Consider the following 57671-nt stretch of genomic DNA (forward strand, 5'->3'; position numbering starts at 1 on the left):
TTCGTGGGATTTGGGAACGTTAGCGGCCCGCCATCAGAGCGGCCACGCCGGGAAGGGTTTTGCCTTCCATCCACTCAAGAAACGCGCCGCCCGCCGTCGACACATAGCTGAAGCGTTCCGCCACCCCGGCATGCACGAGCGCGGCCACAGTATCGCCGCCACCGGCCACGCTGAGCAGAGCGCCCTGATCGGTCAGCTCGGCCGCCGTCCGCGCGAGGGACACGGTCCCGGCATCGAACGGCGTGATCTCGAAAGCGCCAAGCGGGCCATTCCAGACCAGCGTCTCACTCTCCCTGAGAACATCCGCGAACCGGGCAACACTTTCCGGGCCGGCATCAAGGATCATCTTGTCCGCCGGCACATCGGAAGCAGGAACAACTTCTGAAGGCGCGCCCGCCGCGAACTCACCCGCGACCACGCAGTCGGTCTGCAGGCAGATGGTGCAACCTTCCTGTTCCGCCTTTGCAATGATATCGCGCGCTGTGTCCGCCAGATCGCGTTCGGCGAGAGATTTGCCGACCTCATGGCCCTGGGCGAAGAGGAAGGTGTTCGCCATACCGCCGCCGATGATCAGGTAGTCGACCTTCGGCAGCAGATTGCCAAGCAGTTCGAGCTTGGTGGAAACCTTGGCGCCGCCGACAACCGCAACGACTGGGCGTTTCGGCGCTTCCAGCGCCTGACCGAGCGCTTCCAGCTCGGCCTGCATCAACAGGCCCGCATAAGCCGGCAGGTGACGGGCGAGGCCTTCGGTCGAGGCATGGGCGCGATGTGCCGTGGCAAAGGCGTCGTTCACATAAACGTCGCCCAGCTTTGCCAATGCTGCGGTGAAATCTTCCGCGTTCTTTTCCTCACCGGCATGGAAGCGGAGGTTTTCCAGCAGCAGCACGTCGCCATTGTTCATGGCCCCGACAGCCGTCGCCGCCGTCTCTCCAATACAGTCTTCCGCAAAGGTGACCGGATCGCCGCCAAGAGCCGAAGACAGCGGCGCGACGATCGGCGCCAGCGACATTTCCGGAACCCGGGCTCCCTTGGGGCGGCCGAAATGAGACAGAACCACGACTTTCGCGCCCTTGCTCCGAAGCGCCCGGATCGTCGGCACGGCCCGCTCGATCCTTGTCGCATCCGTCACCGCGCCATCTTTCATCGGCACGTTCAGGTCAACCCGGAGCAAAACAGTCCGGCCGCGAGCGTCAATATCTTCAAGAGTGCGATAAGCTGGCATCATCAGGTCTCCGCGCCGATTTCCGCCGCTTTCAATCACAGTCGGATCGCAGTTTCAAGTGTGGTCACGCGCGGGACGGCTACTTATAGGGATCGGCCGCGTCGCGCAGGCCGTCACCGAAGAAGTTGAAAGCCAGAACAACGAGGATCACCGGCACCACCGGCGTCATGATCCAGGGGTAGAGTTCCACCGCGTTTATGTTCTGCGCTTCCGTCAGCAGCACCCCCCAGGAGGTGATCGGCGGGCGCAGTCCGAGCCCAAGGAAACTCAACGCCGTCTCGCCCAGGATCATCGACGGGATCGACAGCGTCGCCGAGGCGATCAGGTGGCTCATGAAGCTTGGCAGCAAGTGCCGCCCGATGATCCGTTTCGGCTTCGCGCCCATAAGCTGGGCGGCGACCGCGAAATCCTCCTCGCGCAGGGCCAGCAGCTTGGAGCGGACTGCGCGAGCGAGGCCGGTCCAGTCCAGCAGGCCGAGAATGATGGTGATCCCGAAATAGATCAGGATCGGGCTCCAGGTCACCGGCAGGGCGGCGGAGAGCGCCATCCAGAGTGGCAGTTCCGGGAAAGACCGGATCACCTCGATCACCCGTTGGGTCAGGCTGTCGATCCAGCCGCCGTAATAGCCGGCCATACCGCCTATCACGATGCCCAGCACGAAGCTGACCGCAATGCCGATCAGGCCGACGGTGAGCGAGATCCGGGTGCCGTAGATGATACGCGAGAACATGTCGCGGCCGAGCCGGTCGGTGCCGAGCAGGAAGAAAGTCCCGCCCTCGGCCGGACAGACCAGGTGGAAATCCATCTCCACCATACCCCAGAACCGGTATGGATCGCCGCTGCAGAGGAAACGCAGCTCCTGCACCTTCTCCGGGTTGTCTGTGTATTCGCGCTTCAGGTTGCGCATGTTCAGCGTGTAGTCGAGCCCGTAAACGAACGGCCCGACGAACGATCCTTCATGGAACAGATGCACCGGCTGTGGCGGGGCATAGATATGGTCCGTGTGACGGGTGGCCAGGCCATAAGGCGCCATCATCTCGCTGATGATGGTCGAGAGATACAGCAGGATCAGGAACAGCCCCGAGATGACCGCGACCCGGTGGCGCTTCAGCTTCCACCACATCATCTGCCACTGGGACGCCATGTAGTAGCGTTCCTGCTCCGGCGTCAGCACCGTGTCCGAATTCGGATCGAACGGTTCCCGGTTGACGTAATGGTCGGTACGCGGCCCGTCGGCGGAGGAAATGCTCATCGGTTCGTCCCTCCGCCGAGCCTGATGCGCGGGTCAAGCACCGCCAGGAGCAGATCGGAGATAAACATGCCGATCACGGTCAGCAACGCCAGGAACATCAGGAAAGAGCCGGCAAGATACATGTCCTGACTTTGCAGTGCCCCGATCAGCATCGGGCCGGTGGTCGGCAGGGACAGCACCATGGCAACCACGGCAGAGCCCGAAATCACCTGCGGCAGCATATTGCCGATATCGGCGATGAAGGGGTTCAGCGACATCCGCAGCGGGTATTTCATCAGCGCCTTGAAGGGATGCAGGCCCTTGGCCCGCGCCGTGACGACATATTGCTTCTGCAACTCATCCAGCAGGTTGGCGCGCAGCCGACGGATCATCGCGGCGGTTCCGGACGTGCCGATGACGACGACGGGCACCCAGAGATGCTCCAGCACCGACATTACCTTCTCGCCGCTCCAGGGCTGGTCGAGGTATTTCGGATCCATCATCCCGCCGATGGATGTTCCGAACCAGATATTGGCGAGGTAGAGCAGGATCAAGGCCAGCAGGAAGTTCGGCGTGGCAAGGCCGATGAAACCGAGGAAGGTCAGACCGTAATCGCCAAGGCTGTACTGATTGGTCGCCGAATAGATACCGATCGGAAAAGCCACCACCCAGATGAAGATAATGGTCGCGAAGTTCAGCACGAAGGTCAGGAACACCCGGTCGCCGACCACGTCCGCGACGGGCAGCTGATATTCGAAGGAATAACCGTAATCGCCCTGCAGCAAGCCCGTCGCCCAGTGGAAATATTGCACGTACATCGGCCGGTCGAGGCCGTATTGCGCGCGCAGAGCGTCGATCTTGGACTGGTCGACATTCTCGCCCTGGCTCTGCATCTCGTTGATCATCGTGGTGAGATAATCGCCGGGCGGCAGCTGGATGATGATGAAGGTAATGATGCTGATGGCGATCAACGTCGGCACCATGATCAGAATGCGGCGGGCTAGGTAAGTCAGCACTGGCTCTCTCCCCTAATCCGCGCTTGCGTTCGTGGCCGACGTCTCGTCGAACCAGAAGGTATCCGGCAGATAGACCCCGAAATGGGCCCCCGGATCCCAGTTATAGACGGCTTCCTTCGGCACGTTCTGGAGCGCGTTCGAAACCACGACCGGCTGCAGCACGCCGGAAACCAGCCCGATGGTGAAAACCTGATCGGCATTGATCTGCAGGATCTCTTCCCAGGCGCCCTTCTTCACGGACCGCGTCGAGGCATCGCGCCAAATGACGTAAAGCTCTTCCAGCCGCTTTGCCGGGCCCATGTCCGTCGCTTCGCCAGACATGCCGCCGGTTTCGATGAACTGGCCCCATTTTGGCCATTGCAGCTGCTGTTGCGAATACGGAACGAAGTCCTGCGGGCTGTTCAAAGCCGTCGCCAGGCCGTTCTCAGCACCGGCCCAGACGGACATCAATGTCTCTCCGGAGAAAATCCGGTTACGGAAGACGTTTCTCTGGGAAGGCCGGGTAAAAATCTTGATGCCAGCCTCCAGCCAGGAATCGTGGATCAGGGACAGAACGTCGGTCTGCTCCGTGCTCTCGCCCGCCGTCTCGACAATCAGCTCCATCGGCCGGCCATCCGGCAGCAGGCGCAAACCGTCCTCGCCACGCTTGAGACCGATCTCGTCGAGCAGAGCATTCGCCTGCTTCAGGTCAAACGTCGCCCAGCGGGTCTGGTAATCCTTCTGGTAAAGCGGCGATGCTGGCAGAACCGTATTATTCCCCTCGTATGCCAGGCCGTAATAGATCACCTGGTTGATCTCGTACCGGTTGACGGCAAGCGACAGGGCGCGGCGAAACCGAACATCCCGAAACAGCTCTCGCCAGACCGGGTCGATGGCATTGAGATTGGGAAACAGTGCCATATGCGCACCCTTGGCCGTGCGCCAGAGCCGCGTGCGGAACGGGAACCGGTCTTCCGCTTCTTTCAGGAAAGTATAATCGTCGAAGGAAAGATAACGGGCCTGCAGGTCCGTATCGCCCGCGCCCGCCTTCGCCGGAATCAGTCCCGGGCTGGCAATGTCGAAGATCACTTCGTCGATATAGGGCAGCTGGCGGCCTTTCGGGTCGACCCGGTGGAAGTAGGGATTGCGCTCGAACCGGAACCGCGTCGAGTTCGCGTTTCCAGTCACTTTCCAGGGCTGCAGCACCGGCAGGTCCGGATTATCCATCCTGTAGAGGTTGTCCATCTTGTTGTGCATGGCCGCCCAGTTCCGCTGCTTGGCGTCCTCCACCCGCTTGGCCATTTCGTCCGGTTTTGCATAGGCAGCATGCATCGGCTTCAGATAATGGGCCGGACGGTAGATATAGAGCGGGCTCGCCTTGGCCAGCGCCGGCAGGAAGTCCGGGTTCGGCTTCGACCAGGAATAGCGCACCGTGCGCTCGTCGATCATCTGAAACAGCGGCGCCTCACCATCCACCATCATGACGCTTGGCGGGCCGGCCGGCGACAAGTCCGGGTTGTTCGCCACGTCTTCCCAGAAATACCGGAAATCCTCTGCCGTGAACGGGTGGCCATCGGACCAGCGGTGATTCCTGCGCAGGATGAAGGTGAAGACCCGTTCGTCCTCGACGATGAAGTCCTCGAGAATATCCGCGAAGAACTCGTAATCACCGGGCTGGTAGCTGACGAGACGGGCATAGCCGTAGACCGTCATCTGCCGCGTGTCCTTGCTCCGCGACATCAGCATGCGGAGCGTGCCGCCATACTGACCGAGCTCCGCGCCACGGGCCTCGAAATCCAATGTCAGCGGCGGTTGCGGCAGCCGGTCGGCCATCGGTGGCAGCTCGCCAGCGGCCACACGTTCTTCAAGAGACGGTACCTCGGCGGCGATACCCGGCACCGTTGTCATCAGCAAAGCGATTAAGAAGACCGGAAGTGCAAACCAGTGTTTCACGATGCCAGCCTCAGGGTCAGGGCAGATTCGTCGGCCCGCACGAAATGCCCGTCGCCGAGATCGATCAGACGCGGATGGGTCTCCTCGCTGACCGTAAACGGCGCCGGCCATTCGGACGGGATCGAGCAGCGGCTATCCATTACGGATTCGAAATCAAGCGGGTTGTCGAGGCTCGGATCCGGAACCGCCCGGAGCAGCGCCTTGGTATAGGGGTGCACCGGATTGCGGAACAGCTCCTCGCGCGGCGCCAACTCAACAAGGCGTCCGGCACACATCACCGCGATCCGGTCCGCGATATAGTCCACCACCGCCAGATTATGGGAGATGAACAGATAGGTGAGGTTCAGTTGCTCCTGCAGGTCTTTCAGCAAATTCAGGACCTGCGCCTGGATCGAGACATCCAGCGCGGAGACCGGCTCGTCGCAGATCAGCATGCGCGGTTTCAGGGCAAGTGACCGGGCGATGCCGATACGCTGACGCTGACCGCCGGAGAAGCTGTGCGGATACCGGTTCAGGTGCCGGGCATCGAGACCTACCAGCTTCATCAGCTCCGACACCATCTCGCGCCGGTAGGCATCGTCCCCGATACCGTGAATAACCAGCGGCTCGCTGACAATATCGAACACCGTCATCCGCGGGTTGAGGGAGCTGAACGGATCCTGGAAGACGAACTGCAGCTTCTGGCGGAAATCGGTCAAACGATCGCCATCAAGCCCCAGCACATCGATTTCGCCATCCTGATCCGCGTAGGTGACAGCACCCTGATCGGGCGTGAGAGCCCGCATGATGGTCTTGCTGAGGGTTGTCTTGCCGCACCCGGATTCCCCGACGAGGCCTAGACATTCTCCCGGCAACACCTCGAAGCTGACGTCATCCAGCGCGTAGACTTTCGATTCATCGCTGGAAAGCCACGCCCCCTGGCGGATGGTGAAACATTTCGAGAGGTTTTCGACCTTCAGAATGGGCTTCTTGCTGTCGACCGGAGCCTTGTCGGACTCGGTCGGCGCCAGCAAATGACCGGTTTCGCTCTTGATCTCCCGAATCGGCACAAGCCGCTCGCCCGGCTCCATGTTGAAGCGCGGCACCGCTGCCATCAGAGCCTTCAGATAGGGATGCTGCGGATCGCGGAACAATTGCTCGCGGGTACCGCTCTCCATCACCCGGCCGCGATACATCACCACAACGTCGTCGGCCATGTTTGCGACCACGCCAAGATCGTGCGTGATCATCAGCACGGCCATGCCGAGTTCGGCCTGCAGGTCCTTCATGAGTTTCAGGATTTGCGCCTGGATGGTGACGTCGAGCGCGGTTGTCGGCTCGTCCGCGATCAGCAGGGACGGACGGCAGATCAGCGCCATCGAGATCATCGCCCGCTGCCGCAAGCCCCCGGACAGCTCGAACGGATAGGTGCGCAGCGCCCGGGCCGGATCCGGAAAGCCGACCATCCGGAGCATATCCTCGGTCAGCTCCTGCGCCTCGCGCCCGGAGACGTTTCGGTGCAGCTCCAGTGCCTCGCGGATCTGGTTGCCCACCGTGTGTAGCGGCGAGAGCGAGGTCATCGGTTCCTGGAAAATCAGCGATATCTGACCGCCGCGGATCTGCCGCATCGCCTTGCCGTCGCGATGGAGCCGCGCAATGTCGGTGATGGTGCCTTTTTTCCGGTCATCGGCGAACAGGATCGAGCCATTGCGGATCTGGGCGGTCGGCGGCAACAGGCCCATGATTGCCTGGCTGACAACGCTCTTACCGGAGCCTGATTCCCCGACCAGGGCCACGGTCGTACCCGCCCGCACCTGAAAAGAGACCTTGTTTACGGCGAGCAGTTCTCCGCCCGGCAAGTCGAACCCGACCTGCAAATCCCTGACCCGCAGCAGCGGTGTCAGTTGGTCGTTCATGCCTTTAATCCCCCTGATCCGCCGGCATCCTAATGATCCCTTGCGGCCAGCCCCGTGTTTATCCCTGCAGCCACCAGATTATCGGTTGTCGCCTGGGTAAGGCCAAGATTGTTTTTTCTGGCAGCGGAAGCGGCATGCTCCAGCACGGCCTCAAAACCGTCAAGTGTCGATTCGATGGCGATTTTCGCACCGTTCCGATCTTTCAGGACAAGATGCATCCAGCCTTTGTCCTTCTCTTTCTGGGTCGAATAGTAACGCAGGTCCATCACGCCCAGTTCGGACCACCTGATGTCCTTGCCTAGAGGGCCGAGCGCCCGGATTCCGTCGTCATCGACTTCGAATTTGGTTTGTCCCCGGAGCCAGGTTTTGACGACGAAACCGGCAAAGAGCAGCGCGAACAGCACGAAAACGATCTGGAAAGCCCCGATCATCGGTGCAAAAGCGACCGGGAAGGCGGTTATCGCAAACCCGAGGCCACCACGTACATAATCCCCCGTAATCGCACCTTGCTGGTATCCGTGCAGGCTCATTCCAGATCCTCTATAGGCAAAAACAGTCACGTGGCGCGATCAGGTCAACGGCCGCATGGGACTTCAATTCCAGCGCCAGAGTCTCAAGCGCGCGCCAATCTTCATCCACCATTACCAGATGATGCGTCAAAAGTCCGCTTGGCTCCTTCGCATCCGCCCGGCCGATCCGGCGCGCTTCAAGATGATTGGCCAAAGCAGCCGCCACGGCACCTGTCCCAACAAATTTCCGCGTACCGCGCCAGTCGATGACATCGATATGGGTGTTAACGCGGCGCAGGCCGGGCGCGGCTTCCGACGCATGGCGCGGACCGAAAGTCGAAAGCCCCGTGAAGCCGCTATCGGTGAGGCAGTCCACCAGATCCGGCGCAATTCGGTTCCATGGCGGAACGAAACAAGGGAGCAACCGGTCTGGAAATGCTTGCCGAAGCCGGGTGAGGCCCTCCCCGGCATCCCGGCAGCTGCCCGAGAGCGGCCGTGACGCCGGGAATTCGCATTTCTTTTCACCCGCCGCCGCGTGATTGCGATGGGCGAAACCATGGACCAGAAGCTCCGCGCCCACTCCTGTCAGGCGGGCCGCCAGAGCGTCTGTATCAGCGCCCTCGGGGATAACAGCAAGACCTGGCGCCCATCCGGTTGCATCAGCCATTGCAAGCAACGGCTCCAGGGCCGGGGTCGGGCGCTGCAGATCGTCGTCCCGCCACCAGATCGTGGCGGTCAGTCGGTCAGAGGCCCAGCGATCCAGCTCGCGCAGAAGCGCCCCTGCTCCAGTCATGCCGGCTCCAGCAATTCACTCAGGATGCGCGCCGTGCCTGCTGCGCCGTCAAGATCAATACCCGAAATGCCCGTATCCCGGCCCGCCACCGCCTGCTGCATCGCGAGCGTAAGTGCATCGTGGCTCAATGCATTTTCCTGCACGACGGCAAGGCGGCCACGCTGGGCCAACAAATCCGCCCGCACCCGTTGCTCGGTCTCGACGCCTCCCTCATAGGGGATCACCACGGACGCCGTTCCTGCTGTCAGCACTTCGGCAAGCGTGTTGTAGCCCGCCTGAGAGATAGAAAGAAACGCCCTCGAAATGATTGCTGCCAGATCGGGCCGGCTGCGCTCGACGATCACACCGGGGCCTGCATGGCTTTCGATCTCGCGCGCTGCATCGTCCGGCATGTGCGGGCCGGTGACAAAGCGCCATGTCCGGTCGGCATAGGGCAGCTCGGGTCGGAGCCGCGCCACCGCGCGCATGATATCACCGCCGACGGCGCCGCCGCCGGCCGAAACCACCACCTCGCCCGTGCCATCCCCGGTACCATCGCCCGCCATGTCGATCGGGTTAAGCACATAGCCGGTATAGCGGACCGGCGGCGTAAGCTCGTCATACATGGGAAAGGTATCGGCGAGGCTGATGACCGCTTCGTCGCCGTGTATCAGGACCATGTCGTAGTAACGATCCACCGTCTCGACGATCTCCCGGTTGCGGTCCGGGCGTGGCTTGGTCACCAGAATATCGCGCATGGAGGAGACGATTTTCGGCTGCCACGGCGCCGCCTTTGCCCGATCCAGCAACGGCAACAGCTCGAAACGCATCTGCCGGCGTCCGAATGGAAAAAGCTCCGTGAAGAGAATATCGGGGCGGATCTCCTCGAACAGGTCGAGCAACGTGTCGCGCCGTACGGCGCGCCAGGCATCGTCAATTTCCTGCCCGCTTTCGTCCGCCAAAACCTTGAAAAGACTGTCCACGGCACGTACGGGCGGCAGCTGGTGCAAAATCGCACCGCCAATATCCAGATGCGGAACCGGCATGCCGCCGGAGACGAAATGCACCTCGAACCCATCGGCGACCGCCGCCTGCGCAACCGCCGCCGCACGGCGCAGATGGCCGATCCCCAGCAGGTTCTGGACGTAGAGAAAGAGCGTCTTGGGCCGGATATCCGTCATGAAAGCAGGCTCACATTCATTGCGTCGGGATGGATATTCCCGTCCGGGTCGAGACGGACCATATGCATGGCAGCCCAGTCAAGCCGGACTGGGGGTTTTCCCATCATGTCCCAGCCCCAGGCGAGCGCCAGCGCGGCCCGGATCACACCCTTGTGGGTGACGGCAACGCAACATTCCGGCGCTGGCTGCCGGGCGCGCAGCTTTTCAAACAAAATCCCGAGCCGGGCCTGAACATCGCGCGGAGACTCCCCGCCCGGCGGCCGAAAACCCAGACCGCGATCCTCGTTGGCCTTCATTTCGGCACCGAATTGAGCTCTGAGATCAACAAGCCGCTGACCTTCCCAGTCACCCCAGTCCATTTCGATCAACAGCGGCTCTACTTCGAGGGCCACGCATCTCGCCAATGATGCGGTCTCCCGGGCGCGGCCAAGCGGCGAGACCAGGGCTGGCGCCGACCGAAACGCATCCGGAAGCCGGTAGCGGGCCGCCTGTGCCCGGCCGGTTTCCGAAAGCGGAATATCAGTTCGGCCTTGCACCCGGCGCTCGGCATTCCAGTCGGTCGGCCCGTGCCGCAGGAAGCCGATCAACATGGCAGGGCCTGCAGCGCCACGGTCAATTGCCCTGCGATGCTTTCGAGGCTATGGCAGCGGTTTGCCTGCTCCCGACCCGCCGCGCCGAGCGTGCGCGCCAGATCCATATCGAGAAGCAGCTGGTCAAGGTTCTCGGCAAAGGCTACGGCATCTCCTTCCGGACAAAGCAGACCTGTTTCCCCATCGCTCACGATGTCCGGCACCCCGCCGACATCGCCAGCGACCACCGGGAGGCCGCTCGCCTGCGCCTCCAGTAATGCCATGCCATAAGCCTCGTTGATGGAGGGCCAGGTGAGGATATCCACCGCTTGATAGAGAAACCGCAACCGCGCGACATCCACCGTCCCAAGCAGATGGACACGCGCCCGATGCGGAGAAAAGCAGGCCTCAACCTCCGGCCGGCCGGCACCATCGCCAGCAATCACCAGCGCCCAACGCCTTTCAGCTGGAACGCGCGACAAAGCATCAGCCAGAATTCGGTAGGAATCGATTTTCACACCCGGCCGCATCATGCCGACAGCAAGCAGTAGCGGCTCCCCGGCGGCAATCCCCAGCTCTGCCCGCAAGGCCGGGCCGGCAGACGAATCAACCTGATAGGGCAACCCGTCGAGGAACGGTTTGATCTCGAGATACGTCCCACCGGGCCCCAGGCATGGCGCCACGCATGGCTTGTCCCGGCTGTTGAAGCCAATGACAAGAGCCGCCTGGCCGAGCGCATCCAGGATCCGATGATGGGAGTCCGCCCAGGGGCCTCCCGCCCTTTTCGGCGCATTCGAGGCTTCGGCCACTACATAGGGAATGCCAAGCCGCCGGGCGACCGCGGGGCCGATCAGATCCGGCGCCTTGTAATAGAGATGGTACGAGAACCAGAGGTCTGGTGTCGGAATTCTTCCGGATTCGCAACGTTCAACGAACCTGTCCGCAAAGCGCGCCCCCAGACGCACCAGATGAGCCTGGCGTTCCGGATCCCCCTCACCGTCCCGGCTGCGTAGCCGGGAAGCAAGGAACACGTCATGACCACCCGCCCTTAGAGCCGCCATCAGCAGGCGCGCCATGCGCCGATCGCCGGAAGGGGTTGGCGCGTCAGGCGATTTCAGGGGCGCGTAGAAGGCAATCCTCACGCCGCTTCATCCGCTCCGGCAGCAGCACCCGTCTCCGCCGAATTAAGCCCGAGTAACGCCGCAAGCGTCCCGATTGCCGCCTGATGACCGAACCGGGTACGCACTTTGGCTTCGCCGGCGACACCATATTGCATCCTGAGAGCCGGGTTCTGGATCAGACTTTCGATAGCCGCAGTCAGCGCGGTGATATCGTCAGGTGGGACGAGAGCACCGGTCACCCCATTTTCAATGAGCTCCGGGATGGCGGATACATCGGTCGCTAGGCAGCAGAGCGCCTGGCTCTGCGCTTCCATCAATACATTTGGCAGCCCGTCCCGGTCGCCATCCTCGGCGATCCGGCTCGGCAGAATGAAAAGATCGGAGTCCCGATAGGCTTCAAGAACTGCACTCTGCGCCGCCGCGCCCCGCCAGGTAGCACGGTCCTTGAGCCCAAGCTCTTCAGCCTGGCTCTTCAGCGCCTTCAGCTCCTTGCCGCCACCGATATGCGTCCAGTGCCAGGATAATTCCTTCGGAAGCCGGGAAAGGGCATCCAACAGCTGGTCGAACCCCTTCTTCGGAACAGCACGGCCAACCGACAGCAGGCGCACAGGCTCACTGCCGCCATCGCGCTCCATCATGCTCTCTCCTCCAGGCGAGAAACTGGAGAGATCGAGACCGTGATAGACCAGCCTGGTCTTGCCCGGCACCAGGGAGTCCAGATGCTCAAAGCCATAGCGCGTGCAGGTCACGGCCCAGGCCGCATCGGCCAGTTTTTCGCGCTTCTCCCAGTCCGGCGAGAGCCAGATATCCTTGGCGTGCGCCGAGGCAGACCAGCTCCGTCCGCTCATCAGCGCCGCATAGCGGGCAACCGAGGACGGTGTGTGCAGGAAATGCGCATAGATGTGGCGGAACCGCGGATCGAGCTCGGTGGCCAGCACCAGCGCCTGGCCGAAACGCCGAACCCGGTTCGGGGTGAAATCACGCTTCAGATCCGTCAGCCAGAGACGAAAGACCGCGCCGTAGCCAGGCATCCGGCGAGCCTTCCACCAGGCTTTCAGAACCCTCAACGGCTCCTGATAGAGATATTCCGGCAGATAGTTCACCGCGCTGGTGATCTTGGCATGCACCGGGTGACTGGCCTTGTCCGTCGGGCGACGCAGGGAGACGATGGTGTAATCGAGCCCGAGGCGCTGCAGTTCAAGAATCTCCTGCGCGATGAAGGTTTCCGAGAGACGCGGATAGCCCTTCAGAACGATTGCCGTCGGAACACTCGTCGCTGATCTTGTCATAGCTTACTGAACCAATGTAACGCCTGTCCGCGATCCGGACCCTGGCTCAGGCTTCGCGGCGGAGTACAGAGACCTTGGCGACGTTGCCGTGCTCGTAGAGCCAATGCTGTGCCAGCCGATTGACTTCCTCAAGCCCGTCCAACATTCCGGATTCCATGGTTTCCGATGGTTTCGGCTGGCTGGGCAGGCGCCGCAAGGCATCTGACATGACATGCGGATCGCGTTCGCCATCATCCACGAGCATGGCGGTGATCCCCAGCTCTTCGGCGCGCGCGGCCCGGATATACTGTTCCATCCGCGGCTCCGTCCGGGGCACGATGAGCGCTCGCTTGTCGAAGGACAGGATCTCGCAGAAGGTGTTGTAACCGCCCATGGCAACGATGCCCGCCGCCCGCGCCATCAAACTCTCGATCCGTGAATCGAAGGTGATGACATCAACCCGGTCAAGCTCGGCTGCCCGCTCCATGAAGTCGTTCTGCAGCTCAGCCGGCATAAACGGTCCAAGCACGAGAAGGGCGCGATAGGGGAGATCCGTATCTGCCTCGTATGCCTTGAGAGCCCAGTCCATAAGACCGTCACCATCGCCACCGCCACCGGCCGTGACAAGAATGAACGGATCTTCCAGATCCGTCGTCATGATCGGGTGCACATGGCTCGGCACCTTGCGTTTCAGGTACCCTGTATAGGACGTTTTGGCCTCTACGGATTTTGGCATCGGCATGCCGGAATAAGGATCGCAGACAGACTGCAGGCCATAGACCCAGATCTCATCATAGAAATCGCGGAGCGCTTCAACCGCGTTCTTTCGCTCCCACTCGGGCAGCAGCTTCTCAGGCTCGTCCATAACGTCGCGCAGACCGAGAACCAGCGGAGTTCCCCGCTCTTTCAGCATCTCCAGAGTAGGCCTGACCTCACCGCGCAGCCCCCAGGGCTCCTTGTCGACGATGAAAAGATCCGGATCGAACGCATCCGCCGTGTGCTTGATGATCGAAGACCGCAGATTCAGCGTGTCCTCAATATCGAGATGCAGGTTGAGCGACGTGTAGTCGCCGTTGCGCAGCTTGATCACGCCCGGAATGCGGACGAAATCGACGCGCGTGCGGAAATCGAAGCTGCCAATAATTGGCGAGCCGGACAAAATCAGCACGGACAGATCGGATTGCTGCTCCACCAAGGAGTGCGCGATTGCCCGGCAGCGCCGAAGGTGGCCCAGCCCCATCGTATCGTGGCTGTACATCAGCACACGTTTCGGGCCGCGCTTGTTGCTCGCGTATGTCAAACGCCCATCCACTCACACATCGGCCTTGAAAGCTGAAGGCCCCGCTGACTCGCAGGTTCGATCCCCACGCATATCCCCATTTTTTCACTATGCCACAGTGTGCCTTGTGGCAAAACCAGTTTGGCCCTTCACTGATTTACCTTATGACACTGTTCAGTTACTGTTTTGCGTGCAAACGATTTTTGCCGACAGCATCAACCGGCATAGGCTACCGATCGCATGGAACCTACGATATTCCGGTTCATTTTCCGGCATAGCAAGAAAGAGCAGATCTTCCTTCTTGTGCTGACCGGGCTCTCTTTCCCGTTTCTTTATTATTCCCTGGATCTGCCAAAAACCATCATCAACCAGGCCATCGGCGGAAAAGACTTCCCCCGCGACCTATTTGGTTATCAGTTTGATCAGATCCCCTATCTGCTGCTGCTGAGCGTGATCTTCCTCGCCCTCGTCTGCATCAATGGCGCATTCAAATACTATATCAACGTCTATCGCGGCCAGCTCGGCGAACGTATGTTACGCCGGCTGCGCTACGATCTTTATGCTCGGGTTCTGCGGTTCCCTCTGCCACATTTCAAACGGGTCAGCCAGGGCGAGGTGATCCCGATGATCACCGCCGAGGTCGAACCGCTGGGCGGCTTCATAGGTGATTCAGTGTCGCTGCCGGCTTTTCAGGGCGGCACCCTGCTGACCATTCTGATCTTCATGTTCGTGCAGGACCCTATCCTCGGAACGGCGGCCATCGCGCTCTATCCGATCCAGGGCTATATCATTCCGAAACTGCAACGTCGTGTGAATGAGCTCGGCAAGGAACGGGTGAAAGCGGTTCGCAATCTATCCGACCGGATCGGCGAGAGCATTTCCGGTGTTCAGGAGATCCACGCCAACAATACGGCGCGCTTCGCGCTCGCCAATTTCACAGCCCGGCTGGGCGAGATCTACACGATCCGCTACGAAATCTACCGGCGGAAGTTCTTCATCAAGTTCCTGAACAACTTCATAGCCCAGCTCACCCCGTTCTTTTTCTATTCGATCGGCGGCGTCCTTGTGATCAAGGGAGATCTCACCTTCGGGGCGCTGGTCGCCATCCTCGCTGCCTACAAGGATCTTTCCGCGCCCTGGAAGGAACTGCTGACCTACTACCAGCGTAAGGAAGATTCCCGGATCAAGTACGATCAGGTGATCGAGCAGTTCGATACTGCAGGCAGCCTGAGCGAAGCCCAGCAACTGGACGAGCCGGAAGAGCCTGTCTCCCTTGCGGGACCGGTCGTGGTGCGAAATCTCGGCCTCAAGGATGACGACGGCGAAATCCTGCTGGAAAACGTCAATTTCGAGATCAAGCAAGGCGAAAAAATCGCGATCGCGGGACCCGGCGGCGGCGGCAAAGATATGCTGGCCATGGTCGCCGCCCGCCTGCTGTCGCCGACATCCGGCAGCATCACCATGAACGGGATCGATATCGCGGGACTGCCAGAGGCCGTCACCGGGCGGCGGATCGGTTATGTCGGACCGGGCGCCTTCGTGTTCTCCAGGACAATACGCGAAAACCTGCTGATGGGCGCTCGCCACTTCCCGCACGGCGATCCGGACCCTGATTGCTTCCCCGACGCCCCGGCACAGCGCCTGGCCGCCGAGGCAGCCGGAAACTCGCTCGATCCGATTTCAGCCCACTGGGTCGACTACCAGGCGGTTGGCATCGACGAAGAGAACCTGAATGTACGCCTCGCCGACCTGTTACGCGTGGTCGGCCTTGAAGACGAAGTCTATGCCTTTGGCCTGCGCGGCTCTCTCAATGTGGCGGGCAAGGAAGAAGCAGGCCATAGGATCCTCGGAGCACGGTCAAAACTCCGCTCACGCCTTGAGGAACTTGGACTGGACCATCTGATCGAGCCATTCGATGCCGAGAAATTCAATACCAATGCGACCGTCGCCGAAAACCTTCTGTTCGGCACCCCTGTTGGCGAACAGTTCAGGCTCGATCATCTCGCGGGGGATCCCTATGTCCGCTCGATTCTCGACAAGGTCGGTCTGACAGAAGATTTTATCCGGATCGGCCGCGATGTGGCCACGACCATGGTCGAGCTGTTCAAGGACTTGCCGCCTGACCATGAATTCTTCGCGCAGTATGCCTTCATCTCGGCCGACGACCTGCCGGACTTCCAGACCCTGTTGCAGCGGGCCGACAGGGTCGGCCTGGAAGGTATGGAGCCGGCGGACCGGAACCGCTTCCTCGAGTTGCCGTTCAAGCTGATCCCGGCCCGGCATCGCCTCGGAATGATCGAGGACGATCAGCAGACCCGGATCCTTGAAGCCCGCAAAGCCTTTCGCGAAGGCCTGCCGGAAGAGCAGCGTTCGGCTCTTGAGTTCTTCTCGGTCGACCAGTTCAATCTCGCGGCGTCGGTGCAGGACAATATCCTGTTCGGCAAGATCGCCTACGGCCAGGCCGATGCCGGCAATCGTGTCGGTGCGGTCCTCGCGGAAGTCATCGAGTCCGAAGGCTTGCGTGATACGGTGATCTTGATCGGGTTGGGGGCTGAGGCCGGGATCGCCGGCTCTCGTCTCACCGCCCCGCAGCGGCAAAAAGTCGCGATTGCCCGCATGTTGCTCCGCCGGCCGGATATCCTCATCCTGAACGAGGCGGTTTCAACCCTCGATTCCGGGGTTCAGGGGCCGACCATTGCCCGCATCCTGAATGAGGCTGCCGACCGTACTGTTATTCTCATTGCGCATCGCGCCCGCTTGGCGCAGCCGTTCGACCGTGTTCTGGTAATGCGCGGCGGCCGGGTGATCGAGGACGGCTCGTTTGATACTCTCGACAAGGAAGGGACCGCGCTTCGGGCACTGCTGGACGAGGAATAACCCGGAACCGGTAACGTAAAAGGTCTGCCATGAGTCTGAATGAAGAAGTCGAGCTCCTGAAGAATATCCCGCTCTTCGCCAAGATCGAGCCGTCGAAGCTGAAGCTTCTCGCCTTCACCTCGGAGCGACTGAATTATGCGGACGGACAGGTGCTCTTCAGTCAGGGGGATACCGGCGACGCCGCCTATATCATTATCGACGGCACCGCCTCGGTGTTGATTGGAACAGGGAACGGCACGGTCGAAGTTGCTCAACTCAGCAAGGGAGACGTGGTCGGCGAGATCGCCATTCTCTGCGATGTGCCGCGGACCGCGACCGTGCAGGCCAAGGAATCCCTGACCACCCTGAAGATCAACAAGGAAGCCTTCTTCCGCCTCGTCACCGACTTCCCGCAGATCGCGGTCGAAATCATGCGCGAGCTGGCGGGACGTCTGGAACAGACAAACATCAAGCTCCGCGCCGCTCTTTCAGATAACGGAAACTAGCAACAGCGCATGAGCCGCCTCGACAGTGCCATCCGGCGTCTTCAGGCGCAGCAACTCAGCCTGGAATGGGCCGCCTCAGCCGTTGCAACTCATTCCGGAAACGCAATAGAACTCGGCCTAGGCAACGGCCGGACCTTCGACCATCTGCGCTCTCTGATGCCGGAACGGCCTCTCTATGTGTTCGACCGCCAGATCGCCGCGCACCCGGACTGCATCCCGGCCGACGACCGGATTTTCCTCGGTGACTTTCGCGAAACGCTGATCAAGGCGAAGCAGGTTCTCGGCCAGACCGTGCTGCTGGCCCATCTCGATATCGGCACAGGCGATAAAGAGGCCAGCATCGCGCTGGCCGCTGAAATTGCACCGCTCGTTGACAGTCTGCTCGCCGACGGCGCCGTCGTGGTCAGCGACCAGCCGGTGACGCTGCCGCGCTGGACAAGCGCGGTATTGCCGGAAGGTATCAAGCCCGGCCGTATCCACCTCTACAGGATCGGCTAGCCCTGCCGGGTTGAACAAGACCGGAAAAGACGCATCTCTGATCCAGGAAATCATCATTCAAGCGGGGCTTCCCTTTGGACTCAATGACCCAGATCGTGCTCGGCGCAGCAGTATCCGTCGCCGTTGCCGGCCGCCGCATCGGCCCCCGCAAAGCAGCCTTGCTCGGCGCCGGGCTGGGCACCCTGCCTGATCTCGATGTGCTGGTTCGCCATGGAGACGCAGTGAGCGACTTCATCCTGCATCGAGGCTGGAGCCATTCCCTGCTGGTTCATGCCGCGCTTACACCGCTAATCGCCGAGGGAGCGATGCGGGTCTTCAACGGTCTTCGGGAGCACCGCATCACGGCCTATCTGACCGTGTTCCTCTGCCTTGCCACCCATGCGTTGCTCGATGCAATGACGGTCTATGGCACCCGGCTGCTCTGGCCGCTGGATGACACGCCCTTCGGCATCGGCTCCATCTTCATCATCGACCCGCTCTATACCCTGCCGCTTGCGATTGCCGCCGTGTGGGCGGTGCTGCGACGCAACTGGTCGGCAAAGGTCGGACGAGTCACCGAAGTGGCTCTCGCCCTGTCGACCCTTTATCTCGGCTGGTCTCTGGTGGCGCAGCAGATCGCTGACGGCAAAGCCCGGACTGCACTGGCGGAAGCGGGGCTCAAGGCGGACAAGCTGCTGGCGACGCCGATGCCTTTCAACACCCTGTTCTGGCGCACCATCGCCATCGACGACAGCCGCTACTACAACGTCTATCAGCCGCTTCTGGCCGGCACGGACGCGGTCCGTATCCATATTCACCCTCGCCTGGCAGGGAATGGCCCCTGTCTCGACACGATCCCGAGCGGTGCCGCCGTGGCCGCCTTCTCGAAGGGCTATTACCGCACCTTTACTGACGAAGAAGGACTCCGGATTGCCGATCTGAGGATGGGTGTAACGCCGAGTTTCGTGTTCGATTTTCGCGTCGCGGCCCCGGAAGGGGACCGCTGGAAGGCCATTATGCCGGAACGGGTCCGCAATGCCCGGTCAGCACCCGGCGATATCGCCTGGCTGTTCGACGGCATTTCCGGCGGCGACATGATCCGTCCGGCGGAAGCGGCAAGTATCCATGATCCAGCCGCACCCCTGCTGGCCGCCCTGCCGGAAACGCAAAGCTGCGGGTGAGTTCACTATAGGTCCGTCATCCTCGCGTAAGCGGGGACCCGGGGGAAGACGGGCGTGGTTCGATGATCGCTGGGTTCCCTCTTTCGAGGGAATGACGGCTATCGGGGAGGCTTCGAGCGTCAATCCAGATCGACGATCACCGGCGCATGGTCAGACGGCTTCTCGACGCCACGCATTGATTTCACCACGGCGGCCGATTTCAGCCGGCTTTTCAACGGTTCCGTCACCCAGACATGGTCGAGACGGCGGCCCTTGTCGGCCAGCTCCCAGTTCTTCGAACGATAACTCCACCAGGAATAGAGCTTTTCCGTTTCGGGAACGAAATGGCGAACCGCATCGACCCAACCGAGCCCGGTCTGCAACTTGTCCAGCTCCTCGACCTCGATCGGGGTATGGCTGACCACTTTCAGAAGCTGCTTGTGGGACCAGACATCATGTTCCAGCGGCGCGATATTGAGATCGCCGACCAGCACCATCGGATCGCTGCTCTTGCGCTCTGCCCCGAACCAGTTCTGCATTTCGGCCAGAAAATCGAGCTTGTGGGCGAACTTGTCGTTCACCGCCGGGTCCGGCTCGTCGCCGCCGGCCGGAACATAGAAATTATGTACCTCGAGGCCGCCATCGAGTTTCACCGCGAGATGCCGGCAGTCGGTCTTGCCGCACCAGTCACGCTGGCCCTCATCGGTGAACGGCACGCGGGAGATCACGGCAACGCCGTTGTAGCTCTTCATGCCGCGGATCGCTTGGTGGACATACCCCGCGTCTTTCAGCGCCTCAGCCGGGAAGGTCTTGTCCTCGGTCTTGGTCTCCTGCAGGCAGAGCACATCCGGTGCCTGCTCCTGAAGAAAGGCCAGCACCGTCGGCAGGCGCAGGCGCACGGAATTGATGTTCCAGGTGGCAATCCGCATCACTCTGTCTCTCGGTTCGGATAAATAAGGATTATTCGGCCGCAGTCGCGAGGCCGAGGCGGGCACTCAGATGGGCCCGGCAAGCACCTCCGAAAGCCTCGAAGATTTTCTTGTTCAGACCCTCGATCGGGACCGGCCATTCCGGATGCCACTGCACGCCGAGCACGAACGCCTTGGCCCCGGGGACGCTGATCGCCTCGACGATCCCGTCCGGTGCCGTCGCTTCCACCACCACGCCCTCGCCAGGCTTGTCGATGCCCTGGGCATGCAGGGAGTTCACAAGCGCGGTGTCGGCCCCGGCGATGCGGGCAAGCTGACCGCCTTCAGTCATGCGGATTTCATGGGCCGGGCGGTATTTCCGGTCAAAGTCGACATCACGGCGCATGCGGTGGTCGAACCGGTCTTCCAGATCGAAGATGCGCTGGTGCAGGGTGCCGCCGAGGGCGACATTCAATTCCTGGATACCCCGGCAGATCCCGAGCACCGGCACTCCCGCCTCAATCGCCTTGCGAATCAGCGGCAGGGTAACGCCGTCGCGGCGCGGATCGTGCTGGGTGCCCTCGACGCTGTCGGGGCCTTTGAAATGATGCGGCTCCACATTGGAAGGGCTGCCGGTCAACAGCAACCCGTCGAGATGGGCAACCAGACTGTCCAGATCCAGCGCGCCCGCTTCCAGCGCCGGGATAATCATCGGCAGACCGCCGGTGGGCGTCGGCACGCAGGTCACGTACTTTTCGGAGACTTTCTGCGTCGAATGGTCGTCCCCCTGCAGATGACAGGCGGTAACACCGATCAGGGGCAGGCTCGGGACGGACAGCATCAAAAGCTCCTTGGTTCATGACTGGTAACGCCCGGATCTCCGGGCTGTGAGGGCGCGCAACTGGCGGCGCCGGAATTCAGCTGCCATATTCGCTCCATGAACGACGCCACGCAACAGCTACTGCAGCATAAGGGCGTGTTGATCCTTGCATGGATTGCGCTGCTCTTCGCCGCCGAACGATGGCTTCCCGCCGCACCGCGCCGGGGCGGTTGGACCCGCGTGATCCGAAATGCCGTGCTCTGGCTCATGAACAGCGCCCTCTCGCCATTGATCGTCATCCCGGTCTCGCTCTGGGCCGCCAACCATGCGCTCGGCTGGCGTCCAGACTGGCTCGGAGGCGGTATGGGCCTGATCGTGGACGTCCTACTACTCGATATGCTGATTTACTGGTGGCACCGGTTGAACCACGAAATCCCGTTCCTCTGGCGCTTTCACGAGGTTCACCATCTGGACGAATTCCTCGACGTCAGCTCCGCCGTGCGCTTTCACTTCGGCGAAGTGCTGCTGAGTGCCGGGGCAAGGGCCGCGGTCATCATATTGCTTGGCATTCCCTTGACCTCGGTCATCGTCTTCGAGACCCTGGTGATCCTTTCCGCCCTGTTCCACCACTCGAACCTGAGGCTCGGCGAACGGCTCGAAGCCGCACTCGCCCACGTCATCGTCACCCCGTCGATCCACTGGATCCATCACCACGCGATCCGCAAGGACACGGATTCGAACTACGCCACGATTTTCAGCTGGTGGGATCTGGTGTTTCGCTCACGAAGTGCAACGCTTCGAACGCCGGAGATGAAGATTGGGGTAGAAGGGCGGCACGACGAGGAGACGCTTCCGTTACTAGCCCGTCCATTTTCTCGCGAAAAGTAGATTCGCAAAGACGTTGCCGCCACTATGTATTCCTCATAGTTTGTTGCTGTCTACTGACCGCAAAGATCTGTTTCGGTAAATTCGAATGAGCACAAAACAGACACCGGGTGTCTTCGAAACACTCAGTGAGGCCGGTCATGCTGTTATCGAAGAGCCTGCCGTTGTTGCGCTTACCATTGCTATCTGGTGCGTGGTTCACTCAGTTTTTGTCTATGCCATTCGGACGAAGCGCACACTGGATCGCCAAGCCTTCCTCACCCGTTCGGTTACAGCGTCTGTAATCGGCTTCGCGTTTTCCACGACAATCGTGAACATTGTCTCCGCTGATGATATTAAGGCGCACCCTCTGTGGATGTTCTTGTCGCTGTTCATGATCTGGCAGACCTACCTGATCTATCTGGGAATCCAGCGTACAAATCGTATCGGCATTTCAAAATGGTGGAACCTGCTGATATCGATTCCAGCTACAAATAACATATTCTATTTATTGGTTATTTTCTTCTGGAGAGATAAAGAAAAAACTGACGATCACAGCGCGCAGGCGCCTGTTTGCCCTGAAATTCCATCAACAGAAGTGGGTGTGACAGAAATACCAAGTCAAAAACTGGCTAACTGACCACTCTATTTATCGACGAAGGTATCGCCCTCGAAATCCCGGGGCTTGAACAGATCGTCCTTCAGCACCATCCCGCGCCGGGTTTCCAGCAGCGCCACCTTCACCTCAACACCCTGGGCGTCGGTGATCGTCCATTGCCGCAGGGCAAGCGGCGCGTCCGAGAACACCATCTGCACCATGCCTGCTTCGGGATCGTCGCGCATCCGCATCAGCAGGCGGATGACGCCGGGATTGCGGGCGACGTCTAGCACCTCGAGATCGGTTTTGAAATCCACCGGGTCCTCGACCAGGACCGAAAGCGGCGTGCTGCCGAGGGGAACGTGCGTCGTCTGTTCCAGCTCGTTGTCCTGGAACACCAGCCAGGTGCCGTCCGAGACCAAGAGGATGGGTGACGGCGCGTCATACTCGAACCGCATCAGGCCGGGCCGCTTCAGGGAGAGAATGCCCTGTGCCGTCGCGCCCGTGCTGGCAACCTGCAGGAAGCGAGCCTGCAGGGTGGTGATGCCGTTGAAATAGGCCTCGATCTGCTTCAGCGCCTTCTTGTCGTCCGCGCTGAGCGGCGCTGCTTTCGCGGCAAGCGGGAGGGCCAGGAACAGGATGGCGGCAAAGGCGGCGATCAGCTTTTTCATAAAACCTGAAATGGCAGGCGTTCGCCCCGCTTGCAAGCGGCAATTCCAAGGCAGAGTGCACGATCCAGTCAAATCACGCCGCCATCCCGGCTCTCCGGCCGGGACGACGAATTTGGGTAGAGGGGAATGGTCCCTACTCTTCCTCGTTCGGATTGCGGACCAGCACCTCGCGTTTGCCGACATGGTTCGCCTGGCTGACTACGCCTTCGCTTTCCATCCGCTCGATCAGCGTGGCTGCACGGTTGTAGCCGATCTTCAGGTGGCGCTGGATGAAGCTGGTCGAGGCCCGGCGTTCGCGGGCAACGATGGCGATGGCCTGATCGTATAGCGCGTCGCCACTGTCCGTGTTGCCGCCGGAGAGGCCCGAGAGATCGCCGAACCCGCCGTCTCCGCCGCCTTCACCGTCATCCTCGGTGATAGTGTCGTTATATTCCGGCTCGCCCTGCGCACGCAGGTGGCGGACCACATCCTCGACTTCCTCGTCACTGACGAACGGGCCATGCACGCGGGTCACCCGGCCGCCGCCGGCCATGTAGAGCATGTCGCCCTGGCCGAGGAGCTGTTCGGCGCCCTGCTCGCCCAGAATGGTGCGGCTGTCGATCTTGGAGGTGACCTGGAAACTGATCCGGGTCGGGAAGTTGGCCTTGATGGTACCGGTGATGACGTCAACCGACGGGCGCTGGGTGGCCATGATCACATGGATACCGGCGGCACGGGCCATCTGGGCCAGGCGCTGGACGGCACCTTCGATATCCTTGCCGGCGACCAGCATCAGGTCCGCGACCTCGTCGATCACCACGACGATATAGGGCAGCGCAGTCAGGTCGAGGGGTTCTTCCTCGAACACCGGCTTTCCCGTTTCGCTATCGAAACCAGTCTGCACCCGGCGCTTCAGCACTTCGCCCTTCTTGCGGGCTTCGGCGAGGCGCGCGTTGTAGCCGTCGATATTGCGGACCCCGAGCTTGGACATGGCGCGGTAGCGGCTTTCCATCTCCCGCACGGTCCATTTCAGCGCCACCACCGCCTTGTTCGGATCGGTGACGACCGGCGAGAGCAAATGCGGAATGCCGTCATAAATGGAGAGTTCCAGCATCTTCGGATCGATCATGATCATCCGGCAGCTTTCCGGCGAATGCCGGTACAGCAGGGACAGGATCATGGTGTTGACCGCGACCGACTTACCGGACCCGGTGGTCCCGGCGATCAGCAGATGGGGCATGCGGGCCAGATCGACCACCACCGGCGTGCCGCCGATATCCTTGCCGAGCGCGATGCCGAGCTTGGCGCCGGAGCGCTCGTAGGGGTCGGATTCGAGGATTTCACGCAAGTAAACCGTGTCCCGGCGCGCGTTCGGCAGCTCGATGCCGATCACGTTGCGGCCCGGCACCACGGCGACGCGGACGGAGACCGCGCTCATGGAGCGGGCGATATCGTCGGACAGGCCAATGACGCGGGAGGATTTGGTGCCCGGCGCCGGCTCAAGCTCATAAAGCGTGACCACCGGACCGTGCCGGATCTTGCCGATCTCGCCCTTCACGCCGAAATCGGCGAGGACGGATTCGAGCATCCGGGCGTTTTCCTGCAGTGCTTGCGGCGGCGGTCCGGCCATGCCTTCGGCCGCTTCGGTCAGCAGATCCATGGCCGGCAGCTCGTAGTCACCTGCCTGGGCAAGATCGAAACTGGTCTGCTCCACCTTCGCGGGCTTTGCCGTTTTCGCCCTGGCCGACGCCGGGGCGGCATCGGGCGTTGCTTTCAGAACCGGCGCCGCTGTTTCCACTTCAGGTGCCCGTCTCGGTTTCGCCGAGAGCCGCGGTTTCTCGTCCAGCGCCTTGCCGGACAAGGACGGCTCCTTGCGGCCAACGGAGTCGAAACTCTTGCGGGCGAGACTTGCCGTGGCTTCAAAACCGGAACCCAGGGCGCGGCCACCGAGGGCGCCACCCTTTGCCCCAAGCGCTGCCGCCGTGCCAACACCACGGCCCGCACCGCGCGCCAGAGACAGCCATTCACTCCAGGAGGCCCCGAAGGTCCAGAGCAACAGGGAGACAGCGGCCAGACCCGAGACAAAACCAATCCAGGCGGCATCCAGTGCCGCCAGCAGGCCGAGCGCGGAAATCTTGGTCAGGGCCAATGTGCCGATCGCACCACCGAGACCGGCCCGAAGCGGCCAGCTTTCCGGAACAGGCAGCACGGCAAGCGCGAGGCAGCCTGCGATCAGCGCCACCGGCAGCAGCGCGATGCGCAGGGCCACGCGTTCGATCGGCCGGTGGGCAAGCAGGCGCCAGCCCCAGATAGCGAAGAGCAGCACAGGCACGGCGCTCACCAGACCGATGGTCTGCACCATGATATCGGCGACAAGCGCGCCGACCGGGCCGAGCAGGTTAGCGGCACTGCCGGAGCCGGCGGCGTTCAGGGATGGGTCTCCCGGCATATAGCTCAGCAGCAGCGCGGCCCCGAGACCGGCGGTCAGGATCAGTGCAAGGCCGGAAAGCTCGGCAGCACGGCGGCGCAGGTAAAGACGGGCGCTCTCGGGCAAAAATCCCCCGCCCGCGGACCCGTTACCGGCAGTTTTCGTCGATGCGCTCATGCTCTTGCTTCTCCCCCGTATCACCGGCCGCCTCAGAAATAAGGCGCAATCCGGCGCAGGCCTTCTTCGGTTGTCGCAGCATCATAGACAAGGGCGATACGGACATAGGGATCACCCGGATTGACGCCGTCGGCATCTTCTCGCGCCATCAGACCCACCGGCACGATCTTCACCGCCTGCTCGCGCCAGATCTGCTTTGTCAGGGCTTCTGCGTCGTCGGCCGGCATGCAGACAAAGAATCCGGCCTCCGCTTCGTGATAGCCCTTCTTGTTGCCCAGTACCTGCGTGGCGATGCGCCAGTTCTCGGCGTAATGCGCCCGGTTGGCCTCGACATGGGCCTCGTCTTTCCAAAGCGCGGTGGCGGCATGCTGGATCGGCAACGGCGTCGAGGCACTGCCAAACATGATGTACTCGCCATACCGGCCGACCAGTTCCGGATCACCCGCCATGAAGCCCGAGCGCAGCCCGGGACCGCTGGATCGTTTCGATAACGAATGCAAAACCACAATGTTGTGCAGGCTGTCCCCGAGAGCGGCTGCCGCTTGCAGCCCGCCCACCGGCGGATCACCGCGGTAAATCTCCGCATAGCATTCGTCCACCGCCAGCATGAAGTCATACTCACGCGCCAGTTCGATCGCCCGTTTCAGGTAATCGAGCGATGCCACGCGGCCTTGCGGGTTCGTCGGCGTACAGAGAAAGCAAAGCGCCGTCCGTTCCAGGATCTCCGGCGCGATATCGTCCAGCTTCGGCAGGAAGCCGTTTTCCGGCGTTGCGTTCATGTAGACCGGCTCGGCCCGGCCGAGCATGGCCGCCCCGCGATAGGAATGATAAAGCGGGTTCGGCATCAGGATGACCGGCTGCTGCCCTTTCTTTCGCTCTGGCACGGCGAGAAAGCCGAGCTGGTAGAGTGCTTCTCGGGTACCGGAGATGGACGTCACGTGACGTTCGGGATCGAGAAATCCGGACGGCAAGCCGTAGCGGCTGTCGAGCCAGCCCGTCACCGCGTCCCGGAAGGCAGGATCGCCCTTCGGCGGCGGATATTTGTTCCAGAGATGGCCGCTCGCAGCGATAGCTTCATTGACGAATGCGGGCGGCTGAATCTGCGGCTCGCCAACAGAAAGCATAATCGGGCGCTTGCCCGCAGCCGGCTCAATGCCGTCCAGCATCTTGTTCAGGCGCGCAAAGGTGTAGTCGCTAAGCGGTTGAAGCGCCGGGTTTATCATCGGTTTTGCCCTATCCGCCCGGATTTCCGGCGCGAACTATCCCTGGTTAAATTCGATTCTATAATAGAAGCCGGATAGTTATGGGGCAACTTTAATGCAAAACCTCACAATTTTGCAGGTTCGCGCATGATGTTTTGAAAATCACATAAAATGTTGCTTTAAATAAAGAAAAGGCCCGGATGTCGCCATCCGGGCCCGTTCAGAAAGTTTTTCTCGGATTAGACCCGGCCGGAGCCGCCGCCGAATTCCGGATAGGCCTCAAGACCGCACTCGGCTCGGTCCAGACCGAGGAATTCTTCTTCCTCGCTGGCCCGCAGACCGATGGTCAGCTTCAGGACACCCCAGACAACAGCGCTGGTGATCAGGACGAAGGCGCCAATGGCGACAATGCCGATGATCTGGGTGGTGAAGCTGGCATCACCGTTCGACAGGACCACCGCGATGGTGCCCCAGATGCCGCAGATCAGGTGAACCGGGATCGCACCGACCACGTCGTCGATCTTCAGCTTGTCGAGAAGCGGAACGGCGACGACGATGAGGATACCGCCAATGCCACCAACCAGCACCGCAGTACCGATGCTCGGGGCAAGCGGCTCGGCAGTGATGGAGACCAGACCGCCGAGGGCACCGTTGAGCGCCATGGTCAGGTCGAGCTTCTTGTAGATGATCTGGTTCAGGATCACCGCGGCGACAACACCGGCCGCAGCGGCCATGTTGGTGTTGACGTAGATGGTCGCGATGTCGCGAACGTCAGCGGCAGAGCCCATGGCGAGCTGGGAGCCGCCATTGAAGCCGAACCAGCCGAGCCACAGGATGAACGTGCCCAGCGTTGCCAGCGGCAGGTTCGAACCCGGCATCGGATGAACGGAACCGTCACTGCCGAACTTACCGGTACGCGCGCCGATGATGATGGCGCCGGCAAGAGCCGCCCAGCCACCAACCGAGTGCACGATCGTGGAGCCGGCAAAGTCGGAGAAGCCCATTTCACTGAGCCAGCCGCCGCCCCAGGTCCAGGAACCCTGGATCGGGTAGATGATCCCGGTCAGCAGAACCGTGAAGATCAGGAACGGGAACACTTTCACGCGCTCGGCAACCGTGCCGGACACGATGGAAGCGGTCGCTGCCACGAACACCATCTGGAAGAACCAGTCGGAGGACGCTGCATAGCCGGAGCCGTCGCCGGTGAAACCGTCGGCGGTGATGACATCGTCAGAACCGGACCAGATCGCGAAGGATCCCATGAAGCCGGAGACGTCCATGTACATCAGGTTGTAACCGACGAGCCAGTAGAGCAGGCCGGCGACAGAGTAGAGGGTGATGTTCTTGGCACACTGCATCGTCGTGTTCTTGGTACGGACGAGGCCCGCTTCAAGCATGCAGAAACCGGCCGCCATCCACATCACGAGGAACCCGTGCATCAGGAAAGACAGCGTGTTGAAGATGAAGGCCGTCTCTGGGTCGACGGCCGCTGAAGCGGTCTTCGTCAGCGCGATCGTTACCGACGCGGTGACGGCCGTCAGAACGGAAAAGCCGAAAAATTTTCTCATCTGATGAGCTCCTTAAAGCGCGTCGTTGCCGGTCTCGCCGGTGCGGATCCGGACGGCTTGGGAGACATCCAGCACGAAAACCTTACCGTCACCGATGCGACCGGTATTCGCTGCTTTCTGGATGGCTTCCACCACCTGTTCCGCCAAGTCGTCCGGCACCGCCACTTCGACTTTGACCTTTGGAAGGAAATTTACGGCGTACTCCGCGCCTCGATAAATTTCGGTTTGTCCCTTCTGCCGTCCGAAGCCCTTGACCTCGCTAACCGTCAGCCCCTGGATCCCCAGGGCGGTCAGCGATTCGCGGACTTCGTCAAGCTTGAAGGGCTTTACGATTGCCATGATCAGTTTCATGCCGCCCAACCTTTTTCTGTTGTGCTTTTCCGGCGCCCTGAAATCAGGACAGCCGGAGTACCTGCTCAGCGCAGATCGGCGAATTCATTACAAAATGCGGGCCAAGATTGAATTATTTCAAATTTTCCTGCTAAATCAAAAAGTTATACTTTGATTTCAAGAATCGGCACTTCCCCAGCGCCTAAATGATATGCACATTTTTTAGGCACAGGAGAGGTCGTGATGCTATTTTAAGCACTGGAAAAAGGGCATTTTCATCTGTTGCGCGAACGCTTGTTCCGCGCGCTGGGCGCTGTATCTTGCCTATGAGGAACAGGCGCCGAGACCGGGCGCCAAGGTAAGGGACCAAAGAGCGTGAAAGACATTCTCTGCGATGCGCTGATCATTGGCGGCGGCCTGTCCGGCATCTCCACAGCCTTGGCGCTGGATGCCACCGGACTGTCGGTCACCGTGATCGATCGGGTACCCGTAGAGACGCATGTCGCGGCCGGGCATGACGGCCGGACAACCGCAATTTCCCAAAGCAGCAAGCGGATGCTGGTTCGGCTCGGAGTCTGGGGCGCCCTGCCGGAAGCCCCTTGCGCGATCGAGGATATACGCGTCCGGGAAGGCGGATCGCCGCTCTTCCTGCAATTCGATCACGAAGATGCCGGCCCGGACCCGATGGGCTTCATCCTCGATAACGGCTCACTGAAGGCCGGCCTTTACCGCGCTGCCGCCACCCGCCCCGGTATCCGGATTGTCTCGCCGGCATCCGTTGAGCGGCTGGAGCGGAATGGCGAGGCAGCAACGGCCATTCTTGCGGACGGACGCCGCATCACCGCACAGCTCGCTGTTGCCGCAGACGGGCGCGGCTCCCCAACCCGTCGAGCGGCCGGGTTGCGCATAACCGAGCTGTCCTACGATCAGACCGCGATTACCTGCACGGTGACGCACGAGCGGCCGCACGATCATGTCGCCTTTGAACACTTCCGTCCCGCCGGCCCCTTCGCGATGCTGCCTCTGAACGACGCGGCGGACGGCACGCACCAATCCTGTCTGGTCTGGAGCGAGCGCACCGGCGCAGCGAATGCCCTCATGGGACTCACTGACGGCGAATTCGATCTGGAAATGCAGAGAGCATTCGGAGAAACCCTCGGACGGCTTCGCGTCACGGGCAAGCGCTGGGCCTATCCGCTCGGCCTGATCCATGCCGAGCGCTATATCGACCGGCGGCTGGTACTGGTTGGGGACGCCGCTCACGGCATCCATCCGATTGCAGGCCAGGGCTTCAATCTCGGACTGCGCGATATCGCGGCGCTCGCCGACACGATCGAGGATGCGCGCCGCATCGGGCTGGATTTCGGCTCGGCGCCCGTACTGGAGAAGTATCAGCGCTGGCGGCGCTTCGATGTGATGACGATGATCGCCGCAACGGATGGATTGAACCGCCTGTTCTCGAACGACTCAGCAGGTATCCGGCTGCTGCGCGATGCTGGGCTTGGGCTGGTTCAGCGCATCGGTCCGCTGAAACGGGCCTTTATGCGCGGTGCAATGGGGACGGTCGGCACTCTGCCGCGCCTGATGCAAGACCCCGCGCGGCACTAGAATTCGGGCTTTCAGGGCTCCCGGCTGAGACCGGCCGCTTCGAGTTCGCTGAGATAGCGTTGCCAAATCTGCTCTTTCTCGGAGCCGAGCTTGTGCAGATAACGCCACGTATAGATCCCGGTATCGTGCAGATCGTCGAATTTGATCTTCACCGCGTAATTGCCGACCGCTTCCATGCCCATGATGTTCACGTGGGCACGCCCGGCCACCAGTTTCTTCTGGGACGGTACATGGCCCTGCACTTCTGCCGACGGGCTTTCGACCCTCAGAAGTTCGGCCGGAATGGAGAAGCTTTCACCGGTGCTGAAATCGATCTCCAGGGACTTGTCCGCAGATTGAACGCGGATTTCCGTCGGCCAGATATCGCTCGCGAAGGATTCGCTCATGATTTTTCATCCTGACGCGCGGACAGAGCGGCCCTGCCTTCGGCAACGGGGTCTCCGTCATCATTCAGGTGCCGCGCCTCGTCGGGCAGCATGATCGGCACACCGTCACGGATCGGAAACGCCAGCCCGGCCTGTTCACTCACCAGCTCGGAGCGGGCACGATCATAGACCAGCGGCGCCTTTGTCAACGGACAGACCAGAATCTCCAGCAACTTCGGATCGACTTCCCGCTCCGCGCTGCCGGCCGCAGGTTTCTCAGTGCCGTGCATGGCGATTATCCTTGAGATCATCGTGAAGCGACATCTCTAGCAGGGTGAGCATCGTCTCGCCACGCTCCTGCAACGTCGGCGCCTCAAGCAGGGCCTGCTTCTCGAGGGAACCGAACGGGCAGACCATCGCCAGCGTGGTCAGAAGCTGCCGGTCTTCCGCATTTTCAATGGAATCCCAATCGGCCCGCATGCCGTGCAGCGCGAAATAGTCTTTCAGGCCGCGCATCAGACGATCCCGGTCCAGGGACAGATCGTCCTGGGCTTCAAAATCATCCGCGAAACTGCACCAGTCAGCCACCACCCGGCGATAACCGGAGCGGCATTCCAGTTCCTGCTCCACATGGAAGCGGGCTATTCCGGTCAAGGTGATCATGAAACGACCATCCTCGGTTTCCGAGAAGGACGTGATGCGGCCCACGCACCCGGTACGGTGGAGGCTGGCATCACCCTCCTCTTCCTGCGGCTGGATCATGCCGATCAGCCGGTCGGTGCCGAGCGCATCCTGTGTCATCGCCAGATAGCGCGGCTCAAAAATATTGAGCGGGAGCTTGCCGCCGGGCAGCAACAGAACCCCGGGCAGCGGGAAGACCGGAATGCAGGCAGGCATGTCCTCTAGGCCGGGAGCAAAGGGATTGCGTGTCATGGATTCCGGTGCCTCCTTTCCGATAGATCTCTGTGAACTCAGGAAAACAGAACTGCTGAGAGACGGCGCCGGCCCTGAATGGTTACCGGGTCCGTATGACCGAATGCCTCGAAGAACTTCACCAGTTGCATGCGGGCTTTCTGCTCTTCCCAGTCGCGATCGCGGCGGATGCTTTCGATCAGCGCCTCGACCGCACCTTCGCGGTTGTTCGACGCAAAGCGCGCCATGGCCAGATCGTAGCGGGCCTGGTGGTTGTCCGGATCGGCTTCGATGGCGGCAAGAAGTGCGGCCTCCTCGCCGGCATCCTGGCTTTCGGTCACGAGTTCAAGCGACGCGATCGCAGCATGCACTTCCGGCGCCTTTTTGATCTCGTCCGGCAAATCCGTAATCATCTGCTGCGCCTGCTCAACCTGGCCAACAGCGACCAGAGCACGGATCAGGCCGGCTATGCCGCGCACATTCTCCGGATCGTGCTCAACCACCTGGCTGTAAACTCCACCAGCGCCCTGCGCATCGCCCGCCTCGAGCATCTGGTCCGCAGCATCCAGCGCTTCATCGAGCGGGGATTCGCCCGCGGCGCCACCCGTCAGCCGCTTGACGAATTCGCGGATCTGGCTTTCCGGCAAGGCGCCTTGGAAACCGTCTACAGGTTGCCCCTTGTGGAAGGCGAACACAGCCGGGATCGACTGGACCCGCATCTGCTGTGCGATGGCCTGGTTCTCGTCGATATTGACCTTCACCATGCGCACGGCGCCGGCGGCTTCACGCACAACCTTTTCCAGCATCGGGCCGAGCTGCTTACAGGGGCCGCACCACGGTGCCCAGAAGTCGACGATGACCGGAACGTCCTTAGACGCTTCGACAACATCAGCCATGAAGGTTTGCGTATTGGAGTCCTTGATCAGATCGGCGGAGTCCGGGGCGGCGTTAATAAGGGTTTCCATACCTGTCGTCCGTTCTTTCATATCCGGTAAAGATTGGCCGCGGCCGTCGCTTGGCAAGTCCCCGACCGTTCACAACAGCCGGGACGTCGCTCAGGCCAGAGCCGCGAGGTCGAGAATTTCAGGCTCGTATCCAAGATTCCTGAGGAATGCCACAAGCGAGTCGGGTGAGACCGCGATTGTCATTTCATTGGAGAGCGGGTGGTAATTGAGCGGGTCATACGTCAGCATTTCCTTGTCCAGCACCACCGTGACATCCCGCCCCACGTCATTGAACACGGCATAGGGTGAAACGGCCCCCGGGATCACACCGAGATGCGTCATCAACCGGTCCGGGCTGCCGAAGGACAGACGAGCGCCGCCAAGAGCCGCCCCGAGCTGCTTCAGGTCGATTGGCCGATCCTCCAGCGTCACGACAAGCCACATCTTGCCCTTGCGGTCACGCAGGAACAGGTTCTTGCAATGGCCGCCCGAAAGCTCTCCACGCAGCGCCTTGCTGTCTTCCACGGTGAATAGAGGCGGATGGCGATGCAATTCGTAGCCGAGCTCCAACCCGTCAAGATGGGCGAGCAGTTCATCCGGTGTCCTTGGGCCAGATTGCCCATTGGCGGAGACTGATTCACTCTCGGACATAACGCTCTGCTTCCTCTTATTGCGCGATCGGTACCGCGCCACGGCAAATTCTGGGTTCTGGGATAGCTGGAAAGTGGGTATTTTCCAAGGCTTTCCTAGTGTTTTGACGGTTTGGCGGGGCGCCTGGAAAAAAAATTATTTCGAGGCTTGCAAAGCCAAGAACAGTTTGTATTATCGCGGCCTCTCGACGGCATCACTGAATGCCGATGGATGCGGGCGTAGCTCAGGGGTAGAGCATAACCTTGCCAAGGTTAGGGTCGTGAGTTCGAATCTCATCGCCCGCTCCAATTCCTCCTAGATATGGAGGGTCGAGAAACAAAAAGGCGGCGTCAGCCGCCTTTTTTGCGCGCGCTCCTCCTGGCCAGAAGCGCTTCGCGGTGACTGATATACGCGGTTGAACAGAAAATCACTGCACCGCCGAGCCAAACCCAGACGGTCGGCTCTTCGCCAAACAGCAGATATCCCATCACCGCAATAAGCGGCAGCTTGATGAATTCGAGCGGCTGCAGCTGGGTGATTTCGGCCAGACCGCAGGCCCGGGTCCAGCAAACGTGACCGGCTGTCCCGGCACCCGCCAGACAGAACAGCCAGAGCCAGGTCATCGGATCGGGCCAAGTCCAGACGAACAATGCCGGGACCAGTGAAAGCGGGCTCTGCAGCAACACCATCCAGAGCACGATCGCTTCCGGCCGTTCCGTTGCCGTCAGCTTCTTCACGACCAGCGCCGTGATCGCGATCCCGAATGCGTTGCCAAGCGCAAGCAGCGCACCGATCGACATCGCCTCCATACCGGGCCGCAACACCAGCAGCATGCCGACAAAACCGGCGGCAAGGGCGGCGACGCGGCGGGCCCTGATCACCTCGCCAAGCACCAGAACGGCGCCGATGGTGGCAAACAATGGCGCCGTGAATCCGAGCGCCGTTGCCTCGGCAAGCGGGATCATGGTGATCGCGGCAAACCCCGCTGCCATGGCCACCAGATTGATAACCGCACGCAAACTGTAAAGACTGTATTTGTCCGTTTTCAGCGCCGAAAAGCCGTACCCCATGATCCAGGGAGCCATCAGCACAACGGCGAGAAAATTGCGAAAAAACACGACCTCGAGAACGTGCAAATTCTCCGACGCAAGCCGGATGAAAATTCCCATCGAGGTGAAGAAAACCATCGCCGTGCTCATCAGCAGCGTCGCCTGGACCGGTACCGGCAATCTTGTGAAGGCGGCGAACATGAACATATCAAAGGAGCCTGAGGGCGGAGGGGACCTGGAGACTATCCCGCCCGGAACGTCCTGACCAGCAAGCCGAATTTCATCCGTCACGGTTCGGTTTCATGATCTGGATCAAAGATATGGAAAACATCCTGTGTTCCTGTGATCTCAGGCGATCTTGCGATCATTACTGACTGCCAGGAGGCAAAAAATGTCCCACGTCCCCCACGAGCTCGCGGATGAATTCCCGGATGCGGCCGAGAAGATCCATGACCTGAAACTCAACAACGCCCATTTTGCCAAAATCGCGGACGCATATCATGAAGTGAACCGCGAAATTCACCGGATCGAAGCGGAGATCGAGACCACATCCGATGCTTATGCCGAGGAGCTGAAGAAGAAGCGGCTGGCCCTCAAGGATGAGATTGCGGGCTTCCTGACCGCTTGAGTTTTTCAGCTATCGATGAGATCGCTCTCGAGCAGATCCAGCGCCTGCAGATGGGCCCGGATCTCGCCGAGGGCGGTCCCGATTTCTTGCTCGAACGTCGCTTGAGCAGCTGCGATTGACGGCCCGGAGCCGCCATCCTCACGCAGAGATTTTTCCAGATCGCCGGCTGCCGCACTGAGAGCTGAGAGACCAAGGTTTCCGGCGACCCCCTTCACCTGATGCGCCAGCCTCTCTGCCGCGATATTGTCGCCCGCTGAAAGGTGAGTCCGCAGCATCTCGGCCGATCCTGTGTTCTGCCGGCAGAACTCGTTGAACAACTTCGCCGCGATATCCGGCGCGCCAAGCAACTGCACCATCTTGTCGAAAGGCGCGAATACGCGCGTGGGCTCTTCGGACTGCGGCTGCCGGGCCGACGATAGCGCTATGGCAGCCCTCTCTACTCTGGCGGCAGATAGAGCCTCATAGAGTTTTTCTTCCGAGATCGGCTTGGCGACATGGCCGTTCATGCCTGCGGCCAGACATCGCTCGACCTCCGATGTCATCGCGTGTGCCGTCGCAGCGATAATCGGCAGGTCCACAAACCGGCCATCACTGCGGATCTGCCGGGTTGCCTCAATGCCATCCATCACGGGCATCTGGATATCCATCAGCACTGCATCGAAGCGGTCGGGGTCTGACCCCGTCACCGCCTGCACTGCGGCTTCACCATTCCAGACAAGTTCGACTTCGGCGCCTATTCCGCGCAACACGGCTTCGACAACCTGCTGGTTGATCTGGTTATCCTCGGCGACGAGGATTCGCATCCCCCGAAGGTGCACGGTCGCTGCATCGGCAAGTTCACGATCCACATCCGATGGCTCCTGGTTTTTCCAGAATGCAGTCAGAAGCTGCAACATACGATGTTGTGAAAGTGGCTTCGTGAGAACTGCACTGGCTCCAGCCTCCCGCGCATCCTCGTCGAGTGCTTCTTTATTCGAACCGGTGACCAGTACAATTCTGGGCGCGTCATCATCATCGACGGTCGCCAGGATATCTCTCGTAGCCTGGACACCATCCCCATCGGGCATCATCCAGTCCATGAAGATGACCTTGAACGGCGCGCCTGCGCGGCGGGCCGTGGAAACCGCCGTGATCGCCTCGGCGGCAGAGCCCGCTTCCGCAACCTCCAGCGCCAGCGGCTTGAGCATGCCAGTTATAACCAGCCGGGCTGTCGGATTGTCATCCACAACGAGAACCCGCCAGGCTTCAAAACGCTCCGCGTCCAGCCCGCCTACCCGCTGCGAGAGCAACGATACGGTGAACGGTAGGACCACATGGAATATACTACCTTTGCCCGGTGTGCTTTCAGCCCAGATCCGCCCGCCCATCCGGGTGGCCAGATCCAGGCAAATCGAAAGTCCGAGACCGGTTCCGCCAAACTGGCGGGTGGTCGAGATATCGGCCTGGGCAAACGGCTTGAAGATTTTCTGCTGCTGCTCGGCAGTCATGCCGATACCGGAATCCTCGACCATGAAATGCAACTCGGCGCAATCCTCGCTGAGCTCATGCGGGCGAACCGAGAGTTTGACCAGCCCGGTCTTTGTGAATTTCACCGCATTGCTACAAAGGTTCGTCAGAATCTGGCCTATCCGTAGCGGGTCGCCGAACAAATCAACCGGCATGTCGGGATCGATCTGGATTTCAAACGACAGCCCCTTCTCATCCGCCCGGTCCTTCGCCAGGCCGCCGACCTGTTCGATAACCTCCCTCAAGTCGAAGTCCGTCGCCTCGATCTCGAGCTCGCCGGCTTCAATCTTCGAGAAATCGAGCACGTCATTGATGATCCCCATCAGGATCTGTGACGAGGACACGATCTTCCTGACAAAATCTGACTGGTTCTCATTGAGCTCGGTTCGCTGGAGCAAACGGCTCAAGCCAACAATGCCATTGAGCGGTGTCCGGATCTCGTGGCTCATATTGGCGAGAAATCCGGATTTTGCGCGATTTGCGGCTTCCGCTTCTTCCTGGCGCTGTTTCAATTCGGTGATATCGACTCGAAAAGACAAAAAACCACCATCCGGTGTTCGCGAATCCTGAATACGGATCCAGCGCCCGTCCGGCAGAGCCTGCTCGAATGCCGGCCCTGGCTCAATGAACTGCTGCATCCGGAGGGCAACCCATTCTTCCTCTCGCCCAACAGCCTCGCTTATCTCTCCAGCACTAGCGGCAACACGAATGATATCCTCGTAGAGGGCCCCGGGGATCATGGCCTCTCCCGCGTTGGGGTAGAGTTTCTTGAAGCGTTCGTTACAAATCATCATCCGCATGTCGCGGTCATAGAGAATGAAAGCGCCATTCATGGCATCGAGCGCGATACGCAACTGCCGTTCCGCTTCGGTTGCCTTTTCCTTAGCCTCGACCAGGCCATTTTCCTGCGCCGCGAGAGTCTCAAGATCCCGGCGACGGCGCTCCTGAAAAAGTCCAATCCCGAAAAGCGGTATCGCTATCGCCATGCCGATCAGACTGACGGGCACCCAAACATTCCAGTAGATCGATTCCGGGACAATCCAGCCGCCCTTTGGACGCCCCGCCAGATACCAGCTACCGACCGGCAAATTCACCTGCTGTAGGACAGGCATGTCTTCGAAGATTGCTTCGCTGCCGAAAAACACATCGCCGTTCAGACCGGCCCCGTCACGTCCACGGATCGCGAAATCAAAATCCAGTGAGGCCGGGTCTGCCCCGGCGGCGGCATAAAGTTTTTCTGCATCGATCACGGCCGAGACCAGACCCCAGAAAAACTCGGTGCCGTCCTCATCTTTGGCAAAGACCGGGTATCGCCCGATAATCCCGATGCCGCCCTGAAGAAGAGTCAGCGGCCCGGCGAGCACCAAGTCTCCATTATCGCGGGCGGTGAGCGCAGCAGCGCGCTGTTTCTCGTTCTTTCGATAATCAAGCCCGATCGCGGCTTCATTCCCTTCGAGAGGATAAATATACCGCAGCACGAGACCAGGCGCGGCGCCGATGTTTCGGAGTTGCAGCCTATTTGTGAACAAGCGCTCCGCAATACTGTCGAACCGCTTCTCAGACATATCGGGGTCAGTGGAGATAACAGCGGCGAGACCGCCTACAAGTCTAAGGTTCGCGCCGATCTCGCCTTCAAGGCGTGTCCGGAGCAGATTAAGTTTCTCGGAAACATGGCGCCGCGTTTCAGCAAAATATTTGTCCCGGGCCTCCTCCACGAGAAGAAACCCAACCCCGAGTGTCACTGCAATAGCCATGACGGCCGGGGCCATGGAAATAAATCGACCTCGCATACGCTCTTCCTGACCCAAGGCCGCTTGCGGCCCCCCTCTATTCAGAATTGTCTCCGCTGAAACATGGCCGAACGCCGTTACTATTCCCTTAAGAGAGTGCGGCAGGGTCTTAACCAGACGACATGTCAGTTACGCTGCATCCTGCCTCGCGATAATCAGACGGCATTCCTCATTCGGCCAGGTCCCGTTGGGTGCAGAACTCCGTTATTTGCCGAAATTTCAATAATTTGACGCTTCAGCGCCCGATTCAATTGGGTTAGCCTGTTTATGGGCTGGCTCAAGCGTACGGTGGCGGGAGGAAATCGCATGCGCGATAAGTTGCACACCTTGAAGCAAGAACTCGTCGACGGCGTTATCGCACTCGCAGAAGAGCGGATCGCCAAGGACAAGCAGGCGGAAGCCAAAAGCTTCATCAGGCAATTCTACGCAAATGTCGCGCCTCAGGACATTTTGTCCGAGGAACCGGAAGACTTGTTCGGCAGCGCATTGTCAATCTGGGCCTTCGGCAAGACCCGGGCTCCCGGCTCCACCAAGATTCGGGCCTATAATCCCCGTTTCGAATCCACCGGCTGGCAGTCGCCACACACTGTCATAGAGATCGTCAATGACGACATGCCGTTTCTGGTCGATTCAGTCACCACGGCGCTGACAACGCTGGACCTCACGGTCCACCTCGTCATCCACCCGATCCTGAAGCTCAACCGGTCACCAAGCGGCAAGGCCGAGGCGCTACTGGATCAGGAAGAAGCTTGCGACGGCATGATTCGGGAATCCTTCATGCAGCTGCGCATCTCCGAGCAGAGCTCGGCAGAGGTCCTGTCCAATATCGAGGCCGAGTTGCACTCGGTGCTCGATGATGTGAGGGCTTCCGTCGAGGACTGGCGGACGATGCGGGAGAAGGTACTCGACGTCGTCACCGAGATCGGTGTGCGCGAGACCCCGCACAATCGGGAGGAAGTCAGCGAGGTCATCGATTTCCTGCGCTGGATTGAAGACAATCACTTCACCTTCCTCGGGTATCGCGAGCTGGACTATGTCGGCAGCGGCAAGAGCGCGCATATGGAGGTTGTCGCCGGCTCGGGTCTTGGCATCCTGCGTAAACCGGAGACCAGCGTCTTCGGTGGGTTACGGGATTTAGGCAAACTTCCCGAGGATGTAAGACGTTTCCTGACCAGCCCAGACCTGCTGCTGATCATGAAGGCGAACCGGAAGGCCCGGGTCCATCGCCCTGTCTATATGGACACGATCATCGTCAAGAAGATCGACAAGGCGGGCAAGGTCACCGGCGAGCATCGGTTCATCGGCCTCTTCACGTCCGTCGCCTACAATCAGAGCCCTGGCGAAATTCCGATGCTGCGGCAAAAGGTGCAGCGGATCGTCTCCCGAGGGGGGTTCGCGCAGGAGAGTCATGATGGCAAGGCTCTGATCAACATCCTTGAGACCTATCCGCGCGATGAGCTGTTTCAGGCCAGCGAGGATGCCTTGCTGACCACGTCGATCGGGGTTCTACACTTGCAGGAGCGGCAGAAAACCGCGCTCTTCGTGCGTTCCGATCCGTTCGAACGATTCGTTTCTGTAATATTATTTGTTCCACGCGATCACTACACGACCCAAATCAGGGAACGGTTCGCAGACATTCTCGCGCAGGCCTTCAAGGGCCACGTTGCGGCTTTCTATACCCAGATGTCCGAATCCGTCCTCGCGCGCCTTCATTTCATTATTGCAACGGAACGGGGGTCGGTCCCCGATGTCGACATCGAGGAACTTGAGCGTCGCCTTGCAGATGCCGCCCGGTCCTGGTCCGACAAGCTGCATCAGGCCCTGATCGAAGCCAAGGGCGAGGAGCAGGGCAACGCGCTGCACCGTCGATATCGGGACGCCTTTCCCTCTTCCTACCGCGAAACCTATTCCGCCCAAGGCGCGATTTTCGACATTGAGCGGATCGAGGAAACCATGGCGGACGGAAGTCTCGCCATGAATCTCTTCCGCCCCATCGGATCCGAAGAGACCCAGCTCTACCTCAAGTTTTTCCACATCGACACGCCGGTGCCGCTCTCCGACGTCATGCCGATGATCGAAAATATGGGTGTCCGCGTCCTGAGCGAGCATCCGTATGAAGTCGTCTCCAAGGACCTCTCCAGCACTGTCTGGATCCACGATTTCGAGATGCAGCTCCGCAGCGGGCAAAGCGTCGATATCGAGGCCATGCGCCAACCGTTCCATGATGCCTTCGAAGCTGTCTGGACCGGAAAGATGGAGAATGACGGGTTCAATATCCTCATTCTGCAGGCCGGCCTGACATGGCGAGAAGTCGCCATGTTGCGGGCCTACGCGAAATATCTGCGTCAGGCAGCTTTCACGTTCTCCCAAGCCTATATGGAAGAGACGCTGGCGGAGAACGCGTCCATTGCAAAGCTGCTGGCCCGTCTGTTCGACGTCCGGTTCAATCCGGCAGTGGAAGAGGCCAAGCGTGCCACGACGACAAGCGAGATCCTGGCCGAGATCGAGGCGGCGCTCGACAATGTCGCCAATCTCGATCAGGACCGGATCATCCAGCGCTATCTCAACCTGATCCTGTCAACGATGCGGACCAACTATTACCAGCCTGACGCAGACGGGAACCCGAAGCCCTACATTTCGTTCAAGCTGGACAGCCAGGCCATCGAGGATCTGCCGCTACCGCGTCCTCTGGTCGAAATCTGGGTGTTCTCGCCCCGCACCGAGGCCGTGCATCTGCGCGGCGGCCGGGTGGCCCGCGGCGGTATTCGCTGGTCGGACCGCCGGGAGGATTTCCGGACCGAGATTCTCGGATTGATGAAGGCACAGCAGGTCAAGAATGCCGTCATCGTTCCCGTCGGCTCAAAGGGCGGATTCGTGGTCAAGCGCCCACCGGCTGACGGCACCCGCGAGGCCATGCAGGCCGAAGCGATCGAGTGCTACAAGACGATGATGCGCGGCATGCTGGATATCACCGACAATATCTCCGGCACCGATATCATTCCGCCGGAACATGTCGTCCGGCATGACGAAAACGATCCTTATCTCGTGGTCGCCGCCGACAAGGGCACCGCCACCTTCTCCGACATCGCCAACGGCGTCTCGCAGGAATATGGCTTTTGGCTCGATGACGCTTTCGCATCGGGCGGTTCCGCCGGATACGATCACAAGAAAATGGCCATCACGGCGCGCGGCGCGTGGGAATCGGTGAAGCGCCATTTCCGGGAAATCGGCATCAACATCCAGACCACGGACTTTTCCGTGATCGGTGTCGGCGACATGAGTGGTGACGTCTTCGGCAACGGCATGCTGCTGTCGAAGCACATCAAGCTGATCGGCGCCTTCAACCACATGCATATCTTCTTCGATCCCACCCCGGACGCAGCGAAGACCTGGACCGAGCGCCAGCGGCTGTTCGATATGCCGCGCAGCAGCTGGACCGATTACGACACCAAGCTGATTTCCAAGGGAGGCGGGATCTATCCGCGATCGCTGAAATCGATCGAGACCACGCCGGAGATGAAGTCCGTGCTCGGTATCAAGGCGGACAAAGTGACGCCGAACGACCTGATCCGGGCGATGCTGATGGCCCAGGTCGACCTGCTCTGGTTTGGCGGGATCGGCACCTACATCAAGGAGAGCAAGGAAACCAACGCCGACGCTGGCGACCGGGCAAACGACTCGCTGCGCATCGACGCCAAGGAGATTGGCGCAAAAGTCGTCGGCGAAGGCGCCAATCTCGGTGTGACGCAGCGTGCGCGCATCGAGTATGCGCTGGGCGGCGGGCGAATCAACACCGACGCCATCGACAATTCAGCCGGTGTCGACTGCTCGGATCACGAGGTCAATATCAAGATCCTCCTCGGCGCAGTCGTCACGGATGGCGATATGACCCGAAAGCAGCGGGACAAGCTGCTTGAGGAAATGACCGACGAGGTCGCGACCCTGGTGCTCAAGGATAATTACGATCAGAGCCAGGCCCTGACCATGGCGGTCACAGAGGGTACCGCTCTGCTCGACGCCGAAACCCGGCTGATCCGGGAGCTGGAGCGCAGTCACCTGAAGCTGAACCGGGCGGTCGAATTCCTGCCCGACGACGAAACGCTGTCGGAACGCATGGCGGACGGACAGGGCCTGACCAGACCGGAACTCGCGGTCCTGTTAGCCTATGCGAAGATGGAGCTCTACGACGAGATCCTGCCCTCCGATCTTCCGGACGACCCGATGCTGGCAGAGGATCTGATCCGGTATTTCCCGGCCCGCCTGCACGGCAAGATGAACGACACGATCCGCAGCCACCGGCTGAAGCGCGAGATTATCGCGACATATATCGCCAACAGCATGATCAACCGGGTCGGCGCCACTTTCGTCAACGCGGTGCGCGAGCAGACCGGCGATTCCTCGCCTGATATTGCCCGGGCCTATACCGTCGCCCGGGACGTGTTCGGCATCCGCCGCCTCTGGTCTGCGGTTGAGGATCTCGACAACAAGGTTCCCGCGGTCGTGCAAACCGAGATGCTGCAGGATATCAAACGCCTGGTGGAACAGGCCGCGGTCTGGTTCCTGCGAAGCGAGCGCCGGCCGCTTGATCTCCAGGCTCTGACAGGAACTTATCTCGACGGCGTCGCCGAACTGACGGCGGAGCTCGACACGGTATTAACCGACTCCCATCGCGAAGCTGTCCAGAAGAAAGCGGCGAAGCACGAGGCCGCCGGGGTGCCGAAGGAACTGGCCCGTGGCGTTGCCAGCGCCGATATCCTGATTTCCGGCTGCGACATCGTCCGGCTGTCCGGCCAGACCGGGGAAAGCGTGCTGCAGGTGGCGGAAGTCTATTTCGCGGTCGGGCATGAATTCTCGCTCGACTGGCTGCGGGAGCGTGCCGATCACGTGGTTGCAGAGTCGCACTGGCAGAAGATGGCCGTGGCCGCCATCGTCGACGATTTCTACAGTCACCAGTTCCAGCTTGCCCAGAACGTCCTGGCGGAACGCAGCAATGGAAAGAGCAAGAAGGCGTCGGCCGAGGCTCTCATCGAAAAATGGTCGGATACACGCGGCGATGCGTCAGCCCGGATGGATCGGCTGCTGGCTGACTTGCGGGCTGCCGACGGCGTCGATCTATCCATGCTGGCTGTAGCGAACGGCCAGTTCCGCTCGTTGCTCGCACACTAACCGCGGCGGGTCGGTCTTCGTGGAATCCGGTCAACCCTCCGGCCGCGGATATCCGGGTCGGCGCGCGGCACTCTCCTGGTGCCTGTTCGATTGGGCGAATTCCCCTCTGCCGACGGTGATCATCACCTTCGTCTTTTCCGCCTATTTTGCGCGCGGTGTGGTCGGAGATGAGGTCGCGGGCACCGTGCTCTGGAGCCAGGCCCTGACCATCGCGGGTCTGACCGTCGCCGTGCTGGCACCGATACTGGGAGCCATTGCGGACCAGACCGGGCCGAAAAAACCATGGCTGGCCGGCTTTTCCGCAATTGGCATCCTGGCGGCGGGGGCGCTCTGGTTCGTCCATCCGGACCCGGCGGATACGATGCTTGCCCTGATCGCCGTCGGGCTGGTGCTGATCGGCACCGAGTTCGCCAATATTTTCTACAACGCCATGCTGGCCCGCGTCGCATCGCCAGAGCGGCTCGGCCGCGTCGGCGGCTGGGGTTGGGCGCTCGGCTATCTCGGCGCCATCGTCTGCCTGCTGATCGCCCTTCTGGGGTTCGTTCAGGCCGAGACACCGCCCTTCGGGCTGGACAAGGCAAAGGCGGAGCATGTCCGGGCAACCGCCCTGCTGGCGGCCGCCTGGTTCGTGATCTTTTCCATTCCACTGCTGAAATTCGTGCCGGACGATCAGCGGCAAGCTCTGTCCGTTCCTGCCGCCGCGCGTGCGGGGCTGAATAGCCTCTGGCAGACCATGAGGTCGCTCCGGGAAGATCGCGATCTCTGGGTCTTCCTGATTGCCCGCATGCTCTATGCCGATGGCCTCGCCACCCTGTTCCAGTTTGGCGGTCTTTATGCCGCCGGTACCTTCGGGATGAGCTTTGCCGAAATCATCCAGTTCGGCATCGCCCTCAACGTCACGGCCGGAATCGGCGCCTTCGGCTTTGCCTGGGTCGATGACCGGATCGGCGCCAAACCGACAATCGCGATTTCGCTGGTCGGCCTGATCTGTTTCGGGTTTGCCGTGCTGCTGGTCGAGGATGTCGCCTGGTTCTGGGTATTCGCCCTGGCCCTCGGCATTTTCGTCGGCCCGTCCCAGTCAGCGAGCCGGACCCTGCTGACGCGGATGGCTCCGCCTGAGAAACGCACGCAGCTATTCGGGCTCTATGCGTTGTCTGGAAAAGCCACGAGCTTCATAGGACCAGCCCTGCTCGGCTGGGCGACGCTTACCTTCGACAGTCAGCGCGCGGGCATGGCGACGATCCTCGGCTTCTGGATCGTCGGCCTTGCCCTGCTTGCGTTTGTCAGGCCCGCATCTCCGCGCGCACCTGCTGCCTGAAGACATCGATCGAGACGGGATTGCCGCCACGCTCGACATGCCAGAAAGTCCAGCCGTTGCAGGCCGGTGCTCCCTGAACCGCCGCACCAACAGAATGGATAGAACCCTTGGCACTGTCAGAGACCAGAGAGCCGTCCGGACGCACCTTGGCGAACCAGCGGCGGCGCTGGTCGAACAGAACCTCGCCCGGGTTGAGCATGCCGCGCTCGACGATGTTGCCGAACGGCACGCGCGGTTCGGTCCGCTTGGTCTCTACCGCCAGAAGACTCTCATCCTCGATCCGCTTGACCGCAGCGATGCGGTCCATGGCGATCTCGGCATATGTCTGCTCGCGCTCAAGCCCGATGAAATGGCGCCCGAGCTTCTTTGCAACGGCACCGGTGGTGCCTGAACCAAAGAACGGATCCAGCACCACGTCACCCGGCTTGGAGGTCGACAGCAATACGCGAGACAGCAGGCTTTCCGGTTTCTGCGTCGGGTGTGCCTTGCGGCCATCCACCTTGATACGCTCGGAACCGGTACAAAGAGGCAGGTGCCAGTCGCTGCGCATCTGCTGGTCTTCGTTGAAGGCCTTCATGGCATCGTAATTAAACGTGTACCGCTTGCTGTCCTCGCTCTTCGAGCACCAGAGCAGGGTCTCATGCGCGTTGGTGAAACGGCGCCCGCGGAAATTCGGCATCGGGTTGGTCTTGCGCCAGATGACGTCGTTCAGGATCCAAAAGCCGAGATCCTGCAACACTGAGCCGACCCGGTAGATATTGTGGTAGCTGCCGATAACCCAGAGCCCGCCATCGTCCTTCAGGACGCGACGCACCGCCGCGAGCCAGTCGCGGGAGAACTGGTCATAGGTCTGGAAGGTGTCGAACTTGTCCCAATCATTGTCGACCGCGTCGACAATCGAGTTGTTGGGTCTGAGAAGCTCGCCCTGAAGCTGGAGATTATAGGGTGGATCTGCAAACACCAGATCCACCGATTTCTCCGGCAGTTTATTGATCAATTCAATGCAGTCGCCGACCAGAATCTGGTCCAGCGGCAGCGTGTCTTGCGCCGTCATATCGTCCGTCCGTGCCAGGAAAGATGGCTGGAGTCTCCGGTATCCGGCGAATCACGTCAAGGCGTCGATTTCTTTTTACTAAATAGAGTCAAATACTTACAGGACGAACACAAGATATTGTGTGAAGAACGGTATCGTCTTCTGGTCAGAGTGTGACGCCATCGGCGAGAAGTGCTTCGCGGACCGGCCGGAAGGACCGCCGGTGATGATCCGTGACCCCGTGCGCGGCAATACCGGCCAGATGCTCGGCTGTGCCGTAACCTGCATTACGCTCCCAGCCGTATCCCGGATGAGCCGCCGCCAGAACGCGCATTGCATTGTCCCGGTGCACCTTGGCGATGATCGAGGCGGCGGCGATGCTGAGCGATTTCAGATCGCCTTTCACCACTGCACGCGCGGGAACGGGATTGGGCGGCAAGCGGTTACCGTCGATCAGGTATAGATCCGGAGTTTTATCGAGACGTTGGGACAGAGCAGCAGCAGCCCGTCCCATCGCGACGTAGGTTGCCTGCAGTATGTTGATGCGATCGATCTCTTCGACCTCCGCAACCCCGATGCCATAGGGAACCAGACCGACGAGCGCCCCGGCGATGAGCTCCCGTTTGGCCGCGTTCAGCTTTTTGGAGTCCGTAACGTCCCTCAGAAGCGGGTCGGTATGCAGGGCAAACGGAATATGCACCGCCGCCGCCATAACCGGCCCCGCAAGCGGCCCGCGCCCGACCTCGTCAATGCCGACAATCACGGCGCCCTGTTCGGCGCCGGCTTCGATTTCCAGACTGAAATCAGACAAAAAACTCATTCCTGAGGTACAAAATCGGGATAGGACCCTACCTGAAAATCCGTTTGATACCAAGTCGCTACGCGGTCATTCCGGATATGGAAGCACCGGGTCTGCCGCATTTTCGCACCGGGCCCTACGAAATAGTCCTCCCTGGCGCTACACCTAGATACTGCCACGAAGGAAACCACGAAATATTGTATCCATGACATGGTTCTGCTTGCGGTGTCATGGCCAGATAGCGACCTATTCAGTCGAAAGCCCGTAGACGGGCGCTGCTGCAAGGTTACTCCGATGTTCGACGAATGGATCGCCGGGTTTATCATTTTTGCCCTCACCCTCAGCCTGACACCGGGGCCGAACAACACGCTCTTCACGACGTCCGGAGTGAATTTCGGGATCGCACAAACCGTCCCGCACATCCTCGGCGTGGCCTTTGGTTTCCCCGCCATGCTTGCTGCGGTGGCCCTCGGCCTCTGGTCGCTGCTGAATGCCGTTCCGGGACTGCTGGAAGCCTTGCGCTACGTTTCCATCGCCATCCTCATCTACCTCGCCTGGAAGATCGCCGGCGGTTCAGCCGGCAAGATCGGCCGGCCGGAGCGCCCGATGCGGTTCTACGAGGCCGCCGCCTTCCAGTGGGTGAACCCCAAAGCCTGGCTGATCTCGGCAAGCGCCATGACAACCTTCAGCGGCGTGGCGGCCGATGGCTCGGCGGAGATTTCGTCCCGGCTGCCGGTCATGTGTGCGCTGTTCTTCGCCGTCGTAATCCTCTCCGGCTTCACCTGGGCCGGGATCGGGGCGGGACTTTCGCGCTGGCTGCAGGACGGCATCCGGCTCAGGATCGCGAATATCCTGCTTGCCCTGCTGCTGCTGTCGTCCCTGTTCCTGGCCTGACCTACAGCAGGCTTAGCTGGTCGCCGGCGCGCGGCGGAACGACGAACCGGTCACAGCGCAGTTTCGGGAACGACCCTGTGAGGCCCACCCGCTTCTTCGCAATCTCGAAGCGGCGGTGAATCAGGGCCGCATAGGGGCCGCTGCCCCGCATGCGCTCTCCCCATTCCGCACGGTATAATTCACCGCCCCTAGTCTGGTGGATCAGCGAATAGACCCGATCCGCACGGTCCGGAAAGTGCTGCTCCAGCCATTCCCGGAACAGATCCTTGATCTCGTGCGGCAGCCTCAGAAGGATATGGCCGACGCCGCGCGCCCCGGCTTCCGCCGATGCCTCCACCAGCGCCTCGATTTCACCGTCGTTGATTGCCGGAATGATCGGCGCTGCCAGAACGTGCACGGGAATGCCTTCCGATTTGAGCGCATGCACCGCGTCCAGCCGCCGTCCGGGGGTCGCCGCTCGCGGCTCCATGATGCGGGCAAGATGCCGGTCCAGAGTGGTGATACTCATCGCCACAGATACGAGCCCGCGCGCCGCCATCGGCGCCAGAATGTCGATATCGCGGGTGACCAGCGCCGACTTGGTGACAATCGAGAGCGGATGGCCGAAATCGGACAGGACCTGGAGCACCTGCCGGGTAATCCCGTGCTCCTTCTCGATCGGCTGATAGGGGTCTGTATTCGTCCCGAGCGCCATCACATCCGGTTTGTAGCCGGGCTTTCTCAGCGCATCGTCGAGCAGGGCCGCGGCATCCGGTTTCGCCAGCAGTCTGGTCTCGAAATCGAGCCCCGGCGAATAGCCGAGATAGGCATGGGTTGGCCGGGCAAAGCAGTAGATGCAGCCATGCTCGCAGCCACGATAGGGATTGATCGAGCGGTCGAACGGTATATCGGGGGATTTGTTCCGGGCGATGATCGTGCGGGAGGCATCAATCCCCACCTCGGTTCTGGGTCTGGCGTCCAGATCCGGGAACTCGGTGGAGGCGCCCTGGAACGGATTATCGCCGGGCCAGCCGCCAATGACCCGCTGGCGCTGCTCCTGTTCGAACCGGCCGCTGACATTGGTGATCGCCCCGCGCCCCTTGTGCGGGGAACGCTGCATAATGTCCGGGTCCGGTGCATCCGGTGGCTGAAAATCAGGATCGACCATGGCCGGATGATAAATCCGGCAATAGAACAAAACAAGAACAATTAAGTTTCAGAGGGCGGCTCGTCAGGTTCCATGCGATGCCGCTCAAGCCGTTCGGATGCCTGATCACGGCGCGCTGAAGCTGCCTCGTCCCCGGCCTGCTGTTCTTTTGTACGGCCGAATTTCAGTCTGTTGTCGGCGGCTTTCTCTTCGGCGGCCTCGCGGGTCTTCCGCTTGCGAGCCTGCCGCAGATTGACGATCTTGCCACTCATTCGGCCCTCCTTACCGCGCACCCTGCGGCGGCCTAGTCCAGCACCAGCTTGTCCGGCCCCAGCCATTCCCGGCGCACGCGCTCCATCGTCTCCGGCCGGGCCATCCGGCGCAAGCGGTCAAGAACACCTGACAGCATCCGGTCCCGCTGACTCTGATCGCCGCTGCGCGCCACTTGGCCTTCATTCTCGGCGTGCCAGCGGCAGCCCCATGTCATGGTACGCAGCCAGGTCAGGCGGCGGAACGGCAGGAACCAGGGCTCCAGCACACGCGCAAGCGACGGCGGCACCGCCGTCCGGTAGGTATCGTAGAAATCCGCGACATCCTCATTGCTGAGCTCTCCGCTCACATCCGGATCCCAGGTAACGGAGGTGTAGAGGCTGGCGTGCGCAAGGTCGATTGCGGGCGATCCGTACTGGGTCTTCTCCATATCGACGAAGATCGCCCGGCCATCCTTCTGCACGACATAATTGCCAGGATGCGTGTCAGTCAGGACAAGCGCCGGTGGCAAAGGCGCCCTGCCATGCTCTGCAGCGAAATCACGGGCCCACTTGCGCTCTTCGTCGAGAATGGCGCGGGCCTGCCTGTCCTGCACCAGAGCGGGAATAAATTCCGCCTGATCCTCGATCAGACCGACGAGCGCTTCCACCGGACGTGCTGTCCAGGCGAGCGGGGCCGGATCGTCCGGTGTCGGCAAACGGTGCACGCTGGCCAGAGTCTCGGCAAGCTGCAGCAGGTCCTTTGAAAGATCCACCGCCCTGCCCTCGACCGCATCGACGATCAGCGCGCCGTTCGGCAGCCGCGGACTCGGATCGAGATAGCCATGAAGAACCGGCGTGTGGCGGCTCGGTCCGGCACGCCGGAAGCATTCCGCCTGGAGTGACAGTGCGTCTTCCGGCGTCACATCGCGCCGGACCAGACGCGGGACACGGGCCAGCAGACGCTTGCCTTTCCACGGCCTCTCACCGAGCAGAACGTGATCATGGGCCAGCCCCCGCGCCGGCAGCCTGATCAGATCTTCGAGAGCAAGCGTGGGGAAGGTCTTGAGCTTCATCAGCTCAGCGTGGAGATTGCGCAGGTCGAGGTCGGTCGTCATGGCCGCGAATGCTCTGAAATGCTCTAATCGGGACACCCTGCCGCGCTGGCAGGGTCGGTTGCACCTCTGTTAACACACCAGGCAGCGCTGCGGAAAAATAAGGACCGGCCTTGGGATCATCGGACACATCGAAGAATGAAGATCTGTGGCGGGTGCCGCTGCCGGGCGCACTCGGACCACTGGATGCGCATGGCCGCCGCATCGGTGCGCCGGCGCCGGATCTGTCAATCAGTGTCATCATCCCCTGCCTCAACGCCGAGAAGGGCCTGAAGCGCACCCTCGACGCCTTGGCAAGCGCCGAACGGTCCGGCTTCACCCCAGAGGTCGTCATTGCTGATGGCGGCTCCACCGACGCGACGCGGGAGATCGCCGAGACGGCCGGAGCCCGGGTAATCGATTGCCCCCCTGGCCGCGGCATCCAGCTCGCGGCCGGCGCCAGGGCGGCGAAAGGAGACTGGCTCCTCTTCCTGCATGCTGACACCGCACTGGAGCGGGGCTGGGCATCGAGCGTCATGGTGTTCACCAGCAATGACCGGAACCGTGAGCGCGGGGCTGTTTTCACCTTCGCGCTGGACGACGACAGCCCTGCGGCCCGACGGCTGGAAGGTATGGTGCGCTGGCGCAACCGATGGCTCGGCCTGCCCTATGGCGATCAGGGATTGCTGCTCCACCGGCGTTTCTATCGCCGGCTCGGCGGCTACAAGGAAATCCCGCTGATGGAAGATGTGGAATTCATCCGCCGCATCGGCATGAGCCGCCTCGCCCTGTTCGATATCCGGGCCATCACCTCGGCGGAACGCTATGTGCGCGGCGGCTATGTTCGGCGCTCCCTGCGCAACCTTTTCTGCCTGACGCTCTTTTTCCTCCGGGTGCCGCCCCGGCTGATCGCCCGGATCTACAGCTGACCGATGGCGCGCAGGACTCTGATCATCTTCGCGAAAGCGCCACGCCGGGGACTGGTGAAAAGCCGTCTCGCCCGGGATATCGGCGCCGCTGCCGCGACCCGGTGGTACCGGCAGAACCTTGCCACCACCCTGCGGCGGCTCGGCCTCACGAAACGCTGGGAGTGCCGCATCATCGCGGCTCCGTACCACGCCGTCACCTGGCCCTGGCCGAAGCCGTGGCGGTTCAGCCACCAGGCCCGCGGCGATCTCGGCCAGAGGATGCTCAAGGCGCTCCGCAGCGCGACCAAGGGCCCGACGGTACTGATTGGCAGCGATATTCCGGGGATCGAGCCGCAGCACATCGCAACGGCCTTCAACGCGCTTGAGCGGAACGATGCGGTGTTCGGGCCTTCCGCCGATGGCGGCTACTGGCTGGTCGGCTTCTCGCCGCGCTATAGGGGCAATCCGTTCACGGATGTCCGATGGTCAACCGAATGGGCGCTTGAGGATACGCTGGCCGGGTTCCGGCCCGGCACCAGGATCGGCTTCGCCGCGGAAATGCGGGATGTGGACGAGGCGACGGACCTTCCGGCAGCCTAGAGCGGCGTCAGGCGGAGCGCCCGAACAGCTCATGCTCACGCAGGCGCGGCATGATCTCGACGAAATTGCAGGGCCGGAAGCGGATATCCAGCTGATTGGCCAGGATATCGTCCCAGGCATCCTTGCAGGCCCCGGTAGAACCCGGCAGGGCAAAGAGATAGGTGCCCCGGGTAACGCCCGCGATAGCCCGTGACTGGATGGTCGAGGTGCCGATCTTCTGGAAGCTGAGCCAGCGGAACAGCTCCCCGAAGCCTTCGATTTCCTTCTCGAAGACAGAGCGGAAGGCTTCCGGCGTCACGTCACGGCCGGTCAACCCTGTGCCGCCGGTGGAGATCACCACGTCGATGCCGTCATCCTCGATCCAGGAGGTCAGCTGGCCGGAAATTGCCGGAACGTCATCCGTCACGATCTTCCGGTCCGCAAGGATGTGGCCTGCATCGGTCAGACGCTGGACCAGCGTATCGCCTGACCGGTCATTTTCGAGATTTCTTGTGTCTGAAACCGTCAGGACCGCGATGTGAACGGGAACGAACGGACGGGACTCGTCAATTCCGGGCATGTTTCGGACCGCCAGGCTGCTGCGAAATGTCTATCGACTCATAACGCGGCCAGGATCCGGCGGCAATGTGATCCAGCGACGGCGCCGGCTGGCCGAGACGCAGCCGGTACATCCACAGATTGGTCAGGACCCGCTCGATGAATTCGCGCGTCTCATGCCGCGGGATAGATTCGATGAACAGCAGCGGATCTTCCTTGAAATCGATCTTCCGCGTCCATTTCCGAAGCGTGCCGGGGCCCGCGTTGTAGGCCGCCAAAAGCTGGAACAGGCCTTCATTGACACTGTCCTGCTTCAGCAGGTGGCCGACATATTCCTGTCCGAGCTTCAGATTGAGGGACGGATCCAGCAAGGCCTTGCGGCCATCCCGGCTGCGGAAACTGCGATCGTTCGCCACGAAGGCCGCCGTGCGCGGCATGATCTGCATGACGCCGATCGCCCCGCGCCCGCTGCGCGCTGTCGCGCTGAACTTCGATTCCTGACGGGCGATGGCATAAATCAGCGCCTTGTCGATGCCCGCGATGGAATCGAGCTGCCAGTCAGGCAGGGGATAAAAGGCCGCGTAGTAGGGCCGATCGCCCCGCGCCTTAAGAATTCCGGCGATTCGCATGGCAAGGCCCGGCATGCCATTGCCGGCCGCAATCGTCATGATCGCGCCATGCATGAAGTCCGGGAGAACTGGGTAGAGGCGCCGCAGCTCCTTTTCCGCAAGGTCGGTGCGGCCGACCTGCAGAAGGGCAAAGGTGCGCTGGCCGCCCCGGGAATTCAGCAACGCGTCCTGAGTGTCCTCGTCCAGCTCCGGCAGGGTCCAGTCGAGCGGCATGTCGATACCGAGCGCCCGTCGCGCCAGCAGACCGTAAAAGGTTGCCGAATGGGTTGCGGCCTGGGCCAGCCAGAGCGTCGCCTGCCTTGGGCGCCGTTCGGCAAGATGCGCGCGCGATGCCCAATAGGCACCAGCGGCCTTCACCCAGCGCGACACGTCAGGTGCGCGGGCAAGGGATTCGAAATGTTGGGACGCCTCGTCGTGCCGGCCTTCACGCCAGAGCGCGAGACCCGCTGTCCAGTGCGCAGTCGGGATCAGGCCTTCAGAAACCTCAATGCTTTCGACAGCGTAACGAATGGCTTTATCGTCAACATTGAAGACGAAATAGCCATGCGCGATCTCTGCCAGCGCATGAGCGCGGTCCGTGCCGCGAAGGGAGCGCCCGGCCTTGGAATTAAGATATTTTACCCCACCCGTTGGGTATCCATTGCGAACAAAACGCCGGATTTCCCTGATGACCCGTCGCCCCTGACGGGACACCTTGGGGCCGTGGCGGGACAGGTGCTGCTGCGGTTCGACCGCGCCATTCACCTGCGAGGCTCCACTGCCGTTCAGATAGCCCTTCTGCGGCCGAGCAGGCGCTTTCCAGCTCTTCGGCTTCCGGCGCAGGGCCAGCCGATAGATCTTGCGGGCTCCCGGATGGTCCGCGTAGTGCGCCATCCAGTTTTTCAGCTCCTTGTAGGTGGAGCGATAGGCCGTCGGGTGCATGTAACGCTGATAGAGCACGTGCCCCATCAGGACGCGGCTCTCAAGCGCCGCGATCAGCTTGTCAGCAGCACTCCAGTTTCCGGCTTCCTGAAGGGTGAAGATGGCCTGATACCGCTCGGCATCCAGCGCGCTGACAATATCGTAGCGGACGCGCGGTACCACCGGGTCCGTTTCCAGGACACCAAGCGCGGAGGCGCGCGACGGCATTGCGTCATCGCGAGCCGCAGCAGCAACAGGTCCGGTATGTATCGAAATCGCCGCGGCAATGCCAAGGATCGCACCCGCGATCAACGACATTGAAAACCACTTGAACAGGCGAGTATTCGGTTTCACAACTTCGCTCATGACCACGCTAAGTAGGCCATGCGGGCACCAATCTCAAGCAGCGATTTCGCTGAACGCATGCGTGTCAATTACCACAACTACTTAAATATCAACTTTGATGTAAAGAGTGAATACACGGTAATACCTTAAATGATATCAATAATTTACAAGGTAAATATAGTATTAAGAGAACAGATGAGGCTTTCTCATCAAATTGTTTAAATTAATCACTCTAATTTATTGAATAATTTGCTTTATTGTCAATAAATCACGCCATGCCAGCGCCTTCTGACCGGCCGACCGGAGCAGGAAAGCCGGGTGAAATAACGGCACGGCCGGTAAAGCCAGTTCGATGTCCGGATCCGCGAATTCGAAGCGCCGGCCACGCAGCCGCATGATCCCCTGGCGCTGATCCAGCAGAGCTTTCGCCGCCGTCCCTCCAACTGGAACGATAATACGGGGGCGGACAAGAGCTATATGCCGACGAATGAAAGGCTGGCAGATCGCGATTTCCGCTGCGGTCGGCTCCCGGTTCCCCGGTGGGCGCCAGGGCAGAATATTGGTGATATAGGCGTTTTCAGCCCTATCCAGGCCGATCGACGCCATCATCCGGTCAAGCAACCGGCCGCTTGCCCCGACAAAGGGGCGGCCCTGCCGGTCCTCGTCCGCGCCAGGCGCCTCTCCGATGAACATGACGTCAGGCGTCTCGACGCCCTCGCCGAACACGAGATTGGTGGCCGTCACCTTGAGCGGGAATCCCTCGAGGCTCTCCAGTGCCCCCCGCAATTCTTCAAGGGACTGGGCGGCACCGGCAAGCGCGCTGGCTGCTTTATCCGTCGCAGGCTCGGCACCTGACGCCAGCGCCCGAGGCCGGGCCTGTGCCGGCGCGGCAGATACCGGCCTCTGGACTTGAGCGGCAGACGGGGCTTGAGCTGCAGGTGGAGCCGAGGCCGGGGCGTTTTCCGCCCGGGACACCGGAGCCAACGCTGCCTCGGACGCGGCGAACCAGTTGGTTTCCGCATCGCCGATCGCCTCGTCAGCGCCCATCTCGACATACCACTCGAGCAGCGCCTCTGGCGGCATTGCATTCTGTTCCGGCGAAAAACCCACTGGATCCGTTCCTTCAATCTTGCCGCACGGCCTCTCGCGTCGCTTGTCGCGACAAAACAGCTGTGCCAAGTAAGACAGTAACCTGTGTAAGAAACGATTTGGAGAGGTTCATGGAACGCGAGTCGATGGAATACGACGTCGTGATCGTCGGAGCCGGCCCCTCCGGCCTGTCGGCCGCCATTCGGCTGCGCCAGCTCAGTGCGGAGCATGGTCAGGACCTGAGCGTCTGTGTGCTGGAAAAAGGCTCGGAGGTCGGCGCCCACATTCTGTCCGGCGCCGTCATGGAGCCGCGGGCGATGGCAGAGCTGTTCCCGGACTGGCAGGAGCGCGGCGCGCCCTTGAACACGCCGGTGACCCAGGACCGGTTCATGTTCCTCACCCGCAACTCCGGCATCCAGATGCCCTGCCCGCCGCAGATGAACAATCACGGCAATTACATCGTCAGCCTCGGGAATGTCTGCCGCTGGCTGGCCGAGCAGGCCGAGGCGCTGGGCGTCGAGATCTATCCGGGCTTTGCCGCCGCCGAAGTGCTCTATGACGAGAATGGCGCCGTGCGCGGTGTCGCCACCGGCGACATGGGCATCGGCAAGGACGGCGAGCAGACCGCGAACTACACCCAAGGCATCGAGCTGCATGCCAAGCAGACGCTGTTCGCCGAAGGTGTACGCGGGTCGCTGACCAAGACCCTGTTCGAGCGCTTCGATTTGCGTGAGGGCGTCGACCCGCAAACCTACGGCCTCGGCATCAAGGAGCTCTGGGAAGTCGATCCGGCAGTGCACCAGCAAGGTCTGGTTGTGCATACCGTCGGCTGGCCGGTGGACGGCAAGACCTATGGCGGCTCCTTCCTCTATCATCTGGAAAATAACCAGGTCGCGGTCGGCTATGTGATCGGTCTCGATTACGAGAACCCGCATCTGAGCCCGTTCGAGGAATTCCAGCGCTACAAGACGCATCCAAAGATCCGCCCCTTCTTCGAGGGTGCCCGGCGGATATCCTACGGTGCGCGGGCGATCAACGAAGGCGGCTTCCAGTCCATCCCGAAGATCACCTTCCCCGGCGGTGCCATCCTTGGCTGCTCGGCCGGTTTCCTGAACGTGCCGAAGATCAAGGGCTCGCACACAGCGATGAAGTCCGGCATGACGGCCGCTGAAGCCCTCTTCGACACCATGAAGGACGGTGCCGGCGCCGGCATGGAAATCTCCGATTACCGGACCAGGATGGAAAAAACATGGGTCTGGGACGAGCTGAAGGCGGTCCGCAATATCCGCCCAGGCTTCAAGGCCGGTTTCCTGATGGGCATGGCAAATGCCGGGGTCGAGACCCTGTTCAAAGGCAAGAGCCCCTGGACCCTGCACCATCACCATGACCATGAAAGCCTGCGCCCGGCGGCACAGTGCGAGAAGATTGCCTATCCGAAGCCTGACGGAAAGGTGAGTTTCGACCGGCTCTCCTCCGTGTTCCTATCGAACACGAACCATGAGGAAAACCAGCCGGCGCACCTTACCCTGAAAGACCCAAGCGTCCCGGTCGAGTACAACCTCGCGATCTACGACGCTCCGGAGCAGCGCTATTGCCCGGCAGGCGTGTACGAGATCATGCGGGACGACGACGGCTCGAACCCGAGGCTGCAGATCAACGCGCAGAACTGCGTGCACTGCAAGACCTGCGATATCAAGGACCCGACCCAGAACATCAACTGGGTGGTGCCGGAAGGCGGCGGCGGTCCGAATTATCCGAATATGTGATCGGCTGAATACTCGAACGCGGAACGGCGACAAGCCGGAGACGGAGGCAAACCGAATGACTGGATCAGGATCGCGAAAAGGAGCCGCTACGCTTGCGGTTCTGGCGGCTCTGTCTCTTTCCGCCTGTGCCGGAATGGGGTCGGGTGCGCCGGATGCGCTGCCTGATATCCCCGTCCGGAACACCGTCTCCGGAGACTACCTGAACGCCCTGCATGCCTACAGAAACAGCGACCTCAGCGCCGCCGCCCAGAACTTCGCGGCTGTGCTTGAGGCCGATCCCGGCAACCCGGGGCTGATGCAGCGCACCTTCCTGGCGAAAGTTGTCGACGGGCGGACGGACGAGGCCCTGGAGCTGGCGGAAGAGCTGATCAAAAGTCAGGGCGGGAACGCGTTCGGACGGCTCGCCCTCGCACTCTCAGCCCTGAAACAGAACGATTACGATGGCGCGCGCAGGCACCTCGATGCGCTCGCCGAATCCCGGCTGACCCAGGTCATGCGCCCGCTACTGCTCGCCTGGGTCGAGGCTGGAACTGGCAATTGGCAGGCCTCCGATGCCAATCTCGACCGGATCCGGAAACAGGGTGGTTTCGGCCTGCTCGCAGAGCTCCACGCGGGTTACATCGCCGCGCTGAAAGGCGACTTCGAAGCCCTCGACACGGCCTTCAAAGCAGCACTGAAGGCTATGGACCGCCCGCCGGCGCGTCTGCGGATAGGCGCGGCATTGCATTACGCGAAACTCGGCCGCGTCGACATGGCACGGGAAATTCTGGCGGCCGGCGATTTGTCGGACCAGAACATGACGGCGCTTTCAAAGGCTCTGTTCGCCGCAGAAGCCGGACAGGAAGCCAAAGGTCTCGTCTCAAACGCCAGCGACGGCGTCGCGGAAGCGCTGTTCGATATCGCCAGCGCCCTGCAACGGGACCGGGGCAGTGAGATTGCGCTGATTTACGCCCGCTTCGCGCTCTATATGCGGCCAGACTTCCCGCTTGCCCGGCTGCTTGTCGGCGAAATTCTCGACGATCGAGGCCGGCATGGCGATGCCTTGAAGATCTATGCCGGCATCGGCGAGGATTCCATCTATCACATGATGGCCCGGCTCCGGTCTGCTTCCGCATATGATGCCGAGGGTGACCGGGACAGCGCCCTTTCCGTCCTGCAGGAGCTGGCAAAGACCTATCCGGACAACGGGACGATCCTCGTCCGCCTGGCCGATACATTGCGGGCTGGAGAGAACTGGGAAGCGGCGAT

At 61.1% G+C, this 57671-nt stretch carries 49 protein-coding genes, 1 tRNA gene and 1 pseudogene (1 of these 51 running past the window's edge); 16 read left to right on the forward strand and 35 right to left on the reverse strand.

What is annotated here, in order from left to right; translation table 11 throughout:
- Positions 1-19 precede the first annotated feature (19 nt).
- From K328_RS0111790 to K328_RS23725, 13 genes and pseudogenes are all read right to left on the reverse strand, one after another.
- A complete protein-coding gene (locus K328_RS0111790; RefSeq protein ID WP_028466149.1) occupies positions 20-1222 on the reverse strand; it encodes a phosphoglycerate kinase in 1203 nt (400 codons plus the stop codon).
- A 79-nt stretch (positions 1223-1301) separates the two neighbouring features.
- Positions 1302-2474: an ABC transporter permease gene (locus tag K328_RS0111795; RefSeq protein ID WP_036553943.1), complete on the reverse strand. Its 1173-nt coding sequence runs from the start codon at positions 2472-2474 to the stop codon at positions 1302-1304.
- Complete coding sequence (locus tag K328_RS0111800) at positions 2471-3469, reverse strand: ABC transporter permease (protein ID WP_028466151.1); 999 nt, start codon at positions 3467-3469, stop codon at positions 2471-2473. Before K328_RS0111800 ends, K328_RS0111795 begins: the two co-directional genes overlap by 4 nt.
- Positions 3470-3481: 12 nt before the next feature.
- A complete protein-coding gene (locus tag K328_RS0111805; RefSeq protein ID WP_028466152.1) occupies positions 3482-5401 on the reverse strand; it encodes an ABC transporter substrate-binding protein in 1920 nt (639 codons plus the stop codon).
- Complete coding sequence (locus tag K328_RS27165) at positions 5398-6450, reverse strand: ABC transporter ATP-binding protein (protein WP_425411519.1); 1053 nt, start codon at positions 6448-6450, stop codon at positions 5398-5400. The genes K328_RS0111805 and K328_RS27165 overlap by 4 nt, the downstream gene beginning before the upstream one ends.
- Positions 6442-7296, reverse strand: a pseudogene (locus K328_RS27170) (ABC transporter ATP-binding protein); the annotation flags it as partial. The gene K328_RS27165 and the pseudogene K328_RS27170, both read right to left, overlap by 9 nt.
- Positions 7297-7325: 29 nt before the next feature.
- Positions 7326-7826: a hypothetical protein gene (locus K328_RS23710; RefSeq protein ID WP_051284820.1), complete on the reverse strand. Its 501-nt coding sequence runs from the start codon at positions 7824-7826 to the stop codon at positions 7326-7328.
- Positions 7827-7836: 10 nt separating this feature from the next.
- A complete protein-coding gene (locus tag K328_RS23715; RefSeq protein ID WP_051284821.1) occupies positions 7837-8598 on the reverse strand; it encodes a polysaccharide deacetylase family protein in 762 nt (253 codons plus the stop codon).
- Positions 8595-9758: a glycosyltransferase family protein gene (locus tag K328_RS0111825; protein WP_028466154.1), complete on the reverse strand. Its 1164-nt coding sequence runs from the start codon at positions 9756-9758 to the stop codon at positions 8595-8597. The genes K328_RS23715 and K328_RS0111825 overlap by 4 nt, the downstream gene beginning before the upstream one ends.
- A complete protein-coding gene (locus tag K328_RS0111830; protein ID WP_028466155.1) occupies positions 9755-10348 on the reverse strand; it encodes a histidine phosphatase family protein in 594 nt (197 codons plus the stop codon). The genes K328_RS0111825 and K328_RS0111830 overlap by 4 nt, the downstream gene beginning before the upstream one ends.
- Positions 10342-11469 (reverse strand): glycosyltransferase family 4 protein, encoded by a 1128-nt coding sequence (locus tag K328_RS0111835; RefSeq protein ID WP_028466156.1) that lies wholly within the window; start codon positions 11467-11469, stop codon positions 10342-10344. Before K328_RS0111835 ends, K328_RS0111830 begins: the two co-directional genes overlap by 7 nt.
- Complete coding sequence (locus tag K328_RS23720; protein WP_051284822.1) at positions 11466-12737, reverse strand: glycosyltransferase family 4 protein; 1272 nt, start codon at positions 12735-12737, stop codon at positions 11466-11468. Before K328_RS23720 ends, K328_RS0111835 begins: the two co-directional genes overlap by 4 nt.
- 46 nt (positions 12738-12783) lie before the next feature.
- Positions 12784-14016, reverse strand: coding sequence for a glycosyltransferase family protein (locus K328_RS23725; RefSeq protein ID WP_245577502.1), 1233 nt, complete (start codon positions 14014-14016; stop codon positions 12784-12786).
- Positions 14017-14235: 219 nt separating this feature from the next.
- Here K328_RS23725 and K328_RS0111850 point away from each other — a divergent pair, with 219 nt between their 5' ends.
- The 4 genes from K328_RS0111850 (at position 14236) to K328_RS0111865 (ending at position 19015) form a co-directional block, all read left to right on the forward strand.
- Entirely contained in the window at positions 14236-16872 is a 2637-nt protein-coding gene (locus K328_RS0111850; protein ID WP_028466157.1) for an ABC transporter transmembrane domain-containing protein, read from the forward strand.
- A 29-nt stretch (positions 16873-16901) separates the two neighbouring features.
- On the forward strand, positions 16902-17357 hold the full coding sequence (locus K328_RS0111855; protein WP_028466158.1) for a cyclic nucleotide-binding domain-containing protein: 456 nt from the start codon (positions 16902-16904) through the stop codon (positions 17355-17357).
- Positions 17358-17366: 9 nt separating this feature from the next.
- On the forward strand, positions 17367-17855 hold the full coding sequence (locus K328_RS0111860; RefSeq protein WP_028466159.1) for a class I SAM-dependent methyltransferase: 489 nt from the start codon (positions 17367-17369) through the stop codon (positions 17853-17855).
- An 83-nt stretch (positions 17856-17938) separates the two neighbouring features.
- Positions 17939-19015, forward strand: a complete 1077-nt coding sequence (locus K328_RS0111865; protein ID WP_051284823.1) for a metal-dependent hydrolase — start codon at positions 17939-17941, stop codon at positions 19013-19015.
- 119 nt (positions 19016-19134) lie between these two features.
- Here the strand turns inward: K328_RS0111865 and xth are convergent, their stop codons facing one another.
- Together xth and K328_RS0111875 are read right to left on the reverse strand one after the other, a co-directional pair.
- Positions 19135-19923, reverse strand: coding sequence for an exodeoxyribonuclease III (gene xth / locus K328_RS0111870; RefSeq protein ID WP_028466161.1), 789 nt, complete (start codon positions 19921-19923; stop codon positions 19135-19137).
- Positions 19924-19954: 31 nt separating this feature from the next.
- Complete coding sequence (locus tag K328_RS0111875) at positions 19955-20743, reverse strand: gamma-glutamyl-gamma-aminobutyrate hydrolase family protein (RefSeq protein ID WP_036553946.1); 789 nt, start codon at positions 20741-20743, stop codon at positions 19955-19957.
- 135 nt (positions 20744-20878) lie between these two features.
- Between K328_RS0111875 and K328_RS0111880 the strand changes: the two genes are divergently transcribed.
- On the forward strand, positions 20879-21610 hold the full coding sequence (locus K328_RS0111880; protein WP_245577504.1) for a sterol desaturase family protein: 732 nt from the start codon (positions 20879-20881) through the stop codon (positions 21608-21610).
- 85 nt (positions 21611-21695) lie between these two features.
- On the forward strand, positions 21696-22226 hold the full coding sequence (locus K328_RS0111885; RefSeq protein WP_028466164.1) for a DUF805 domain-containing protein: 531 nt from the start codon (positions 21696-21698) through the stop codon (positions 22224-22226).
- Between the two features lie 5 nt (positions 22227-22231).
- Here K328_RS0111885 and K328_RS0111890 read toward each other — a convergent pair whose 3' ends face one another.
- From K328_RS0111890 to K328_RS0111910, 5 genes are all read right to left on the reverse strand, one after another.
- Positions 22232-22855 carry a LolA family protein gene (locus tag K328_RS0111890; protein ID WP_028466165.1) on the reverse strand — a complete coding sequence of 208 codons (624 nt, stop codon included), beginning with the start codon at positions 22853-22855 and terminating at the stop codon, positions 22232-22234.
- Positions 22856-22988: 133 nt separating this feature from the next.
- A complete protein-coding gene (locus K328_RS23730) occupies positions 22989-25439 on the reverse strand; it encodes a DNA translocase FtsK (protein ID WP_036553950.1) in 2451 nt (816 codons plus the stop codon).
- Positions 25440-25471: 32 nt separating this feature from the next.
- A complete protein-coding gene (locus tag K328_RS0111900; RefSeq protein ID WP_028466166.1) occupies positions 25472-26662 on the reverse strand; it encodes an aminotransferase class I/II-fold pyridoxal phosphate-dependent enzyme in 1191 nt (396 codons plus the stop codon).
- A 218-nt stretch (positions 26663-26880) separates the two neighbouring features.
- A complete protein-coding gene (locus K328_RS0111905; RefSeq protein WP_028466167.1) occupies positions 26881-28209 on the reverse strand; it encodes an ammonium transporter in 1329 nt (442 codons plus the stop codon).
- Between the two features lie 12 nt (positions 28210-28221).
- Positions 28222-28560, reverse strand: coding sequence for a P-II family nitrogen regulator (locus K328_RS0111910; RefSeq protein ID WP_028466168.1), 339 nt, complete (start codon positions 28558-28560; stop codon positions 28222-28224).
- 354 nt (positions 28561-28914) lie between these two features.
- Between K328_RS0111910 and K328_RS0111920 the strand changes: the two genes are divergently transcribed.
- Positions 28915-30147 (forward strand): UbiH/UbiF/VisC/COQ6 family ubiquinone biosynthesis hydroxylase, encoded by a 1233-nt coding sequence (locus K328_RS0111920; RefSeq protein WP_028466169.1) that lies wholly within the window; start codon positions 28915-28917, stop codon positions 30145-30147.
- An 11-nt stretch (positions 30148-30158) separates the two neighbouring features.
- Here K328_RS0111920 and K328_RS0111925 read toward each other — a convergent pair whose 3' ends face one another.
- The 5 genes from K328_RS0111925 to K328_RS0111945 all read right to left on the reverse strand — a co-directional run bounded on the left by K328_RS0111925 (position 30159) and on the right by K328_RS0111945 (position 33019).
- The gene (locus K328_RS0111925) at positions 30159-30533 is read right to left on the reverse strand and encodes a gamma-butyrobetaine hydroxylase family protein (protein WP_028466170.1); all 375 of its coding nucleotides are present in this window, start codon (positions 30531-30533) and stop codon (positions 30159-30161) included.
- Positions 30530-30802 carry a Trm112 family protein gene (locus tag K328_RS23735; protein ID WP_051284824.1) on the reverse strand — a complete coding sequence of 91 codons (273 nt, stop codon included), beginning with the start codon at positions 30800-30802 and terminating at the stop codon, positions 30530-30532. The genes K328_RS0111925 and K328_RS23735 overlap by 4 nt, the downstream gene beginning before the upstream one ends.
- Entirely contained in the window at positions 30789-31445 is a 657-nt protein-coding gene (locus tag K328_RS0111935; RefSeq protein ID WP_028466171.1) for an LON peptidase substrate-binding domain-containing protein, read from the reverse strand. The genes K328_RS23735 and K328_RS0111935 overlap by 14 nt, the downstream gene beginning before the upstream one ends.
- A gap of 38 nt (positions 31446-31483) precedes the next feature.
- A complete protein-coding gene (gene trxA, locus K328_RS0111940) occupies positions 31484-32389 on the reverse strand; it encodes a thioredoxin (protein ID WP_028466172.1) in 906 nt (301 codons plus the stop codon).
- A 90-nt stretch (positions 32390-32479) separates the two neighbouring features.
- Entirely contained in the window at positions 32480-33019 is a 540-nt protein-coding gene (locus tag K328_RS0111945) for a prolyl-tRNA synthetase associated domain-containing protein (protein ID WP_028466173.1), read from the reverse strand.
- A 212-nt stretch (positions 33020-33231) separates the two neighbouring features.
- On the opposite strand from K328_RS0111945, the gene K328_RS0111950 reads away from it, so the two are divergent.
- A tRNA-Gly gene (locus K328_RS0111950) sits at positions 33232-33306 on the forward strand.
- A gap of 42 nt (positions 33307-33348) precedes the next feature.
- Here the strand turns inward: K328_RS0111950 and K328_RS0111955 are convergent.
- A complete protein-coding gene (locus K328_RS0111955) occupies positions 33349-34254 on the reverse strand; it encodes a DMT family transporter (protein WP_205620653.1) in 906 nt (301 codons plus the stop codon).
- Positions 34255-34438: 184 nt separating this feature from the next.
- Between K328_RS0111955 and K328_RS0111960 the strand changes: the two genes are divergently transcribed.
- The gene (locus K328_RS0111960; RefSeq protein ID WP_028466175.1) at positions 34439-34675 is read left to right on the forward strand and encodes an HP1242/YdcH family protein; all 237 of its coding nucleotides are present in this window, start codon (positions 34439-34441) and stop codon (positions 34673-34675) included.
- A gap of 5 nt (positions 34676-34680) precedes the next feature.
- On the opposite strand, the gene K328_RS25820 is transcribed toward K328_RS0111960, so the two are convergent.
- On the reverse strand, positions 34681-37971 hold the full coding sequence (locus K328_RS25820) for a response regulator (RefSeq protein WP_084608260.1): 3291 nt from the start codon (positions 37969-37971) through the stop codon (positions 34681-34683).
- Between the two features lie 306 nt (positions 37972-38277).
- Between K328_RS25820 and K328_RS0111970 the strand changes: the two genes are divergently transcribed.
- Together K328_RS0111970 and K328_RS0111975 are read left to right on the forward strand one after the other, a co-directional pair.
- On the forward strand, positions 38278-43137 hold the full coding sequence (locus tag K328_RS0111970; protein WP_028466176.1) for an NAD-glutamate dehydrogenase: 4860 nt from the start codon (positions 38278-38280) through the stop codon (positions 43135-43137).
- A gap of 19 nt (positions 43138-43156) precedes the next feature.
- Positions 43157-44455 (forward strand): MFS transporter, encoded by a 1299-nt coding sequence (locus K328_RS0111975; RefSeq protein ID WP_028466177.1) that lies wholly within the window; start codon positions 43157-43159, stop codon positions 44453-44455.
- Here K328_RS0111975 and K328_RS0111980 read toward each other — a convergent pair.
- Together K328_RS0111980 and K328_RS0111985 are read right to left on the reverse strand one after the other, a co-directional pair.
- The gene (locus tag K328_RS0111980; protein WP_028466178.1) at positions 44421-45509 is read right to left on the reverse strand and encodes a site-specific DNA-methyltransferase; all 1089 of its coding nucleotides are present in this window, start codon (positions 45507-45509) and stop codon (positions 44421-44423) included. The two genes, K328_RS0111975 and K328_RS0111980, sit on opposite strands and share 35 nt — an antisense overlap.
- A 145-nt stretch (positions 45510-45654) precedes the next feature.
- Positions 45655-46299: a ribonuclease HII gene (locus K328_RS0111985; RefSeq protein ID WP_028466179.1), complete on the reverse strand. Its 645-nt coding sequence runs from the start codon at positions 46297-46299 to the stop codon at positions 45655-45657.
- A 282-nt stretch (positions 46300-46581) separates the two neighbouring features.
- Between K328_RS0111985 and K328_RS0111990 the strand changes: the two genes are divergently transcribed.
- On the forward strand, positions 46582-47181 hold the full coding sequence (locus K328_RS0111990) for a LysE family translocator (protein ID WP_028466180.1): 600 nt from the start codon (positions 46582-46584) through the stop codon (positions 47179-47181).
- Position 47182: 1 nt separating this feature from the next.
- Here K328_RS0111990 and K328_RS0111995 read toward each other — a convergent pair whose 3' ends face one another.
- From K328_RS0111995 to K328_RS23745, 3 genes are read right to left on the reverse strand one after another with little or no spacing between them, the layout of a single operon-like run.
- Entirely contained in the window at positions 47183-48328 is a 1146-nt protein-coding gene (locus K328_RS0111995) for a PA0069 family radical SAM protein (RefSeq protein WP_051284872.1), read from the reverse strand.
- A gap of 41 nt (positions 48329-48369) precedes the next feature.
- Complete coding sequence (locus K328_RS0112000) at positions 48370-48579, reverse strand: DUF4169 family protein (protein WP_028466182.1); 210 nt, start codon at positions 48577-48579, stop codon at positions 48370-48372.
- A gap of 32 nt (positions 48580-48611) precedes the next feature.
- Positions 48612-49673, reverse strand: a complete 1062-nt coding sequence (locus tag K328_RS23745) for an aminoglycoside phosphotransferase family protein (RefSeq protein WP_036553957.1) — start codon at positions 49671-49673, stop codon at positions 48612-48614.
- Between the two features lie 110 nt (positions 49674-49783).
- Here K328_RS23745 and K328_RS0112010 point away from each other — a divergent pair, with 110 nt between their 5' ends.
- Together K328_RS0112010 and K328_RS0112015 are read left to right on the forward strand one after the other, a co-directional pair.
- Entirely contained in the window at positions 49784-50578 is a 795-nt protein-coding gene (locus tag K328_RS0112010; RefSeq protein WP_245577507.1) for a TIGR04283 family arsenosugar biosynthesis glycosyltransferase, read from the forward strand.
- A gap of 3 nt (positions 50579-50581) precedes the next feature.
- Positions 50582-51157: a TIGR04282 family arsenosugar biosynthesis glycosyltransferase gene (locus K328_RS0112015; protein WP_028466184.1), complete on the forward strand. Its 576-nt coding sequence runs from the start codon at positions 50582-50584 to the stop codon at positions 51155-51157.
- 7 nt (positions 51158-51164) lie between these two features.
- Here the strand turns inward: K328_RS0112015 and moaB are convergent, their stop codons facing one another.
- The 3 genes from moaB to K328_RS0112030 form a co-directional block, all read right to left on the reverse strand.
- Positions 51165-51716: a molybdenum cofactor biosynthesis protein B gene (gene moaB / locus K328_RS0112020; RefSeq protein ID WP_028466185.1), complete on the reverse strand. Its 552-nt coding sequence runs from the start codon at positions 51714-51716 to the stop codon at positions 51165-51167.
- Complete coding sequence (locus K328_RS23750) at positions 51703-53541, reverse strand: lytic transglycosylase domain-containing protein (RefSeq protein WP_169721205.1); 1839 nt, start codon at positions 53539-53541, stop codon at positions 51703-51705. Before K328_RS23750 ends, moaB begins: the two co-directional genes overlap by 14 nt.
- A gap of 264 nt (positions 53542-53805) precedes the next feature.
- Complete coding sequence (locus K328_RS0112030) at positions 53806-54678, reverse strand: uracil-DNA glycosylase (RefSeq protein WP_245577508.1); 873 nt, start codon at positions 54676-54678, stop codon at positions 53806-53808.
- A gap of 110 nt (positions 54679-54788) precedes the next feature.
- On the opposite strand from K328_RS0112030, the gene K328_RS0112035 reads away from it, so the two are divergent.
- On the forward strand, positions 54789-56423 hold the full coding sequence (locus tag K328_RS0112035) for an electron transfer flavoprotein-ubiquinone oxidoreductase (RefSeq protein WP_028466187.1): 1635 nt from the start codon (positions 54789-54791) through the stop codon (positions 56421-56423).
- A 55-nt stretch (positions 56424-56478) separates the two neighbouring features.
- On the forward strand, positions 56479-57671 hold the 5' portion of the coding sequence (locus K328_RS0112040; protein ID WP_028466188.1) for a tetratricopeptide repeat protein. It continues 544 nt past the right edge of the window; 1193 of the gene's 1737 nt are visible here — the first part of the coding sequence; the start codon lies at positions 56479-56481; its stop codon lies beyond the right edge, outside the window.

Origin of the sequence: Nisaea denitrificans DSM 18348, assembly GCF_000426505.1 — a bacterium.
Lineage (GTDB): Bacteria > Pseudomonadota > Alphaproteobacteria > Thalassobaculales > Thalassobaculaceae > Nisaea > Nisaea denitrificans.

Bases quoted from the DNA above. Each gene is read 5' to 3' on its own strand.
- K328_RS0111790 (WP_028466149.1), bottom strand. From the start codon at position 1,222: ATGCCAGCTTATCGCACTCTTGAAGATATTGACGCTCGCGGCCGGACT.
- K328_RS0111795 (WP_036553943.1), bottom strand. From the start codon at position 2,474: ATGAGCATTTCCTCCGCCGACGGGCCGCGTACCGACCATTACGTCAAC.
- K328_RS23710 (WP_051284820.1), bottom strand. From the start codon at position 7,826: ATGAGCCTGCACGGATACCAGCAAGGTGCGATTACGGGGGATTATGTA.
- K328_RS23715 (WP_051284821.1), bottom strand. From the start codon at position 8,598: ATGACTGGAGCAGGGGCGCTTCTGCGCGAGCTGGATCGCTGGGCCTCT.
- K328_RS0111825 (WP_028466154.1), bottom strand. From the start codon at position 9,758: ATGACGGATATCCGGCCCAAGACGCTCTTTCTCTACGTCCAGAACCTG.
- K328_RS0111830 (WP_028466155.1), bottom strand. From the start codon at position 10,348: ATGTTGATCGGCTTCCTGCGGCACGGGCCGACCGACTGGAATGCCGAG.
- K328_RS23720 (WP_051284822.1), bottom strand. From the start codon at position 12,737: ATGACAAGATCAGCGACGAGTGTTCCGACGGCAATCGTTCTGAAGGGC.
- K328_RS0111850 (WP_028466157.1), top strand. From the start codon at position 14,236: ATGGAACCTACGATATTCCGGTTCATTTTCCGGCATAGCAAGAAAGAG.
- K328_RS0111855 (WP_028466158.1), top strand. From the start codon at position 16,902: ATGAGTCTGAATGAAGAAGTCGAGCTCCTGAAGAATATCCCGCTCTTC.
- K328_RS0111860 (WP_028466159.1), top strand. From the start codon at position 17,367: ATGAGCCGCCTCGACAGTGCCATCCGGCGTCTTCAGGCGCAGCAACTC.
- K328_RS0111865 (WP_051284823.1), top strand. From the start codon at position 17,939: ATGACCCAGATCGTGCTCGGCGCAGCAGTATCCGTCGCCGTTGCCGGC.
- xth (WP_028466161.1), bottom strand. From the start codon at position 19,923: ATGCGGATTGCCACCTGGAACATCAATTCCGTGCGCCTGCGCCTGCCG.
- K328_RS0111875 (WP_036553946.1), bottom strand. From the start codon at position 20,743: ATGCTGTCCGTCCCGAGCCTGCCCCTGATCGGTGTTACCGCCTGTCAT.
- K328_RS0111885 (WP_028466164.1), top strand. From the start codon at position 21,696: ATGAGCACAAAACAGACACCGGGTGTCTTCGAAACACTCAGTGAGGCC.
- K328_RS0111890 (WP_028466165.1), bottom strand. From the start codon at position 22,855: ATGAAAAAGCTGATCGCCGCCTTTGCCGCCATCCTGTTCCTGGCCCTC.
- K328_RS23730 (WP_036553950.1), bottom strand. From the start codon at position 25,439: ATGAGCGCATCGACGAAAACTGCCGGTAACGGGTCCGCGGGCGGGGGA.
- K328_RS0111900 (WP_028466166.1), bottom strand. From the start codon at position 26,662: ATGATAAACCCGGCGCTTCAACCGCTTAGCGACTACACCTTTGCGCGC.
- K328_RS0111905 (WP_028466167.1), bottom strand. From the start codon at position 28,209: ATGAGAAAATTTTTCGGCTTTTCCGTTCTGACGGCCGTCACCGCGTCG.
- K328_RS0111910 (WP_028466168.1), bottom strand. From the start codon at position 28,560: ATGAAACTGATCATGGCAATCGTAAAGCCCTTCAAGCTTGACGAAGTC.
- K328_RS0111925 (WP_028466170.1), bottom strand. From the start codon at position 30,533: ATGAGCGAATCCTTCGCGAGCGATATCTGGCCGACGGAAATCCGCGTT.
- K328_RS23735 (WP_051284824.1), bottom strand. From the start codon at position 30,802: ATGCACGGCACTGAGAAACCTGCGGCCGGCAGCGCGGAGCGGGAAGTC.
- K328_RS0111935 (WP_028466171.1), bottom strand. From the start codon at position 31,445: ATGACACGCAATCCCTTTGCTCCCGGCCTAGAGGACATGCCTGCCTGC.
- trxA (WP_028466172.1), bottom strand. From the start codon at position 32,389: ATGGAAACCCTTATTAACGCCGCCCCGGACTCCGCCGATCTGATCAAG.
- K328_RS0111945 (WP_028466173.1), bottom strand. From the start codon at position 33,019: ATGTCCGAGAGTGAATCAGTCTCCGCCAATGGGCAATCTGGCCCAAGG.
- K328_RS0111955 (WP_205620653.1), bottom strand. From the start codon at position 34,254: ATGTTCATGTTCGCCGCCTTCACAAGATTGCCGGTACCGGTCCAGGCG.
- K328_RS0111960 (WP_028466175.1), top strand. From the start codon at position 34,439: ATGTCCCACGTCCCCCACGAGCTCGCGGATGAATTCCCGGATGCGGCC.
- K328_RS25820 (WP_084608260.1), bottom strand. From the start codon at position 37,971: ATGCGAGGTCGATTTATTTCCATGGCCCCGGCCGTCATGGCTATTGCA.
- K328_RS0111970 (WP_028466176.1), top strand. From the start codon at position 38,278: ATGCGCGATAAGTTGCACACCTTGAAGCAAGAACTCGTCGACGGCGTT.
- K328_RS0111980 (WP_028466178.1), bottom strand. From the start codon at position 45,509: ATGACGGCGCAAGACACGCTGCCGCTGGACCAGATTCTGGTCGGCGAC.
- K328_RS0111990 (WP_028466180.1), top strand. From the start codon at position 46,582: ATGTTCGACGAATGGATCGCCGGGTTTATCATTTTTGCCCTCACCCTC.
- K328_RS0111995 (WP_051284872.1), bottom strand. From the start codon at position 48,328: ATGGTCGATCCTGATTTTCAGCCACCGGATGCACCGGACCCGGACATT.
- K328_RS0112000 (WP_028466182.1), bottom strand. From the start codon at position 48,579: ATGAGTGGCAAGATCGTCAATCTGCGGCAGGCTCGCAAGCGGAAGACC.
- K328_RS23745 (WP_036553957.1), bottom strand. From the start codon at position 49,673: ATGACGACCGACCTCGACCTGCGCAATCTCCACGCTGAGCTGATGAAG.
- K328_RS0112015 (WP_028466184.1), top strand. From the start codon at position 50,582: ATGGCGCGCAGGACTCTGATCATCTTCGCGAAAGCGCCACGCCGGGGA.
- moaB (WP_028466185.1), bottom strand. From the start codon at position 51,716: ATGCCCGGAATTGACGAGTCCCGTCCGTTCGTTCCCGTTCACATCGCG.
- K328_RS23750 (WP_169721205.1), bottom strand. From the start codon at position 53,541: ATGTCGTTGATCGCGGGTGCGATCCTTGGCATTGCCGCGGCGATTTCG.
- K328_RS0112035 (WP_028466187.1), top strand. From the start codon at position 54,789: ATGGAACGCGAGTCGATGGAATACGACGTCGTGATCGTCGGAGCCGGC.